The sequence below is a fragment of the Desulforamulus putei DSM 12395 genome (assembly GCF_900129195.1).
In the GTDB taxonomy this organism is placed as follows: domain Bacteria; phylum Bacillota; class Desulfotomaculia; order Desulfotomaculales; family Desulfotomaculaceae; genus Desulfotomaculum; species Desulfotomaculum putei.
The window spans coordinates 1-56,217 of the sequence record NZ_FQUY01000008.1 but is presented as its reverse complement, the minus strand read 5'-3'; the positions used below and the strand labels follow the sequence as shown (position 1 = coordinate 56,217).

Below are 56,217 nucleotides of genomic sequence, written 5' to 3'. Positions count from 1 at the left end.
ATAAAAGTATTGACAAAACCAAGCAAAAGGGCAGCCAGTATGGCCGAAGCAAAACCATCAATTTTAATGCTGTCAATCAAATAATCCGCTGCCAGCAAGGCGGCGCTGTTTAGAAACAAGCTAAGGATCCAGCTCATTTTATCACCCCGCTTCCATCATAATTTGTCCGGGGATTTCATGTCAATGCCACCGTCGGCAGGATAATCACAACATAAGGAGAAAAAATAAACTTGGAAAGTTTACATTGTTTTGGAAGGGGGCTGGCCATTTTTGGCTTCTTTGCAGGAATGTCTTAAAAAGTGGGAGAAGAGTACCATTATTTATCTTCATTATATCCAGGGAATGTCGGCCAGCGAATATAATAACGGCTTTGCGGACGGTCTGGAAATGGCATTAAAATCTTTTCAGGAGCACTTAAAGGAGTGTCCGGATTATCAAATTACTGAGGAGGTGGAAGTTGAATGAACCTGAATATTTATTTGGTGGTAAAAATCCTAAACGGCCAGTGCGACGAAATTTCTTGCTTTGATACCGAGGAAGCTGCTCTGGCATATGCCCAGCAGACAGTCACCCATGAGCCCTATGACATTGTATCAATCTTCCGGGTAATTTTAAACAACCCCAATGTCCAGTTAACCATCAAGGAGTTTAGAAAGGGGACTTGCGGTTAGTTGTGAAGAGGCTCGTTGTGCCAAAGAGAGGGGGAGGCAGATGGCTCAAATTGTTGATTTAATTACGGATGATATGGAAAAACAGGGCGGTATAGAGTTTTCCATTGAGGAACCGGATTTTTTAAACAAAGACCTGAAAGAATACACAGTCTTCTATAAAATTGTGGGGGAATCCAGAATTAAACTGTTTAAAAATAATCGCATGGAGCTGGTGTTTGTCCGGTTAAATGACGACTGGATGCGCCAGGCAAAACTGGACATAACCGGCGCCGCCTTGCCCCTAGAGGTTAAGCTTACGTGGGATAACGGGTCGGTGGATGAACTGTCCGTAAGAAAGCCCGGTCAATCAGACTTTCAAAGGGTTACTGCCATACAAATTGACAACTAATTTTTTGCCAAATTTAAGGATAAATTAAAGGGATTTGAAACTCTTTGGCGAAAAAAGTAGAGTAGAAATAGGGTTTTTTGGGGGTTGTGCAGGCAAATGAAAAAAGTTCTGTTTCCTCTACTTGGCGCCATATATTTGGGGCTAACAACCATCGGCAGCAAAGTCTACCGTTTTCTCTATGAGGAAGAGACAAAACTGGGAGTCAGTATTGAAATGTGCCGCCCCTGGGAGCGCCGGCGGGCAAACTATCCTTACCAGAACCCATTGGGCTAAAAGGCAGCCATACCGGGCTGCTTTTTCTATGCTTTTTCCAATTCAGATAATTTATCTGAAGGGCCAAAGACAATCAGTTCATCGCCGGGTAGTATAACTTCATCGGGGCCGGGACTGCCAATGGTCTCGTGACCCCGGTTGATCACCAATAGCTGGCAGCCGAATTTTTCCCGCAGGCCGGATTCTTTAAGAGCTTTGTTGGCCAGCCATGAATTGCTGCTTACCGTAAATTCCTCCAGCTGATAATAAACGTTATGACGTTCAAAAAGGGTTTGGACAAAGGCCACGCTGGCCGGTTTGATGGCTGACATGGCCATCCTCCTGCCTCCCAGGGCAGAGGGGGCGATCACGCTGTCGGCGCCGGCCCGTTTTAATCTGGGAATACCTTCAGACCGGGTGGCCCGGGTGATGACCTTAATATTGGGATTCAAGTCTTTGGAAGTCATTACGATAAACAGATTGCCTGCATCGTCGGGCAAAGTGGTAATAAGGGTACGGGCGCGGTGAATACCTGCTTGTTCTAAAACTTTATCCTCGCTGGCATCTCCCACCACCACAGGCACCCCGGAGTGCCGGTATAAAGCGGCCCTTTCAGGGTTTTTTTCAATGACCACAAAGGGCTGTTTTTCATGTTTTAAGGTGTTGAACACTTCGCTGCCGACCCGGCCCAAGCCGCAAACAATGATATGATTATTTAACTTACTGATCATTTTTCGCCTCCGCTTTTCGCCCAACAGGTCAAACAATTGCCCCTCGGCGATACTCACCATTACAGTACTTAAAATATAGGTGTAAAGGCCTACCCCGCTGACAATCAGCCCCATGGTTACCAACCGGCCCGGCACGGTCTTTGGTACGATATCACCGTAACCTACGGTTGTGATGCTGATGGTGGCAAGCCAAGCGGCATCCACAACGGACAGACCTTCAATCTTGATCAGGGAAAACACACCAACGGCCATTACAACATTAAGGGTTATGAAGGCATAGAGAAAATTTCTGGTTGTCATCTGCTGCACCTCGCGAATAGTATAACATTCATTTCCCCGGCCTTGTAAAGATAAATTTATGTCATAACAGGAGTACCTGTAAATTGCTTATTATAAGATTGCAACAGTTCCCTACGCAATTTAACAAAGGTGTTATATAATAAATCTTTGGTTAAAATTTATTACGTACGGTCCTGAAGGAGGAACTTATGACAGCAATCAATAATATAAGGAATATTGCCATTATAGCCCACGTAGACCATGGCAAAACCACCCTGGTGGACGGTATGTTAAAGCAGAGTGGCATCTTTCGGGAAAACCAGGTTGTCCAGGAAAGGGTCATGGATTCCAATGATTTGGAAAAGGAACGGGGCATTACCATTCTGGCGAAAAATACTTCGGTTCGTTATCAGGGGTATAAAATAAACATTGTGGATACCCCCGGCCACTCGGATTTCGGCGGCGAGGTGGAACGGGTGTTAAAAATGGTGGACGGCGTCCTGCTGCTGGTGGATGCTTCGGAAGGACCGATGCCGCAAACCCGTTTTGTCTTGCGGAAGGCTCTGGAACTAAATTTGGTGCCGGTCGTGGTGGTGAATAAGATTGACCGCCCGGATGCCCGGATCCATGAGGTGGTGGACGAAGTCTACGAGTTATTCTTTGAACTGGGGGCCAGTGACGAGCAATTGGAGTTCCCGGTGGTTTACGCCGTTGCCCGCCAGGGCATAGCCACCATGGACCAGGATGTGCCGGGCAGTGACTTAAAGCCTCTGTTTGAGACCATTATCAATCATTGTCCGGCCCCCCAGGGGGATCCGGAGGCGCCCCTGCAAATGCTGGTAAACAATACGGAATACGATTCCTATATTGGCCGCATTGCCATCGGCAGAATTTCCCAGGGCAGTATTGCCGGCGGCCAAACGGTAGCCGTTATCGACCATGAAGGGAATGTCAAAAACTACCGTGTCGGACGGGTCTACGTCTTCGAAGGACTGGAACGGCTGGAAGTACCCCGGGCGTTCTGCGGGGAAATCGTCGTGGTATCCGGCCTGGAAGACATTAAAATTGGGGAGACCATCGCCGATAAGGACAACCCGGTGGCCCTGCCGGCCATCACGGTGGATGAGCCAACCCTGGAAATGACCTTCATGGTCAACGACAGTCCCTTTGCGGGCCAGGAGGGAGAGCATATTACCTCCCGCAAACTGCGGGCCAGGCTGTACAAGGAGATGGAAAGGAATGTAAGCCTGCGGGTGCAGGACACCGATTCCCCGGATGTTTGGAAGGTAGCCGGCCGGGGGGAACTACACTTGTCCATTTTAATTGAAACCATGCGGCGGGAAGGTTATGAATTGCAGGTATCCAAACCGGAGGTTATCTACAAACGGGGAGACGACGGTGAACTGCTGGAACCCATGGAAACGCTGCTGGTGGATATTCCGGAGGATAAAATGGGACCGGTCATGGAGATCCTGGGCAACCGGAGGGGTGAAATGATCAATATGGGGCCCAACGGGCCGGGACAATTACGACTGGAGTTCAAGGTTCCCGCCCGGGGACTGATCGGTTTCCGCTCTCAACTGCTGTCGGAAACCCGAGGACATGCGGTGATGAATCACACCTTCCTGGGTTATGAGCCCTATAAAGGCGAGATTAAACGGCGCTACCAGGGTGTGTTGATTGCCTTTGAATCCGGAGAAGCCACCTTCTACGGACTGCACTCGGTACAGGACAGAGGGACACTGTTTATCGCCCCAGGTACCAGGGTTTACGAGGGGATGGTGGTGGGGGAACATGTCCGGGAACAGGATATTGAAGTGAATGTTTGCAAGAAAAAACAATTGACCAACTTCCGTTCCAGTACCGCCGAGGCCACCGTGAAACTGGAGGAGCCCCGCATCATGAGTTTGGAAGAGGCTCTGGAATACTTGAGTGATGATGAATTGTTGGAGGTGACTCCCAAGAGCCTCAGGATCAGGAAAAAACTCCTGGATAAAAATGAAAGGGCCCGGGCCAGGAAACTGGCCTCCATTGAGAAGTGAGGTCCAGGTGTTGTCGAAGACAGAGAAAATTGTCAATAAACCAGGCGCCCGGAAGGGGATTACAAAGGGACCGTGGAAATAAAGAAGCAATCAATAATAAACCGACATCATCCGGGGGGCTTGGCATTGCGATTAAACCGTAAACTGGAACATATTGAACTGTCCTTAAGACAAAAGAGCATTGAAGGCGCCACGGGATTTAATGATATAACACTGGTGCACAACCCGCTGCCACAGCTTGATTGGGAGGATGTGGATACTTCCTGCGTATTCCTGGGTAAACAACTGAAGGTGCCCCTGTTAATTAACGCCATGACCGGAGGGCATCCTCAATTGGAGAGTATTAACCACAACCTGGCCAGAGCGGCAGCTGCCGCCGGGGTGGCCCTGGCGGTTGGGTCCCAGCGGGCAGCCTTGGAGGATCACTCCACCAGGTCCAGCTTTGCTGTGGTTCGGGAGGCAAATCCGGACGGCGTCATCCTGGCCAACCTCGGTGCCGATTGTTCCCTGTCCGAGGCCAGAGAGGCCATCGCCATGATCCGGGCAGACGGCATCCAACTGCATCTCAATGCTCCCCAGGAACTGGCAATGGAAGAGGGGGACAGAAAATTCAGGGGTGTATTAGAAAACATCGGGCTCCTGGCCAGGCAGTTGGATGTCCCTGTAATTGTCAAGGAAGTGGGTTTTGGCATGCCCCGGGAAAGCATCCGCCGCATTGCCGGGGCCGGGGTTCATTATATTGATGTGGGGGGCGCCGGGGGAACGGATTTTATGGCCATTGAACAGGCCCGCTCCGGCAAAGAGGCGGGTTTTAGCTGGGGAATCCCCACGGCTGTCAGCCTGCTGGAGGGCCTAGCGGAGGAAAATGAAGAGATTCATTTGATTGCATCCGGTGGCATTCAACATGCCCTGGACTGCGTGAAGGCCCTGTCCCTGGGGTGCTTTCTGGTCGGTATGGCCCGCCCGCTGCTAAGAATAGTAATCCAGGATTCCGTCGAAGGACTGACCCGCTATCTGGACAGGTTTATTGAAGAAACCCGCCGGATTATGCTCATGCTGGGAGCAAAGACTGTCCCGGACTTAAAAAAGGTGCCTGTGATTATAAACGGGCAAACCTATCACTGGATGTGCCGCAGGGGCATCGACGTTGACCACTACGCCAGGCGTCAGGGCCTGCTGTAAGTAAATGGCACTATAACAGAGGGTTATAAATTTCCCTGCATAATAAATCCGGCTCGCCATATTATTTCTTAGATGGAAGCTTTGGAGGACGGGCCGGTGAAAAATTCGGTATTTGTAATTATAAAACCCGGGCAGTTAATAAGACTGCTGGTTGTACTGGCATGTTTCATTACCATAATCAATGTGGTGCGGGAGAATATAAAACCGCCTGGTATCGATCTGCAGCCCCACAATGAACCGCCGGAAATTGAACGGGGGGAGTTTTTAACCTGGGACGAGGTGGATAAGATTTTTCGCCGCTACACCAATGCCACGGTGGTGGATGTGGATACCGGTTTGAGTTTCCGTGTGCAGCGCCGGGGCGGCACTTACCATGCGGACGTGCAACCGCTGACCGCCAGGGATACCGCTGTTATGAAGGTGATATATAATGGCAGTTGGAGCTGGAAACGGAAGGCGGTGGTGGTGGAAGTAGGCGGTCGCCGCATTGCCGCTTCCATGAACGGGATGCCCCACGGGTCCGGCGCCATCCGGGGCAACAACTTTAAAGGCCATTTTTGTATCCACTTCCGGGACAGCAAGGTACACCAGTCCGGCCAAGAGAACCTGGCCCATCAAATGATGGTCTGGAAGGCTGCCGGAAGGTTCAAACAAATGATTACCGCCATGGGTCCGGAAGAAGTGATCGAGGTATTGATCACCGCCCTGGATCAGCAAGATGTTACGCTGGCCCTGAAGACCCTTCATAAACCGACGGACCACCGGCGGGTCCGTTTGGAATCCATCGTATCCCAAATTTCCGGTATTAAGGTGCAGCGAATACGTTCCGAAGGGGGAACCCCCGAAACCTTCTGGGTGTACCTTACCATCCGGTACCGGGAAAGCTCCGGGGATATAGAGAAAAAGATCGAGCTGCAGGTGGTGGATGAGGGAGAAACGGGATACAGAGTCCTTATTGACGGCCTGGAGGAAATATTAAACCGTAAAGCCTCTGTTGAGATAACAGATACCGGCATATTTGATGAAACCGATGATTGCAATTAGAAAAACCCCGGGGAAAAATAACCCGGGGGTTCCTTTATGGGTTTATAATGACATTCCTGCCACCATTTTCTTAAAGGGCAAAATTCCTCTGTGTTGAATACACATAGGGTAAGCATGATACGAAAGGAGCTTTTGACAAAGTGCGATCTTACCTGTATCCCGCTTTTACTATGGAACCTGAGGATTTTGAGCGGGCTTTGCCTGCGGCCGTTAAGTTTTCCCAAACCCATGATATTCCCTGCCGGGTCTTAAGGCAAGGCGAACTTTATACCATTTGCTTTAAAGATAAGGCCGTTGCCAGGGGTATTGTCTACGGTCACCGTTACGAAAAGGAATTGGACCGTACGTTTCGTAAATACGCCATTTACGATGTTGTTTACCTGAAAAAAGAAGAGTTTGAAAAGGGACTCCGCTGTGACCAAGGCGAATAAACCGGTAAAACTAGGCGCTACACCTGGTTTTACCGGTTTTAGGACTGGTTTTACCGGTTTTAGGACGGGATTTATTTTTGACTGGTACGGTGTTGCTCTGCCAACACGATATAATGGCGGGCCGATTCCCGTAAATTCCTTCGTTCTTCATCCGAAAGAGGACGTACAATGCGGGCCGGTGAACCAACGACCAAAACGCCGGGAGGAATTTCCTGGCCCTCTTTCACCAGTGTACCGGCCCCAATCAGTGATTCCGCACCAATTTTTGCTCCGGTGAGAATAATGGCGCCCATACCGATTAAACACCCGTCACCTATGGTACAACCATGGAGAATTGCCCCGTGGCCCACGGTAACATCGTTGCCGATGATGAGAGGGATACCTTCGTTCTGGTGCAGCAAACAACCATCCTGAATATTGGAGCCGCGGCCAATGATAATTCCATCCACATCCCCGCGGACAACGGTATTATACCAAATACTCACATGCTCCTGCAGTTCAACCCGACCCACCACCACCGCACCGGGAGCGATATAGGCAGAGGCATGAATCTTTGGTGTATGTTCCAAGTAGGGAAGTATCAATGAAATGAACCTCCTTTTACTGCCGGACTTGCTTTACGTGAAAAATCAGGTCACTTTCTTTACTATAAAGTTATCCCAACCATAAGGGTTGGGATAACTTTATAGTTGAATATAGATACTCTTTTCTGCTTCAGAAAAAGTAGCCGGGAATTTCCCTTTACTTTCAATGCCAAAATACTGCAAAAATCCCTTCGCGCCAATGCGGGTTTTATTTAAAACCAGGCCGCTGTCCGGGGAGGCTGCAGTAATTCTAATTACTTTCTTTTCTCTATCATAAGCAAGTTCCACGTGATCAGCATTTAGCTTTGATACGAGGTTTCGGTTTAAGGTGATGTGGTTTTTAGAGACAGAAACAAAATTTTCTGAACGAGGGTAATATACTTCAAAGGGCATTCATGATACCTCCTGTTTTTTGATGATTATACTGCTATTAACAGAAAATGTCAATTAGAAGAATGTCAACTTTTGCAGTTTTGGTCAGTTTATTTAATGGTTTAATGTTAAATTAAAGGTATCTTCGTGTTAATGCTTAACATTTAACTTTATATTAAAATGAATTAAAACAAACCTGAGGAATCATAGACAAATAACCCCTCCTGCATGAAACTGCATTGTCAATATCAAAGCCGTGCATTAGAATGAAAGTGGGGAAGGATGGGTTAATATGAAGCTTCGCAGGTGGATTATTTTTCTTTTTATTCCGGTTCTGTTATGGCAGTCCTTTTATCTACCCCTGGCCTCGGCTGACACCGGTGAGGTTTTAAAGCAGCACCGGTTTTTAAAACAAAGGGAACAACAGATTGTGGCCGAGCTGGTAAAGGCAGAATTGGCCCTTGACCGAATGAGCGGGGAATCCGCTCGAATTCAGGCCGATCTTTCTCAAACCAGATCAAACATACCAGTGGCCAGGGAACAGCTTGCCGGTGCAAAAGAGAACTTGCAGCATTGCCGTCAGAGATTGAGCCTGTGGCTAAGGCATTTTTATATGGAAGGCCGTACCCATTATGTAATGATACTTTTAGGAGCCGTTAACCTGGGAGATTTTTTAAACAGGCTGGCCCTGGTGGGGGTGCTGGTGTCCCGGGGGGTGGCGGATTTAAATAAAACCCTGGCGGCAGTGGAGGAGGTTAAACAACGGGCGGCGGAACTTGATAGATTGGAAAAGCAACTGGTGGCCCGGCAAAGGGAGCTGGCCAGGGCGTTAGAGCAAACAAAATTACTCCAGTCAACCAAGCAGCGACTTTTGGCAACCATCAGACAGGAGCTGGGGGAGAACCAGGGCAAAGTGTTAACGGTGGTAGACGGTTTGCACGAGATCCTCAGGCCCCTGGAAACCCTGCTGAGCAGGTTTAAAGACGCCCCCTGGGACAAATACCGCCCGGACCGCCTGCACTGGCTGGGCGCCGGGGTTAAGGCCGAATACAGTGAGCATACCTTATCAAAACTGCTTTTTAGCGGAATCAGTTTAAAGCACCCGGTTGAGGCCTGCTTATCCAATCATTTATTGATTATTAAAGGAACCAACCAGGAGCAAATGCCGTTTGCCATTGCCGGGGAACTTGCCGTGGCCGGTGAAAATGTTTGTTATAAAATTAAATCGATCCAAGTGGGAGACATTGCTTTCGATAAGGAACTGATTGACCTGATCGCCGGTAAAGAAGGGTTGACCTACCCGGTTGGCCTGTTAATGGGCTGGCGTTTGCAGGATATTCAAATCGAGGAAGGCAAAGCTGTCTTTGAACTTGTTCCGGCATAAAATAACCCTGCCTGGTGGTAAGGCAGGGGTTGTTTCATTATGAAATTTTTTGGATCGGGTCCACAACCTTGCGGCGGGAAGACTGCTCATCGGCATAATCGCTGGAAATCAGGTACAGGCTTACCCAGAGGTCGTGCTCGTTGGCTTTGCCCTCTAATTCTCTGGCCACCTCTTTGAATTTTTTTTCTACCCTGTCTTTAAAGGCCGAGAACTCTACCAGCATATCAATCACGTCCCGCTGATTGTAAGCGGCGCCTTCCTTTAGCACTTTTGCCAAAATTTACACCCCCTGTAAATACTTTCCGTAATATGTATGATTATTATACTTCTGTTACGTAATTTCTGTTAAGGGGTATAAATTGTCTAATCATTCCTGACTTTGTAAAAGGGACCGGGCTTCACCTATAGAAAAAAGAAGAAAGGGCCTGTAACAAGGCCCTCTGCCAAGGGATTGATTAAGACTGGTAGGACGAAAACTGGTTTGGCTGGTACTGTTGTTGATTATACTGGCTGAAGGGATGAGCAGATTGCCCTCCAAAGGACCCCGATTGCCCGCTCAGGTAACTGGCCTGTGCAGAGCTGAGGCCATAGGTGCCAAGATTTTGGAAGTTTTGTTCGGACTGTTGTTGGCCAAATCCAAATTGACTTTGGCCGCCGGCATATTGACTTGTGCTGCCAACACTGCCAAGTGCCTGTGGATTGGAGGAAGCGCTCATGATAGTACCCTGGTTGCTGCCGGCCTGCCCGAAACCCTGCTGGTTATATGCCATAAAAGCCCCTGAGTAACTGCCGGATTGGCCAAATTGCTGGCTTTGATTACCAAAGCCGCTAAACTGCTGGCCCTGGCTGAACTGTCCCTGGCCGGGATACTGGGCGGTATATTGGCTGAACTGATAGGGCTGATAGCTCTGCGCGCCGGCTACCTGGCTTACTTCCTGACTCATGTGCCGGGCAGTCTGAGTGACCTGCTGCAGTTGCTGGACGGCATTGGCCTCGCGCTGGGCTATTTGCTGCAGCTGCTGGCTGTTTTGTTGTTCCTGCTGCTGCAGCCGGCTACAAATTTGTTCGATTTGATTGATGTCATTGCGCAGGTGATTAATCTTTTGTTGGAGCTGCATAATACTTTGGTTCATAGCATGACCTCCTGTAAGAAATATTCCAGGCTAAAGCCTAGGAATATTCTTTTCCAAAGATTAAAACATATACATTAGTTTTTAATATAAGCATCAATAAACAACGGAATGCCGAAAGGATTTAATTCAACTCCCTTAAGATTTTTGACCACACCCAGACAATCCTGGCCGTAGTTCAGAAAAACCAGCGGAGTCTCCTGCAGCACGATCTGCTGGGCGTGATAATATAATCTTTGTCTGATTTTTTCATCGTGCTCCTGTTGGGCAGCGCTGATCAGGCGGTCCACTTCGCTGTTTTTATAATAGGACAGATTGGTTTGAGGAATGGCATCCGAGGCCAACAGGGTATATAAAAAGTTGTCCGGGTCCAGGTTGTCCCCCACCCAGCCGAATAAAAAGGCGTCCCCTTCCTGTCTCCGCAGGGCGGATTTAAATTCATGCCAGGGATAGGATTTCACCGTTACCCGGATGTTGGCCTCAGCCAGCTGTTTTTTAATGACGGCAGCCAGTTCCGTTCCTCCCACAGGGTTGTAGGGTCTTGCGGAATGATAAGTGATCAGTGTGATATTGAGGCCGTCCGGGTAGCCACAGGTTTTTAAAAGACTCCTGGCCATTTGAGCGCTGCCGGAGTAAGGCGCAAGTTCCTTATTATAGCCCAGTAATGTCGGTGGCAGAATACTGTTGGCTGCCAGGGAGGGATCGCCGAACAGCTCCTCGGCAATGGCTTTTCTGTCAACGGCCATACAAACAGCCCGCCGCACTCTGGGATTATTAAAAGGCGGCCGGTTGTTAAACATTCCCAGGTAGCCAAGGGATGCCGCGGGACGGCAAAGGATGGATGCTTTTTCTTTGTTGAGGCTCTCCCTTTGCCGGGCTGCCAGGTCCGCTATGCCTGATGCGCCGGAATTCAATGAGGTTAGCCGCTGCTCTTCGCTGCCCGGGGCAAAGGCAATGGATTGAATCCTGGGCTTGCGGCCCCAGTAGCGCCCGTTGACCACCAGCACCGGCGTATCATCACGCCAATCAGCCAGGGCATAGGGACCGGTGCCAACGGGATTTTTAGCGAAGTCTCCACCAAACTTTTTCACCGCCGCAGGACTTACAACAGGGGCCGCCCAGGGCATGGCCAGGTTTCTTAGAAAAGGAGCATAGGGTGTGCGTAAGTTAAATTTAATGGTATAATCATCAATTATTTCCACTGATTCAACCATGCCGAAGACAAAGCTACCATAGGTCATATTATCCTTTTTTTGGGGGGGAAGCTGCCTTTCCACCGAGAACTTGACAGCCTCGGCATTCAAGGTGGTAGAATCATGGAAATACACTCCCTGCCTTAAATGAAAGGTCCAGTGACGGCCGTCCGGCGAGACCTCCCAGCCGGTGGCCAGGCAGGGTTCGATCTCGGTTGAATCCGGTTTAAAGCGGACCAGGCCTTCAAAAATGTTGGCCAGGACCTTTGCTTCGGACAAATTGTTGGCCTCTGCGGGATCCAGGCTTTTTACGGGCTCTGCCACGGCATAAGTAAGGTCAATCTGCTTGGGAACTCCTTTTTCACTGGCAGCCGGCAGATACCCTTTATTATGGTTTATTACCACCGAAAAAAAGCTTAAAAATAACAACAGAAACGCTATTTGATAAAGCTTGTTGCGCATGATTTCTACCCCCATCAGTGATAAATATCCTAAGGGAATAATTCTTCCATTTAATGTAAAATCCTTCAATAAATGTAAAAACGTTTAAGTCATGGTAAATATGAGCAGTATGGAAAATGAAAAATCAAAAAAGGGGAGTTTTTATGTCTGTTAAGTTTGGCTCCGCCGGGGCGCCGGATTCTTTTTATGCCCAGGGGTATAAAAGTTCACTGGATATGCCCGGGTGGTTGGCGGCAATGGGATTGAATGCCTATGAATATCAATGCAGCCGTGGTGTGAAAATCAAAGAGGAAATGGCCAGGGAACTGGGGGAGAGGGCACGGCGGTACGGGGTCGCGTTGTCCATCCATGCGCCATACTATATTAACCTCAGCACAGAAGAACCTGATAAGAAAGTTAAAACCAAAGGATATATCCTGGACTCCCTCCGGGCCGCCCGCTGGATGGGAGCCACCACCGTGGTGTTTCACCCCGGCGGCGGACCCGGGGTCGATCGGAGAGGGGCCTTTGACCGGGCAAAAGTTCTGTTTAAGGAAATTCTCCAGGAAGCAGCCATGGAAGGGCTGGATGATATTTTGCTGGCCCCGGAAACAATGGGCAAAATCAATCAAATAGGGTCCCTGGATGAAATACTGGAATTATGCGCATTGGGAGAGCAAGTTGTGCCCTGTGTTGATTTTGGCCACTTGAATGCGGTGACCCAGGGGGGGCTTAAAAGCAAAGAGGATTATGCCCGGGTTTTGGACAAGATTGCCGGAGCCCTGGGAAAGGAAGCGGTTACCCGTTTGCATATTCATTTTAGCCCCGTCGAATTTACCAAAGCCGGCGAGAAAAAACACTGGACCCTGAAGGAAAGCCACCTGTACGGACCGGATTTCACCCCGCTGGCAGAGCTTATCTGGGAACGGTCTATGGAGCCGGTGATCATTTGTGAGTCGGCCGGTACCCAGGCGGAAGATGCTCAGGTTTTTAAACAAGTTTACGAACAATTAAAGCCCGAAAAATAAAGACGCCGCTTGGCGTCTTTATTTTTCGGGGGTCAGTGAATTTCCACGTTTTCCCCGCCGGCCTGCCGTAAGGCCCGGGCGGCTTGTTCAGCCCTGCCGTCATCCGCCTTTACCGACACTAACATTTTGCCGCGGCGAATGCGTTCTTCAAATTCCCGACCTTTTTCGGCAGGAATACCATAATCGGCCAATCCCCCGACAATACCGCCCGTTGCGGCGCCGGATAACATGGCAGCGATAGGACCTGCGGCGATCAGGGGACCAAAACCGGGAATGGTCAGAGCCCCGGCGCCCAGAACCAGACCGGCCAGACCACCAATGGCAGCGCCCCCGGCGGCGCCGTCAGTTATGCCATCCCCACCGGTGAAATTGGTGATCATGGGGTCTTCGGGCCTTTTTTCTTCGCCCCTGGCCACCGCAGAAATTTCCCGATCAAATCCCTGGCGGCGCAATTCGCTTATGGCTTTTTCTGCCTGTTCACGGGAGGAGAAAAAACCGGTAATTGTTTTCAATGTACCTGCCTCCTTTTAATTAGATTGGCCGTGCAAATTTAGATTGCCCATCCACAAAAGACTCATGCCTGTCAAAAAAACTTGGCTTTGCAATAATTTTTTTGATATGGAAAAAAACAGTTTATTTTTAAACAGAGTTTGCGTATAATATGTTTTGTGTTTAGAGAAAATGATCGAAAGAACAACAAAAATGGAAGGAGAACTGCGAATGCTACCGACCCCCAAGAAATATTTCGTTACTGCCGCGTCTTCTGAGGGCAGAAGCAAGTTAACGGCATTTGACAACGCTTTACTGAAGGCTCGTATAGGAAACGTCAACCTTTTAAGGGTGTCCAGCATTCTGCCTCCAGGCTGCCAACATGACCCCGACCTGGTACTGCCTCCCGGTTCCCTGGTTCCTACCGCATACGGTTATATCGTTAGTGACGTACCCGGGGAAGTGATTTCTGCCTGTGTAGGTGTGGGCATCAACTCCAGCGACACCTTTGGCGTTATTATGGAGTTTTCCGGCAAGTGCAGCAAAGAAGAAGCTGAACAAGCCATTACCAACATGGTCAAGGAAGCTTTTGAAACCCGTGGGATGGAACTAAAGGAAATAAAAATTGCTTCCACAGAACATAAGGTGGAAAAGATTGGCTGCGCCCTGGCCGCAGTTCCCCTTTGGTATTAGAATAAGGAGGTTTTGGTTCATGGAATTATGGTACACAGAAAGAGGGATTGTTCCCGGTCTTGCTTTAAGTGTGGAGGTTAGCAAGGTTCTGCACGAAGAGCAAACTGAATTCCAACACCTGGCCATCGTAGACACCCCGCTGTATGGCCGTATGTTGTGGTTGGACAACATTATTATGACCAACATCAAAGATGAGTTTGTTTATCATGAAATGATCAGCCACGTGGCTTTAAATACCCACCCCAACCCGAAAAAAGTACTGGTCATCGGTGGTGGCGACGGTGGCGCCATTCGAGAGATCATTAAGCACCCCGGTGTGGAAAAGGCCGTGCTGGTGGAGATCGACCGCCGGGTGGTGGAAACCAGTAAAGAGTACCTGCCGGAAATTGCCGGCGCCCTGGACGATCCCAAGGTGGAAGTGCATTATGAAGACGGCATTAAATTTGTCAAAGAACACAAGAACGAATTTGACATTATCATTGTAGATTCCACCGACCCCATCGGCCCCGCCGTAGGCTTGTTTGAGGGGGACTTCTACAGGAACTGCTATGAGGCCCTCAAGGAAGACGGTATCTTTGTGGCCCAAACCGAATCTCCTTATTACAATGAAGAATTAATTCCCAAGGTACAAAAGGATATTCGTTCTCTCTATCCCATTACCAAGCTCTACCTGGCCTTTATCCCCACCTATCCGGGCGGCTGCTGGAGCTTTACCATGGGGTCCAAAAAGTACGATCCGGAGGCTGTGGATTTGAGCACCCGGCCAAGCTATCCCACCCGCTACTATAACCACGGCATCCACAAGGCTGCCTTTGTGCTGCCCAATTTTGTGTGTGAATTAATCAATAAGTAATCGGAGGTTAACCATGTTTGACCTTCTGGATAATTGCAGCGGTTTCATGGGCGCTTCCCGGGATTACCACAATGCCCGGGTGGTCTTGGTGGGAGCGCCGATGGATTTTACTGTCAGCTTTCGCCCGGGGACCCGCCAGGGTCCCCAGGCCATCCGGCAGGTTTCCATCGGTCTGGAGGAATACAGCGTCATGCTGGACCGGGACCTGGCCGGTTATACTTACTTTGATGCCGGCGATGTTTCCCTCCCCTTCGGTCATGTAACGGAGAGTTTGCGCCGTATCGGCCAAGTGGTGGGTCGCATCCTAAGGGATGACAAATTTCCCCTGGTACTGGGCGGGGAGCATTTAGTCAGCTTACCGGTCATGGAACAGGTGGCGGCCAAATACCCCGGGCTGAAAATCCTCCATTTTGATGCCCATGCGGACTTGCGGGAAGACTATATGGGCCAGCCCCTTTCCCATGCCTCGGTTATGCGGCGGGCGGTGGATCTGGTGGGAGGTAAAAATATTTATCAATTTGGCATCCGCTCCGGTACCAGCGACGAGTTTGCCTACGCCAGACAAAACACCCATATGTTTGTGGGAAAGGTGCTGGAACCTTTAAAAAAGGTACTGCCTGAACTGGCAGGACACCCGGTGCATATTACCCTAGATATTGATGTGGTGGACCCGGCTTTTGCCCCGGGCACCGGCACTCCCGAGCCGGGCGGCTGTTCCGCGGCTGAAATACTGGAAGCCATTTATACTTTGAAAGATCTCAATGTTGTCGGGTTTGACCTGGTGGAGATCAGCCCCGCTTACGACCATTCGGAACGAACTGCCATTTTGGGCGCCAAACTGGTTAGGGAAGCCATTCTGGCCTTTGGTAAACCGTCCAAGTAAAGATAGGGTTAAAATTTCCTAAATAACCGTAAAAAATCTATTTGACTTCTGAAGTTAGTTTTTGTATACTTATCAATGTCAGCGGCAAACGCTGCTGTTTGGAGCTGTGGTGTAGAGGCCTAACATGCCTGCCTGTCACGCAGGAGATCGCGGGTTCGACTCCCGTCAGCTCCGCCACATATTTGCCTCGATAGCTCAGTTGGTAGAGCAGCGGACTGAAAATCCGCGTGTCGCTGGTTCGATTCCGGCTCGAGGCACCATATCCTTTAATATTAAGTGCGGAAGTGGCTCAGTGGTAGAGCATCGCCTTGCCAAGGCGAGGGTCGCGGGTTCGAATCCCGTCTTCCTCTTTTTCTCGGAGGACTGCAAATCCTTTATTCCCCAGTTCGAATCTGGGTGCCGCCTCCAGTAACAAAAACCTCCCGGACTAAGTGTCCGGGAGGTTTTTGCTTTGAAAGACCCCTGGCTCATTTCAGTTCGCCAGGGGTCCTACATTAAGCTGCTTTTTGGGCCGTTACCGTCTTTGCAAAGCTTAAGGCCGTGCGTGGGCAAGCTGAAGTGCAACTGCCGCATTTTATGCAATCCGGATCAGTGAATTCTCCCGTTTCCTTGTCCCGGTGAGGTGTGAGTCCCATGGGACAGGCCTTGGAACAAAGACCGCACCCTGTGCACTTTTCGTGAATATAAAGAGGAAGTTTTCCTTTACCAAACCAGCTGGCCAGTGTACCCATGGGGCAAATATGACACCAGCCTCTGGGATGAACTTTAACTGCCAACACAATTCCTATCAGGGTGGTAATAGTGAGCAGGCGTACAAAAGCCATACCCATCCCGTAAAGATCACCCCAGGACAAGTACAACTGTGTTCCCAGGACTATAAAAATAAGACCCAGCATAAAGGCTCTCAGCTTCTTAGAGCGCAGCCACGACGGAACGGGTTTGTTTTGCCGGGAATTCTGGAAAAGAAGATCGAAAAAGGCGCCCCGAGGGCACATCCAGTCGCACCAGGATCGCCCGCTAAAGAATGACAACCCTACGGCTCCGATCATGCACAACAGCAGAAGAAAACCGGCCGGAGGGTAAATCCAACCGGCGATAATTACGGCCGGCAAGATAAACCAGGTTAATGCCTGTTTACGGTAACGGTTTAACAGTAACGAGTTTTTCATTTTAATAACCTCCTTCTGAATGATCGCGCTGACATATACTAATATAATTAATATTTATTACGCAGTCAATATATAAATGCGAAAAAATCATTGTATGTCAAAAAAATGACAAAAAATTTCAGCCTGCAGCAGGGAAAAAGTACATAGTGTGTCGAAGTGATATTAATCACAAATTCATTGCTTTTAGGGGTGTTAACAGGATGCTGGAGACCTGTAAGCGCTGTCGGTACGGCGTTGAAATCATTCGCGGCGATTATAAGTGTGAAAGGCAAGAAATAAAGATTCCCAGGGATGAAGCGCTGTATCCTTTTAGACGTTGTAGTTTGTTCGTGTTTAAAAACAGTTTAATCAAAGTTAAAAGGATTCACGAAAATGCAGAACTACCCAGGCGGGCCACCCCTGAAAGTGCCGGCTTTGATCTGCATACCATTGAAGACTTCTCCATCAATCCCGGGGAGCATAAATCTGTGCGAACAGGTTTGGCCTTTGAGATTCCGCCGGGATATGCCATGCTTATTTATCCTCGCAGCGGTATTGCCAAAAACCATGGTATAACCCTGAGCAATGCAGTGGGTGTGGTGGATTCTGATTACCGTGGGGAGGTTATGGTTCTGCTGCACAATGCAGGCGAGCATAAGGTATCCTTCCGGGCCGGGGATCGGATCGCCCAGGCCATCATTCACACTCTGCCGGACATTGAATTGGTTGAGTGCGAGGAATTAAGTGAAACCGAGAGAGGCAAGGGCGGATTTGGCAGTACCGGTTTATAATGTTATTAAAATTGAGAAAATACCTCTTGCCAGATACGAAAACATATGATAAAATTCATAATTGTCGGCAGTGCCTCGATAGCTCAGTTGGTAGAGCAGCGGACTGAAAATCCGCGTGTCGCTGGTTCGATTCCGGCTCGAGGCACCATTTAAGCGGAAGTGGCTCAGTGGTAGAGCATCGCCTTGCCAAGGCGAGGGTCGCGGGTTCGAATCCCGTCTTCCGCTCCATTTTATATCTGGCGGCATAGCCAAGTGGTAAGGCAGAGGACTGCAAATCCTCCATTCCCCAGTTCAAATCTGGGTGCCGCCTCCACCAAGATTAAGAACATATGAGTCACCTGCCATCCGGTAGGTGACTTTTTGTTTTGCCTGCTTAGTCTTTTTAAAAATAAATCCCGGTGCGGATGGCACCGAGATTTAACGTTTTTTTCTTTTGGCAGGTCGGGTTTTTTGGGTGGTAATTCTGGGTTGGTTGAAAATATCAGACAGGTATGTGGGCGCTGCTGCCACAACGGACTCACTGATTTCTTCTATGACCCTGGCAACAACCTTTTCCTGTTCGGAGTTTTCAACCATGTCGATGGTGGAATGTATAATAGGAAGGGATAATTTCTCCCTGGTTTTGTCGGCTTCCGAAACCATACCCGGCTCCGGGGTGGATTCCGCATTTACGGGTTCGGTGTCCGTATCGGTCTTGTTGATTGTAGAATAGCTGGCCAGGGTTAAAGCGGAGATCTGAGAATTTAGCGAATTTGCCTGTGCCAGGGTTTCTTCCAGGGCCAGAACCTCTTCGGGGGTACCATCTATTCCCAGTGCCTTAATGGCATCTTCTTGCATTAAGCGAACCCACTCGGCCACCACATCCAAACCTTCCTGCAGTTCTTTAAAGCTTTTGCGGACCTCATCCCCGATTTGTTTCTCCAGTTCTTCCTGGCGAATAGTGAGATTTAGGACCTCATTCCTTTGGGATTTGGTTAATGCTGATAAGGGTTTGTCCAGGCTGCTTATCCTATCTACAATCTGGCGATATTCCTTAAACACTGCAATACCTCCTACGCTGTTTTTCTTTTAATTCGCTAACAGGCCCGGAAACTCCTTCCAGAAACTAAATAATCAGTTAAAATTTTCCAAAATAATATATTGTTTTAAGTTAGGCTTTTATCATCGGTACGGCGGTGGTATACTCTATAGTAATAATTGCGGGGATGTGATAAAGTGGAATCCTTGTTATCCTTTTATAGCAGTCTGCCCAGAACGCATTTGCTTTTTATGTTTATTGCCGTTACAGTGGCATTGGCCGTCGTTATTATCGGATTTAACCGTAAATACGGTGATTAACAATCCATAACTTGGATATTGACTTGTCCTCTTCACCTGTGCTATATTTATATTCGTCGGCGCAAGACTCTGCGGAAGTGGCTCAGTGGTAGAGCATCGCCTTGCCAAGGCGAGGGTCGCGGGTTCGAATCCCGTCTTCCGCTCCACAATTTTACGGAGCTGTGGTGTAGAGGCCTAACATGCCTGCCTGTCACGCAGGAGATCGCGGGTTCGACTCCCGTCAGCTCCGCCATATTTTTATAGAATAATCTCAATCTCAGTGTATTGACAAAAGTATTTGAGATTGTTATACTAATTAAGCTAAAGCTAAATATCTTGCCCGGGTGGCGGAATAGGCAGACGCACAGGACTTAAAATCCTGCGGGTAGCGATACCCGTGCCGGTTCGACCCCGGCTCCGGGCACCAGTAAATCAAGCGTTTAAGCTGAAACACCCTCTGAAAAACAGAGGGTGTTTCGACTTCAATGTCGCCATTTTGTCGCCAAAATGTACAAAACATAGCCTAACTACGCCAACATAATCAGATAAAAAGCGGGCTTTTATTGTTACTGACACTGCATAGAGTCCGTAGACACTTTATATGATGTCCACAAGTTGACGGATATTCCTACCGAAATCCACGGAAGGGGATCATGGGTGAGATCAGCCACTGATCCCCTTTTTCTGAATTTAAATCGTCACCCTGTACGTATCTTGGGTTCGTAAATTGAATCGGGTATCTTGCATAACAACATACCATAACTCTAATCGACAGGCGATCCGAACTGCCCATTCTTTTTGCCGTTCAGCTTTTGCCATAAAAAAAATCCTCCTCACTTCGTGTTCTGAGGAAGATTATCCAACAAACCCAAACATAAAACCAGGTGGGTACAGTTTGACGCTTACGGCAATGCTGGCGTAAGCCAGGTGCCGTTTCATATATTACCCGACCTGTGCCCGATCATAATGCGGTAACTTGCAAGTGATGTGCCGTCTGTGAAAAACCCTCATTATCCGAGTATCCCGTGTGCCTGAGCGAATGCATGCCGCGCTTGGAACCGCTGGGCAGTTCGATGCCGGCAAGTCTTGTGTACTTGGTAATGATGTTATGCAAATTGGCGTGGGTGCCGAATGCCTCAAAAGGTGCATTATGCCGGACAAAAAGATGGGGTGAAGTGGTCTGGGGACGGCCATTTTTAAGGTAATCAATTATGGCCCACCCAATATCGTCCAGTAACGGATAGCTCGCCGCCTGTTTTGTTTTGTGCTGAACAATCTCAATTTTTCTTGCATCCCATTTTAAATTGGATAACTTGATATCTTTAAGATCCTGCACCCGCATGCCCAGTCGGGCCACGGTCAACAAGATCGCATAATCCCGTTTGCCCGTTGGATTTCCCCGGTCAACACAAGCAAGCACGCGTTTCACATCATCGCTCTTCCATGCAGAAGGGCAGGGGTTGACCTGTCAGCTGCGTTACCCTATTTATCGACCTACCTTGGACATACCGGACTGAAAAACACCCGGCATTATCTGCGCCTTACAGCAGATCTCTATCCCGAGATCGTAGCAACGGTTGAGGAAAAATTTGGGGTGCTGTTGCCTGAGGATGATCGCCTATGAAAAGTCGAATATCTCTAACCACCAGATTAATTAACTCCTGAACCCATGCACCGGTATCGTAGAGAGTGGTTTGACTTTAGTTTAATACCTACCGTTAGTAAAACCCGGATATTGGCTTTAACCCAGGGCCAATACATAGACGAGAAGCGCCATTTTGCTGTTACAGGAGTTGGTCTGTCGATCTTGTCTGCTAGCCGTTCTACATCTGCCGGTGAAAGGCTGCTTTGTTCCAGAGCTAAGATTAAGGTGTCACTCAATATGTGGAAACGGTTGACTTTTGCCTCTTTTCGGGTACAACAGTCATACGAACTTATACGTCATCACTCGGATATTTTTCTAAGCGAAAAATCCTCTATGGTCGATTTTTTCGTTAACCATTTTTTTACCCAACTTAACTAATCGGAAATGATATAATAAACTAAATACTGTCCGGGGAAGTGATAATGTGAAAGAGACCCGTTTAACATTAAAGGTGCCTGATACTCTGTTGAAGGCCGGATTCCGTCTCAAAGAACTGGAGGTCGATTCTATTCGACGATTGGCCCTGTCCTATTTTGTAGATGGTATTCTTTCCTTCGGTCAGGCAGCTAAAATGTGTGATATGACAGCATGGGAATTCTCTGATTTGTTGGCCCGTAAGAAGGTGTTTATCAATTACGAAATGGAAGACCTCGAAAAGGAGTTAGAACTGGGTAAGGAGTTGGGGTATCTTTGATTATCTGTAACTCCGGCCCGCTGATTACACTTAGTAAAATAGGTTACCTTCACCTGCTGCCTGCTATTTTTGGCCGGATATTCATACCCGAAGCAGTGTATAATGAAGTTGTTGAAAACGGTGCTGGTCTGCCCGGTGCTGAAGAAGTACGTAACGCTGATTTTATCCGGGTGTTAAAAGTCGAAAACCAGTTGGCGGTAAATATACTCCTTGGGCACCTGGACTTAGGAGAAACAGAAGTCATTGTTTTGGCCAAAGAAAAAAATGCTAAAGCAGTGCTACTAGACGACCGAAAGGCCAGAACTTACGCCAGAGGAGCCGATATCGAGGTTTTTGGGACAATGTTTGTACTTTACTCTGGTTTAAGAAGGGGATTAATTAAGGATTCTTACGAAGAATTGCTGACAAAATTACACCGGGCTGGTATGCGTATTGCGGATCATATTGTAGCACGGCTATATGAACAGTAACCTGCTGTTGCTCCTAACAAAACCCGCCGTTTTGTCCCTGTGGGGATGATCCGGCGGGTTTTACAATTGGCTTTGTATTGGCTAGGAAAAATTTCTTCTAGAATATCTTTGCCAGACGGTAGCCGGCCAGAGCAAGTGCAACGCCTAAAACAGTGCTTACAAGCAGGTAGGTGAGAGATACCCATACTTTCTCTTTGCGGATAAGCTCCACAGCTTCCAGTTCAAAGGTGGAGAAAGTAGTAAAGGAACCCATGAAACCGGTGCCCAATAGAAAGAACAATTCTGGTGCCAGGCGATGCCGGCCAAAGAGGATACCAAGCAAAAAGGACCCAAGGAGGTTAACTGTAAAGGTACCGAAGGGAAAGGGCGTTTTATGCTTGGATTGTACAAAATTGGCTATAACAAAGCGGCTGATCGCTCCCAGAAAACCACCGACAGCCACCAATATAATTAACTTCATAATCAATTACTCCTTTAACATTTACCCGCTTCTTCTTTCCGGTACAGCTGAGTTGCCAAATAAATACCAGCCCAGGATAATAGCAGGCCAAAAACCAGACTTATAAAGACATATCCTAATGCCAACAGCGGGTGTCCCTGCAGCATCAGTTTTAGGGTTTCCACCGAGAAGGTGGAAAAGGTGGTAAATGAACCGATTATCCCGGTATTGACCGCCAACAGATGTTCCCGGCGCAGCTGCCAGCGGAGCAAACTGCTGTAAGCAATAAAGCTGAGTAGAAAACTTCCTATTAAGTTAACGCTTAAAGTACCATAGGGGAAGGGGGTTACGGCAAGTCCGCCAATAAAAGTCCCCAGGGAATAGCGGCAGACTGCCCCAATGATCCCTCCAAAACCCACAAATAAATAATTCACGTTTATTCACCTACTTCACGATGACTACCGGGCATTTTGCTATTTGAACCACTTTGTGGCTTACACTTCCCAGGAACAATTCTTTTACCCGACTAAGCCCCCTGCTGCCAATGACAATCTCATCATACTCTCCTGATTCCGCCAGCTTCACAATCTCTTCGGCCGGATCACCCTGCAGAGTTATGTATTCCATTTGAATATTGTCCAGTCCGTGTAATGCTTCATTATATCTTTGGAAGATTGGGCCGGTGCGAAGCCGGCTAAGTCTGAGGTATTCTTCTTTACCGATGCCTAAGAAAGCTGCCATGTCCTCAGTAAAGGGAATTACCGTTAAAACCGTTAAATTAAGAGATAGACCTTTCTGCGCGAGTTTAACGATGTAGTGAACCGCTCGCAGAGCGTTAGCTGATCCGTCGGTGGGTAATAAAATTTTCATCTTCCATCCTCCCAATAATGTGTTTTTGTAAAGTGGAATGCCTGAATACATATATTATAATTCCAAATATATTCCAGTACCATAAATAACTGTTGCAGACGGGATAATGCAGAAATGCAAGCAAATCATGACCCCCGGGTAATCCCGGGGGTCATGATTTACCCGGCCAATGGTTGGCCGGGTGGTCAAAAACTATGACATTTTCGAATTTCTGCGAGTTAAACTCCGGGGAGAGTTTTGGGTGATTCGCAAGTGCAGTTGGTTTTATTAAGAATAATTTTTTCTTAACAATGTAACGCTCATCACATACGCAGGGAATCTATGCGAGTTAAAATGTGTTTTGAGGTGAGTCTTATGACAGTGATACTGCCGAAAGAACACGGTGTCTGGGCCATGCTCGTCGTGTCCTTTGTGTTGGGCGCTGCCAGCCAGGGGCTTAACTGGCTGCAAGTTCCGTTATTGCTGGGCTGGCTCTTATTATATTTAACCTCGTACCCTCTTATGATGATTTGCCGTAACTATCGGAATGCTGCTAAATACAGAAAATGGCTGATTATTTACGGGTTAATGGCTGCCGCCTTTCTTATTGTACCGATCACCCGTTACCCGGCGCTATTATGGCTGGGCGCAGCGCTTTTTATTATACTACTTGTAAATCTTTATTATGCTCGCATGAATCGGGAGAGAGAATTGTTGAATAACTTTACGGCCGTTGCCGGTTTGTCCCTGGGGGCGGTGGCCGGCGGTTACGTCGGAGCTGGTAGTTGGAGTAACGACTTGCTCTGGGTCTGGTTGTTCTGTGTGGTGTTTTTCATGGGAAGTGTATTTTTTGTAAAATCCATGATTCGGGAAAGGACCAACCCACATTTTCGCCGTTTGTCCTGGGGTTATCACGGAGCGGTTGTTTTCTTTACATTTATCATTACCGGAAGCTGGATGCTGACCCTCGCTTATTTACCTAGCCTCGTTAGAGCAATATATTGTACCGGCCGTGAAATGACTCCATTGCAAATTGGTAAACTGGAAATTGCCAACTCATTGTTTTTTGTTATTCTGGCGATTGGTTATTTTAACTAAAAGTGGCGGCCCATTAAAATGCTTTGGATCAGGCGGTAGACCGCCATATCTTTTCAGGGACGCCCAGGCTGTAAGCCCTTGGCGCCGCAAATGGGACAATAAATTCTGGGGGCGAAATAATGATAATAGATAGGGTAGATGGGGAGAAGTATTAAAAACCAAACCCAGGACCATTTTTTTACCGGCGTCACATTTCTTTTGCAGTTGGGACAGTATTTTTCCTCCATAACCTTCACCTTCCCGGTCAATCAACGCATTAGTATTATTTTCGGCTTATAGAATAATCATGCAGGTCTTATTCACCAGAAATCTCATCAAATAAAAAAGAAAAGCCCGCATATAGCGGGAAGGGAAAAGCGGTAACTTTATAGTATACTTTGGCGAGTATTATTTAAATGCGTCAAAGATCCTATCTAAATAGGACTATAGCATTAAAAAAATCCGGCCGGTCCGGAAGGATTTTGTAAACTTATTGTCAAAGTTACTGGTATCGACTTAAAACGGAGGGTGGTCATGAGCAACGGAACCATACTGATTGCGGATGATGACCGCAGAATTGTAAAAATTGTTTCTCACACTTTGGAACAAGAAGGTTATAAAATAATGGCTGCCCAGGATGGCGAAGAAGCCGTTCGATTAGCCACCACTATGAACCCTGACCTGGTGATTATGGACATTATGATGCCCAAGCTGGACGGCCTGGAAGCTTCACAGAAAATAAAAGCAAAGGTTGATGTACCGATTATCATCTTGTCCGCCAAAGACGATGTGGTGGATAAAATTGTAGGCTTTAAAATGGGGGTAGACGACTACCAGACTAAACCTTTCAGCCCGGCAGAACTGGCATTAAGGGTGAAAGCTGTTCTCAGACGCAGTAAAAGCGCTCCGGAAAAGAAAAATAAGGAAGTCCTGGAATATCCGCATGTCCGAATCGAGTATTCTACACGACTGGTTCGTATTTGGGGTAAGGAAGTTACGCTGACAGCCAAGGAGTTTGACATGCTCTGGCTGATGGCATCCCATCCCAATCAAATCTTTTCCCGGCTGCAGTTGCTAGAACAAATATGGGAAAGTCACTTTGAGGGGGACGAGGATACAGTAACCGTTCATATTCGCAGACTTAGGAGAAAGATAGAGAAGGATGCCGCCAACCCGGATCTGATTAAAACGGTTTGGGGCGTAGGGTACAAATTTGAGCCGCCCAAAGAATAAGAAAAGAATAAGAATAGTTAAGAAATGAAAGAGACTTCATAATCTAAAGTATGAAGTCTCTTCTGTTTGCCGTGGTTATTCTTCGGATTCTTCTTCATCATCCAAGGGGACCTGCTCTGCGCCGCGGATCCCTTCCCGAATTTTTGTGCTTACCAGAGTCATAATGGCCTGGAACTTTTCATGGGCTTCAAAGGAAGCTTTTACCACCGGGTTTTCAAGGGCCCTGGCCTCAGCTTCCTTCATGTTATTCTTATCTACATCGGATAATGGTATGCCTGCCAATTTTTTCTTTTGAATATCCATCTGTAGTTTTTGCAGGCCCTCTACCAACTGGCGTGCCTCTTCGTCGTGGAGAAGGTTGGCTTCTGCTTGTTTCATATTCTGATATTCTTCGGTTTCAGAAAGTATTTTGCCGAGTTGAACACACAAGTCCAGCGCTGCATCAATTTTCGCCAAAAGTTTTCACCTCCCATCCATATCTTCTCCGTAATACAACAAAATCCTTCCCTTTTTGGCGAATCTATTTATATTGGGGGAAAACACATAAGAGGTAAAGTTAACCGGAAGGACATGAGATTAAAACTGGAAGGAAGATGCTTTTTCCACAAAATGATTTAACAGTTCTTTGCTACCTTCATCAACAAATTGTTTCATCACCTTGATTTTACGAGACCGGGCGCCGGTTCCCAAAACAGCATTCATTAAATGAACAGGATAAGGTAAAAGAGTTCCCTCCTGGTCCACTAACTCCTGAGGGAAGAAGGTGTAATCTAAGGAACCGATTTGAGCGGCCAGCCCCGCCAGGGTGGATTTTTCCAGATAGGATCCCCTGTCGGAAACCACCTTGCCACACCAGGGAAGTTCATAGTTGATAATTTCCTCGGGAATGGTAAGATCATATTCATCTTTAAATTTCTGTGCTAATTTTTTAAGACCCCGGTCGCCGGTTTCAAAGTCCTTTTTGGATAACAGTCCATAGGAACGGCAGGAAAAGGGACGTACGTTATAAATGGAACAGTTGTTATCGTCATTAAGGAAAGGACATTTCTGGTTGACATCAACCAGTTCGAGATAGAAATATTCAGTCGACTTTTTGAGAATATCTAGCCAATCTTTTTTCATGTTGTCCCGGACATATCGATACATGTTTAAATACTCAATAAAGAAAGCCGGGGGGCTGCCCCATTTACAACATGTTGCACAGCCGTCACAGGAAGTACGAGGAAGATTTGCATATATTTGTTCAAGCTTGGCAAATAAGTTGTTTTGTTCAGCTTTACCAAGGGCAGAATAGAGTTCCACCTGCTGCAACATAGAGTTCTCATCTCCTTATACGTTATTTGCTCCGTTATCATGTACTAATTATAACAAATATCCAGTCAACTGGCGATGGATGAAGTCAAGAAAATCAAGAAAATATAGAGAATACTAAAGGAAGTTCGTGTATAAATTAGAACTATACAGCAGGACAAATAAAAAATTAATAATTTAAAACCATGATGCAGGATTCTGAATGAATACCTCGAATAAAGTTACAATAAGCACAAACCATTGTCATCCAGGCAATTCTTATGGCATAGTATTCTTTTACACAAGTCCTCCCGTAAATACGGTAATTTCCGCCCCAAAATACCTTAAACGTAATTATACTTGTCAACGAAAAGTAGTGATGATATAGTTAACTCATGAATGGATCTCAGCTGACTGGTTGATTGAACCGATTTTTCTTATGAATTAGACAAGTTTCCCAAGCGTTTATATATGATTTATGATGCCATGCACAAGGAGGTGTCGGCAGAGCATTGCGTTAGTTCGTGTGCGGATATTCACAAAGCCGAACGGGGCCACGTGAGTGCCGACTTTTAGTTTGGTTGACAGGACCAAACTGCCGGAAGAATGCCCGAAGGGAAGTGAGGAAAGTAAATGTCTGACGCTACGGCAAAGGAGAAGGCAACCATAAAGTACGATTCGGAATTTACAAAAAAGGTTTATGAGATGGAAAACGGCAAATGGGTAAAAATGTGCATGCAGTGCGGCATTTGCCCCACCACCTGCGCATTGAAAGAAAAGATGGATCTTTCACCCAGACGCATCATCCAGCTCATCCGGGCCGGTCGTAAGGATGAAGTGCTCAAGGCCAATACCATGTGGTTATGTACTTCATGCTACACCTGTGCCTGTCGTTGTCCCCGCGGGGTTCCAATGATGGATGTAATGCACGACCTCCGTCACTTGGCCGTGGAGAACGGAATCAATCACAACTCCCAAGCTATGGCAGAAGTTTATGCAAAGGACGTATCCAAACGTGGGCGCATTTGGGAAGGCGGACTGATGTTAAATTACGGCCTGAAAATCGGTCTGGGCAATTTCATGAAAATGGCTTTGGATATGCAGGATGTCGGTAAGGGATTGATGTTGCACCGTCGCCTGCCGCTGTTACCGCCCAAAGGAGTTAAAAACCCCGGCAAATTACGTGAGGTGCTGAACCGGGCCCAGGAAATCGCCAAGAAGGAGGGTGGTCACTAGTATGAAATACACACTATACCCTGGATGCGCCAGCGAAGGAACAGCCATTAGTTACCATCACTCCGCCCTTGAGGTGGCCAAGGTTTTGGGCCTTGAACTGAAGGAAATCGAAGACTGGAATTGCTGCGGCGCCACTGTAACGTCCAGCGTAATCGGTCAGTTTGCTGCGGATGTGCTGGCGGCCAGAAACCTTGCCCTAGCTGAAAAAATGGGTCAGGAAGACGTGGTTGCCACCTGCAGTTCATGCTATGCCATTTTAGGCAATGTCAATAAAAAGTTCTCCGATGAAAAATTTAAAGTCAATGCCAACGATGCATTAAGCAAAGACGGGCTCAGCTATGACGGCAAATTAAAAGTTCGTATGCTGTTGGATGTTATGGTTTCCGAGGTGGGCCTGGACACCATTGCTTCCAAGGTAGTCAAGCCTTTGAAGGGACTGAAAGTGGCCGGTTATGTTGGCTGCCAGACCGTTAGGGCACTGAGAGAATTCGACAACTGGGAAAATCCCACCTTTTTGGATGAAATTATTGCTGCCTTGGGTGCAGAACCTGTACCGTTCTCCCATAAGCTAAAATGCTGTACCGGCGCAATGGCCATAAGTTCCGCTGACATTACGGTTTCTGCCCTGTATCCCATTCTTAAAAGCGCCCATGAAGCCGGGGCGGACTTAATCGTGACCCCCTGTCCCCTGTGCCAGATGAACCTGGACGCTTTCCAAGTGAAGGTAAATAAAGGTTACGGAACCAATTATAATTTACCGGTATTATTCTTTACCCAGTTAATGGCCGTTGCCTACGGGTTGGACAGCAAGAAAGCCGGTCTGGATTACTGCATCGTTTCACCCAACAACGCCCTTAAGCAATTTGGCGTTTAGAGAATAAAAAGGCATTTCCTGTGGCAAATACTTTTTTGCACAAATTCATAATAAAATTATAAAAGGCAGCAGGAAAACAGAAATTCAGGGAGAATAAATAAAAATTAAGTATACAAAATCACAAATAGTAGTACCAACTGGCACCCACGCTCAGATAGAAAAGGTGGGGATGCCAAGCAGGCACCGGATGCTCCTCGTGAATATCATCACGTTATGATAACGGTATTCACGGCTACCGGGGGTAGCAGGGATTTTTATATCAATCGCAACCGGAACCTGGCAGAGAGGGATCAATTGGCCGGTTGACTGGTTGATGATCTGGTGTCGCGGGGTGTCGGCTCAGTGGTACATCCTCATAATCATAAGTGTTTGTATTCACAAAATTAGGACGCAGTCCAAATTTTAAAAACAACAAGGAGGCGTGTTGTCAATGGCATTAGTACCACCCCATGGCGGGAAACTGACCCCTGTACTGGCTCCCAAAGAACAGTGGGCCGAACTGAAAGCCAAAGCTGAATCCCTACCGGTTATCCGCATGAGCTCTCGTGAAACTTCCGACTGCTTGATGCTCGGTATGGGCGCATTCTCTCCTCTGACTGGCTTTATGACCAAAGCTGACTACGAAAGTGTTCTCGACAATATGCACCTGGCCAACGGTTTGGCCTGGCCCCTGCCTGTAACCCTGGCTGTTACCAAGGAACAAGCTGAAACTATCGCAATCGGTCAAGAACTGGCTCTGGTTGACGATGAATCCGGCGAATATGTTGGTATCATCACTGTTGCCGACAAGTATGAATACGACAAAGTTAAAGAGTGCAAAGCAGCATTCTTCACCGACGATGCTGAGCACCCCGGCGTTCAAAAAGTTATGGCTCAGGGTGATGTTTACATCGGCGGCGATATTGTAACCTTCTCCGAACTGGGCTATGATGAAAAGTATGCCGGCTACTATGCTCACCCGGCGGAAACCCGTGCTCTGTTTGAGTCCAAAGGTTGGAACACCGTTTGCGCATTCCAAACCCGTAACCCCTTGCACCGCTCTCACGAGTTCCTGTGCAAGATCGGCATGGAGATTTGTGATGGTCTGTTCCTGCACCCCATCGTTGGTAAGTTGAAAAAGGGTGACATTCCTGCTGAAGTGCGCTTCGAGTGCTACAAAGCTCACATGGAGCACTACTTCAACCCCAATCATGTTGAAATGCGCGTATATCCCATGGAAATGCGCTATGCCGGTCCTAAAGAAGCCATCCTGCACGCCATCTTCCGTCAAAACTTCGGTTGCAGCCACATTCTTGTTGGACGTGACCATGCCGGCGTAGGTAGCTACTATACTCCTTACCAGGCGCAAGAAATCTTTGACCAGTTCAAACCCGGCGAAATTCTCTGCCAGCCCATCAAAGTTACCGCTGCTTACTACTGCAAAAAGTGCATGGGTATGGCTACTGAGAAAACTTGCCCGCACGGCAAAGAAGACCGTATCTCCATCAGCGGCACCAAAGTTCGCGAAATGTTCAGCAGAGGCGAACTGCCCCCGCTCGAATTCGGTCGCAAAGAAGTTCTGGAAATCCTCACCAGGTACTATCAAAGTCTCGAAAAGTAATTGGTACTTGATGCCCCTGCCGGCCTGTGGAATGTTTTAAAATTGAATATTGTTTAATAACTAATTAACATTCTACAGCGTTCGACAAAATGATTCTGTCAAGCAGTTGACAAGATAAGACTTGGCATTACCGGTGGAATAAAAAATGTTGGTATAGTGCAGCCCCTGGCTGGCACTATACCAACGGCATATACACCTTGCTGCTGGTGATATGGTACCAGAAAAGAGGAGGTGGTAGGCCCCGGAGGCATTTGCCTGAAGTGCGTGAGTTTTCTGTCAATATACCCATTCGGTGTTTTCCGAACGAGATCATTTGAGAATCCGCTCACCGGCGGTAGGGAGACAAGTTCTGTTGCAAGAGACACTTAATAACTATGCTCAATGAATATGGATTAAAGACGAAAGTCTTTAAAAATTAGCAATAGGGAGGTAAAAAAATGCCTAGCTTTGTAATTGCTGAAAAGTGCGATGGTTGCAAAGGTCAGGACAAAACCGCTTGCATGTACATCTGCCCCAACGACTTGATGGTTCTGGACAAAGAAAAAATGAAAGCCTACAACCGTGATACTTCCCAGTGCTGGGAGTGCTACTGCTGCGTTAAGATTTGCCCTCAGCAGGCTATCGACGTTCGTGGTTATGCTGACTTCGTTCCCATGGGCGCCAGCTGCGTACCTCTCAGAAGCTCCGACAGCATTATGTGGACCGTTAAATTCCGTAACGGCCAACTGAAGCGCTTCAAGTTCCCCATCCGTACTACCGCTGAAGGTACTGCTCAACCCGATGGCGGCTACACTGTAGACCAAGAAGACCTGAACAGCCCGCTTCTGTTCACCGAGCCCTACTCCATCGGTACTGCTGAACTTCCTGGTCTGAAGAAGTAATTTATATAACTAACTATCGGAGGAGGTTAATATAATGCCGAACTTTGAAACTGTAGTTGTGAATACCGACATTCTGATCCTCGGTGGCGGTATGGCAGCTTGCGGCGCAGCCGTAGAAGCTTCCTACTGGGCCAAGAAAAACGGTTTAAAAGTTACTCTGGTTGACAAGGCTGCTATGGACCGTTCCGGCGCTGTTGCCATGGGTCTGTCCGCTATCAACCAGTATCTGGGTATTGCTAAAGGCGAAAACACCGTTGAAGATTATGTAAGATATGTTAAGAACGACTTAATGGGCATCGCTCGTGATGACCAGGTCGCTGACATTGCCCGTCACGTTGACTCTTCCGTTCACCTGTTCGAAAAATGGGGTCTGCCCATTTGGAAGAACGAAGACGGCAACTACGTTCGTGGTGGCCGCTGGCAGATCATGCTGAACGGTGAATCCTACAAGGTAATCGTTGCCGAAGCTGCTAAGAATGCTCTTGGCACCGACAACATCTACGAGCGCGTTTACATCTGTGAACCCATCATGGATGGCGACAGAATCGCCGGCGCTATTGGTTTCAGCACCCGTGAAGAAAAAGTATACGTATTCAAGGCTAAAGCCGTTATCGTTGCTATGGGCGGCGCCGTAGGCGTATTCAAGCCCCGTTCCACCGGTGAAGGTCTGGGCCGTTCCTGGTATCCTCCGTTCAGCTCCGGTTCCTCCGCTTACTTCACCATGAAGGCCGGCGCTGAAATGACCTGCCAGGAAGTTCGCTTCATCCCCGTACGCTTCAAGGATGCTTACGGTCCTGTAGGCGCTTGGTTCCTGCTCTTCAAATCCCGCGCTACCAACGCCCTAGGCGAAGAGTACATGGTAACCCGTAAAGACGAACTGGCTAACTGGGGTCCCTATGGCCAAGTTAAGCCCATCCCCGCTAACCTGCGTAACTACCTCGGTATGCTGGATGTAGCTGAAGGCAAAGGCCCCATCTACATGCAGACTGCTGAAGCTATCGCTAACTTAGCTAAGAAATACGAAGACGATCCCAAGGCCTTCAAGAAGAAAATGAAGGAACTGGAAAGCGAGGCTTGGGAAGACTTCCTCGATATGACCGTTTCTCAGGCTATCCTGTGGGCTGCTTGCAACATTGCGCCTGAAGAAAAAGCTTCCGAAATCGCTGCTGCTGAACCTTACTTCATCGGTTCTCACTCCGGCGCTTCCGGTGCTTGGGTATCCGGTCCTGCTGATATCGCTCCTCCGGAATACCAGTGGGGTTACACCAACATGACCACCGTTAAAGGTCTGTTTGCTGCCGGCGACGCTTCCGGTGCTTCTAGCCACAAGTTCTCCTCCGGTTCCCACGCCGAAGGTCGTATTGCCGGTAAATCCGCCGTTCGCTTTGTAGTAGAAAATAACCAGGAGCCCAACATCGACGATGCCACTATCGAAGCTCTGAAGGCTGAAATTCTGAAGCCTCTGGCAGTTTGGGAAGAATTCAGTGGTTTCACCACCGATCCTGAAACCAACCCCAACTACATTCTGCCCAGACAGTATATGTTCCGTCTGCAGAAGCTAATGGACGAGTATGCCGGCGGTGTTGTAGCTAACTTCACCACCAGCAAGGCTCTGCTGGAAAAAGGCCTTGAGTACCTGCTCATGCTGAAAGAAGACAGCGAAAAACTCGCTGCCCGCAACCTGCATGAATTAATGAGATGCTGGGAAAACAAACACAGAACTCTGCAAGCTGAATCCCACATCCGCACCGTACTGTTCCGTGAAGAAACCCGTTGGCCCGGCTACTACTTCCGTGCTGACGAGCCCAAACTGAAGGAAGATTGGGAAGTATTCTGCAACTGCAAGTACGATGCTAAGACCGGTGAGTGGGAAATGATCAAGCGTCCCATCATCCGTCTGGTTGACTAATCAGTCCTTCAGGTGAAACAAGAATAGCTGAATAGTTTAAAGGCCCGTGGCCAACTACGGCCACGGGCTCATCATTAATGAGTGAAACGGCCTGGGTGCAACGCGCTTTAAGGGCCCGGAAATCCAGGTGTCCTCATGGCGCCTGGTTTTATGTTTTATTCCTGGCAGGGTATGCAAGTTTTTATATTTCTTGTAATTGTAATCACCTATCCAATGGCTTTTTAACCCACAACTGGACTAGGGAGTGAGAAAATGGCAAATAAAAGCATATTAGTGGTTGGTGGCGGTATCAGTGGTATTACCGCTGCTGTGGAAGCCGCCGAAGTGGGTTACGAGGTGTTCTTGGTAGAAAAGAACCCTTACCTGGGCGGTAAAGTTTCCCAAATTAACGAGTATTTCCCCAAACTGTGCCCACCGAACTGCGGTCTGGAAATTAACTTCCAGAGAATAAAGAAAAATCCTAAAATCAGAGTTATCACCATGGCCAAAGTTGAAAATATCTCCGGCCAGGAAGGTAACTTTGATGTTACCGTAAAGATCAATCCTCGTTATATTACTGACGGCTGCACCGGCTGCGGAAAATGCGCAGAGGTATGTCCGGTAGAAAGGGCAGATGATTTCAACTTTGGTCTGTCCAAAACGAAAGCTGTCTATTTGCCCCAGCCCTTTGCCTTCCCCATGAAATATGTTATTGACAGCACCGCCTGTAACGGCGCCTCCTGCGGCAAGTGCGCAGAAGTATGCGAATTTAAGGCTGTTGATCTGGCCATGGGCGCCAAAACAATGAAACTGAACGTTGGCGCAGTCATTTGGGCCACCGGTTGGGATTCCTATCCCGTAGAAAAGCTTGCTAACTACGGTAGCGGCACCGTGGCCAATGCCATCTCCAATCTTATGATGGAAAGACTGGCTGCTCTTACCGGACCCACTGCAGGTAAGATTGTACGTCCTTCTGACGGAAAAGAGCCTAAGAATATTGCCTTTGTTCAGTGTGCCGGCTCCCGCGATGAAAACCATCAAAAGGCCTGTTCTTCTGTTTGCTGTATGGCCACGCTGAAGCAAATCAGCTACGTTAAGAAACAGTACCCTGATGCTAAGGTAACCATTTATTATATGGATATCCGTGCTATGGGTAAGCACGAAGATTTCTATAACAAGATAAAAGAATATGACATCACCATGATTAAGGGTAAGCCTTCTGAAATTAAGGAAGATCCCGAAACCAAAGATGTTATTGTTCTGGCCGAAAACCAGATCACTCAGGAAATCACTGAGCTGAAGTACGATTTGGTAGTTCTGGCCACCGGTATGGCGCCTGCCACTGCCGTTGCCAAAGTTCCTGCTGCAGTTGCCTATGATGTAGATGGTTTTGTATTAAGCGGTTCTGTGCCTGGTATCTATGCTGCCGGTTGTGTGGCCAAGCCGGGCGATGTTGCATCCTCCGTACAAGGTGCCACAGCCGCTGTCATTAAAGCCATTCAATCTTCAGTGAGGGGGTAAGACAATGGCAAAAAAACTAGGATTTTTCCTTTGCACCGGTTGCGGCATTGGCGAAGCCCTCGATGCAGCGGCTTTAACCAAAGTAGCAGCCAAGGAATATAAAGTGCCGGTTTGCAAAGAACACAATTACCTTTGCTCTGCAGAAGGTGTTGACTTAATTAAAGCTGAAATTGAAGGACAAGGTCTGGACGGCGTAATTATTGCTGCCTGCTCCAGCCGTGTTAATGCTGATGTATTTAGATTCCCCGGTGTTTTCCTGGACCGTGTGAACCTTCGTGAACAGTGCATCTGGAGCCACGAACCTAATGACGAAGACACCCAAATGCTGGCCGAAGACCAAATTCGCATGGGCATTGAAAAAGTGAAGGCCGGCGAAGTTCCTACACCTTACCTGGGCGAAAATCTTTCCAAGGCCGTTCTGGTTGTAGGCGGTGGTCTGGCCGGGATGACTGCTGCTCTGGAGTCTGCTAAAGCCGGTTATCCTGTTGTGCTGGTAGAAAAAGAAGCTACCCTTGGCGGCTGGTTAAACAAGGTTTACAAAACCACGCCGATGGCTGCTCCCTTTACAACTCCTGAAGATCCTAATGTTGCCGGACGTATTGCTGAAATCGAAGCCAATGCTAACATTAAGGTCTATACCGGAGCTGTTATCGAGAAAATTGCCGGCGGCCCGGGTATGTTTGATGCCGAAATTAACCAGGGGGGCAATATAGTAGCTGAAAGAGTTGGCGCTATTATTCTGGCCACCGGATCTAAGGATAATGTTGCTCAACTGGACCATCTGGGCTATGGCAAGTACCCCAATGTTATTACCCATGCTCAATTTGAAGCAATGGCGAAGGCCGGTAATATTGGCGCTAAAAAGGTTGCCTTTATTCAGTGCGCCGGTTCCAGAGACCCCGAGCGTCTGCCCTATTGTTCCGCAGCTTGCTGCGTTGAAACCTTAAAGCAAACAATCATATTAAAAGAACTGGCCCCTGAGGCTATGGCCTATGTGTTCTACAAAGACATCCGTAGTTCCGGACAGTATGAACATTTCTACAAGGCTGCCCAGGAAACCGGCGCTGTATTTATAAAGGGTGATATCAAAGGTATTACCGAAGCCGGCGGCAAGCTGGTTGTTGAATCTGAAGACATCTTGCTGGGCGGCACTGCACGTGTGGAAGATATCGATCTGGTAGTTCTTGCCAACGGTATGATTCCTACCACCAAGGCTACGGAAGCTATTGTAGCTGCTGCCGGTGAGGGAGACGCTGCCGCTGAAGCTGCTGCTACCCAGGAAGCGGCAGAAAAGATTTTGAACCTGCAATACAGACAGGGTCCCGAACTGCCCAACTTGAAATATGGTTTCCCGGATTCTCACTTTATCTGCTTCCCCTATGAAACTCGCCGTACCGGCATTTATGCCTGCGGTAGTGTAAGGGCTCCCATGGATATGGCCAAGGCCGTTAGCGATGCCACCGGCGCTGCCTTAAAGGCCATCCAGTGCGTGGAAGCCACTGCCGGCGGGGCAGCCGTTCATCCCAGAAGCGGTGACCTGTCCTATCCTGAGTTTGCTTTACAGCGCTGCACCCAGTGCAAGAGATGTACTGAAGAGTGTCCCTTCGGCGCCATTAACGAAGATGCCAAGGGCAACCCGCTGCCCAACCCGACCCGCTGCAGAAGATGCGGTACCTGTATGGGCGCTTGCCCCGAGCGGATTATCTCCTTCAAGAACTACTCAGTGGGTATGATCGGTAACATGGTGAAGGCCGTAGAGGTTCCTGAAGAGGACGAAGAAAAACCGAGAATTCTCATCCTGGCCTGTGAAAACGACGCCATACCCGCCCTGGATATGGCCGGTATCAACCGTCTGAAGTACAACTCCTGGGTACGTATCGTTCCCGTAAGATGCCTTGGTTCCTTGAACCTGGTATGGGTTGCCGACTCCATGTCCAAGGGTTTTGACGGCGTACTGCTGCTGGGCTGCAAACACGGTGAGGACTATCAGTGCCACTTCATGAAGGGCTCTGAGCTGGCTGAAATCCGTCTTTCCAAGGTTTCCGAAACTCTGGACCGCCTTGGCTTGGAATCTGAACGAGTTCGTATGATCCAAATCAGTATTATGGATTATGCAGAACTGCCCAAGATCATTGACAAGTTCGCTGAAGATCTTGAGGAATTCGGTCCTAACCCGATGAAGGGTTTCTAATCCAAAATAAGTAAAGTAAAACCCCGCATCAGCGGGGTTTACTTTCTGTATCAGATAGTATAAGTTTTGGTTCGGCCTTTAGCCATTGGCCATTAACCTTTGGCTTTTATTTTGGGTAAGTCTTTCGGGTCGGTTTTTGGTTGTTGGTCTCTTAGGTATTTCTTTAGGATACCACAAAGTTTAAAGGCCAATAACCAATAACCAAAAGCCAATGGCTAAAGGTTAAAAGCTAATGGCCAAATATATTCACAAAGATACCTATGGTGTAGTTAATCAGGCAGCACAAGCACTTTGGTTATATGTTAATTAACTTCAGAGTTTTCTTGTTCTTCCCGGCCGATGGCAAAGAATTTTTTCATGATCTCCACGATGAGTTTACTGGTTTCAATCTCATCATGAACGTTGCATTTATCCATTTTTGCCTGGGCCCATGCGGCAAAATCATTCATTGTCATAACAAATCCCCCCACGATTATTATAGTCTCAGAAAACCGGAACCGGGACGCAAAAGGGAAACTCTTCCTGTACGTTGGTTGTCATCAGGTTGCCCTCAAAGCGGAACACCTCAAACCTGCAAGTGACAAATTGTTTAAGGATTTGATAACCGAGTAGGAGCAACACCCCCCCTGAAATTCTACTAAAAAAATTCCCCAAAACCCCTTGTCAATGCGCCACCTGAGTGCTACAATAATCGTGAAGGTAGTGACAACTAATGAATGTTGTCAAAGTGATTCATGTAACACTATATATTATGTTTTTACCAGGGCGCGCATAGCCTTGGCTATCTCTGTTTAGCTGGGAATTTTGCCTTGATACTAGCACAAACTCTTAATTATTACAACCCTTTTTGTGTTTTTTGTATACACAATTTTATACTGTTTATTATGACAAAACCAACCCCGTTTATTTGTGATAAACGGGGTTTTTCATGCTTTACGATGAAATGAGGCCTGACCATATTTTGGCCTTGTCGACAGAGAATTAGAATAATCAAAGCACGCTACCTGTATCAGGGGGATATCCTGTGCCCGAAGGGTATAAGGGAACCGGACTTACTGTGCGATCTTATTAATCCATCGGGTCATAGGACACCATATCTTCTTTGTGATCCCATTTTAACAATTGTGCTAATGGGACCACTGTATATCCTTTCTCCTTCAGACCATTGAGTAACAAAGGGAGGGCCTCGACGGTTTTCATTCTGTCAAGTCGGCCGTCATGCAGCAAGATAATATAGCCGGGTTTTACCTTTTTTAATACTCGATCGGCCATTTCTTCCGGCGTTGTGGCAGAACGGTTTTCTATGGTCACCGTCCAGAGAATTTCCTTCATGCCCAGGGAGGCAGCCGTTTTTTCAACATAATCTGTCGTCAGGCCCTTCGGGGAGCGAAAATACACAGGCACGGCGCCTGTTACATCAATAATGGTTTGATAGGCGCTTTCTATTTCGACAAAGGCTTCCTCCGGAGTCACATCGGTAAGCCTGGGGTGCGTCATGGTATGGTTGCCCACTTCATGGCCTTCTGCAACGATTTTTCTGGCAATTTCGGGATAGGCTTTTACATTATTGCCTACCATAAAAAAGGTGGCCGGCGCTTGATATTTCTTTAACGTATCAAGAATGGGAACGGTGTACCGGGGGTCCGGGCCGTCATCAAAGGTTAGAGCCACAATTTTATCGTCTGTTTCTTTTCGATAAATCGCTTTGCTTCCCAGAGCAACTTTAAGACCGGTGGGACCAATAACCGTTAAGCAAAATAAAACTGTGATAAAGGAGCCAAGGAGAATCTTTTTTGTTACCGAGAAGAACATAGACGCCCCCCCCTTTTATTTACTATATAATAACTGATTAATTCGAAAACCACCTTATCTTCACCTTTAAGAAAAAATTAATATTTTATCAAACATCAAACATATTTGCCAGGAAATAGCAAGATGGTGTGAAAAAATTTTAAATATGCAAAAAACAGAGGAATTTAAAGGAAAAAGTAGAATATTTTAACCAGCAACAACTGGCGGAGGTATATTATGCGGCGGGTGTCTCTACAACATGTAAAACCCGGCATGAAGGTCGGGCGCCCGGTTTTCAACAGTAACGGTCAAGTACTTTTGAATGCCGGGGTCATACTGAATGAAAGATACATTGCGCGCTTAAGGTTGCTGGGGATCCCGTCGTTATACATTGATGACGGCCTTCTGCCGGACATTCAAGTGGACGACGTAATATCTGATGAGACCCGGATAAAAGCCGTAAAACAAGTGAAAGACTTGCTAAAGACCCATTCCCTGTCACTGGGGAGTAACGTAAAGGAAATGGAAAGGGTTTACTCCACCATTAATGAAATTATTGACCAACTGTTGAACAACAACAAATTAATGGTAGAACTGATAGACATAAGATCCCTGGATGATTATGTGTTCGCTCATTCAGTCAATGTATGCGTTCTGGCGCTTATGACAGGAATTTTCCTGGGCTATGAACGCCCAAAACTGTTTCACTTGGGAATGGGCGCCTTACTACATGATATCGGTAAAATCCTTGTTCCCAAGGAGATTTTAAACAAACCGGGGCCGTTAACGGAAGAAGAATACAATATTGTAAAAAAACACCCTGAATACGGGCTGCAAATTCTCAGTAAAAATCCCCATGTGAGCAGTTTGTCCCGGCTGGTGGTTTACCAGCACCACGAACGTTACTGTGGTACAGGTTACCCTCAGGGATTAAAGGATTTAGAGATTCACGAGTTCGCCCAAATAACCGGCATGGTGGACATGTATGATGCCCTGACGGCGGACCGCGTTTACCGCAAAGCATTTCCACCCCATGAAGCCTATGAAATGATTGCCGGGGCAGGGGATTACCTGTTTTCTTATCATATTATTGAACCCTTTCTTGCCAATATTGCTGCTTATCCCGCAGGAACCGTTGTGGAACTGAGTTCAAGGGAAATTGCCGTGGTGGTGTGCACAACAAAAGGATTTTCTTTATATCCCCGGGTAAGATTATTGTATGACAAAGCGAGAAAACCGGTAACCGATTTGATTGAAATAGAACTGTCAGACTACCGTAACGTGGTGATCAGTCGTGTAGTGGATGAAATTGAATACCTGACAGGGGACCAGGAAATCGGAAATAAAACGCAATGAATAAAATCCTGGCCTGGCCGAGATTTTATTCTATACCGGAACTTTCCATATTCGCAGGAGATCGATGAATAGCAAATAAATCAGGCCTATCGTCAAAACTATAATAATAGTGGGAGGTCGAAAGAATGACGAGATGGAGAAACATTGCAGTTTTTACATTAGTCCTGGCTTTTTTATCCGGCATCATGTTTGCATCCGGGTGTACATTGATTAAAGACATCACACCAAAACAAAACACCGCACGTCAACAGGAGGGGGTGGCGGATGCCGGTGTTCCCGGCGTAGGGCCGGATACCATTGCCGATATCGTGGAAAAGGCGGGACCGGCCGTGGTCAAGATAAACACGGTGGTTGAGGTGGGAGGATATCCTAATCCTTTCTTTAATGACCCGTTTTTCCGCCAGTTTTTCGGTATCAGTCCGGAGCCTCAATACCAGAGTGGCCTTGGCTCGGGATTCATTATCTCAAAGGACGGCTATATTCTTACCAATGAACATGTCATTGAGGGCGCCCAAAGGATCAGCGTTCTGGTGAAAGGGTACAAAAAACCCTACCAGGCCAAACTGGTGGGCGCAGACCCTTCCCTTGATCTGGCAGTTCTCAAGATTGACGGCAACGACTTTCCCACGCTTCCTCTGGGTGATTCCAACCGGATCCGGGTAGGGAACTGGGTCATCGCCATTGGCAGTCCCTTTGGGCTGGAGGATACCGTAACCATCGGAGTTATCAGTGCCAAAGAGAGGCCCCTGGAAATTGATAACCGCACCTTTGAACATTTGCTGCAAACCGACGCGTCCATCAACCCGGGCAACAGCGGCGGGCCGTTACTCAATCTTAACGGTGAGGTTATCGGTATTAATACCGCCATCAATGCCCAAGCCCAGGGAATTGGTTTTGCCATCCCCACCAGTACCGTCAAAGCAGTTTTGGATGAATTAATTGAGCAGGGAAAAGTGAAAAGATCCTGGCTGGGTGTACAAATCCAGCCGGTGACCCCGGACATAGCCAATTATCTTAATTTCGAAGGATCTGGGGGCGCCGTCGTGTACGGGGTTGTGCCCGGCGGGCCGGCCCAAAGGGCGGGCATTAAACAAGGGGACATTATTTTAAGTATCGACGGCAGTAAGGTCGAAAGTCCCGATGATTTAATCAAACTCATACAGAAAAAGAAAGTGGGATCAAAGGTGGAAGTGGAAGTATTCCGCCAGGGTAAAACAATTAAGATTTCAGTGCAAACCGCTGAAAGGCCGGTTGAAGGAAGGTAACAACGGCAGGACACGACAAGTGTCCTGCCGTTGTTTTTGGACAAACTAAAGGTGGAGGTGTTCCCGTGGAAATACCGTTTCATTATGGTCACCAAACCGTACCTGTTCAAATAAAGGACCACAACATTGCCGGCATAGTTGGTTCTGGCTTACCGGCTGCCGCTAACCCCCGGGAAGAAATTGAAAAATCCCTTGGTAATCCCATAGCAAGTCCCCGCCTGCAGGAAATTGTCAAGAGAAAAGGACCCGGTTCCATTGTAATCCTGGTTACGGATGTGTCCAGACCCATTCCTTATCAGGAAATCTTAGAAGCAGTCCTGCGGGAAATCCTGGCAGGCGGCGTTAAAAAGGAACAAGTTCAGTTTATCATCGCCACCGGGGCCCACCGGCCGAATACCGAAACGGAAATCAAAGAGGTATTCGGAAGTCTGGCCGGTCAGTACCCTTTCCTTAATCACGATTGCGACAAAGACCTGGTCAACCTGGGTACGCTGACAGGCGGAGCTGAATTATATGTTAACAAACGGGTGGCCGAAGCCGATATGGTCATCACAACCGGATGCATCATGCCCCACAATCTGGCCGGTTTTTCCGGGGGACCAAAACTTATCCTACCTGGTGTTGCAGGAAGGAAAACCATAGAACAAAATCACCGGATGATGACCAATCAGGGGGTGGGGCCCGGTAAGATTATGAACAACCCCATTCATCACCAGATGCTGGAGGCGGCCGAGCGGTTGAGAGTGTACTTCGGTGTTAACGTGATTCTCAACGAACAAAATGATATAGTTAAATGTTTTGCCGGGGAGCTTACATCTTCTTGGTTGGAAGGGTGCAGGTACTGTCAGAGGATTTACCGTCAAACATTACCAACGCCGGAAGAAGTGGTGGTGGCCGGCGCCGGGGGATACCCCAGGGATTTAAACCTGTATCAGTCGGTGAAGGCTCTGATAAACGGCGCCAGGCTGGCAAAACCCGGTGGAACTGTTGTGTTGCTGGCCCGCTGCCAGGAAGGCATGGGCGAACCGGTGTTTCAACAGTGGGTGGAACAGGGGAAAAGGCCCGAAGATGTAGTGAAACGGTTTCAGGAGCAGGGATTTGTACTGGGGGGGCATAAAGCCTACGTTCTTTGCAACGTCTTAAAAAATAAAGAAGTGATCCTGATTTCCGATTTAGCCAAATCAAAAAATCCGGTACCACTTCTTAAAAATGCCGAGGACTGGGCAACGGCAGAAAAAATGATTATTGAGAAACACGGGCCTGATTACCGGGCATTGATGGTTCCCTTTGCCGGCCTGGTGTTTCCGCTTTCGGACCAGGAGACGCCGTCCGATAAATAGCGTTTCAACAGTTCCTGTCTGGATATCACCACCTTTTTGGGGACCAGTTTATTCCACTGGCGCCGCAGGTGGGAAAGACCGCCGGGGTGTAGCAGGAACAGCAGCCAGCGCTGGTACCAGGCCACAATGGAACGAATACCGGGGGTCAGATCGTATACAGAGAACCCCAGTTGGGAAGTTCCCCTGTGAATCATGGTAATACCGATCAAGGCTTTAATTCCCTGGTAAGTGGGGTCCTGCGAAACCGCCTTGGCCAGGAGGGGGAGCGAACGTCTGGTTTCCCGCAGCAGCATAATGCCTATCAGTTCCAGTGAACGGGCCGTTGCAGTGATCCTTTGCAGAAACTCATTGTTGAAATGAAGTTCCCCCACCTTATCTCCGGGGAGCAGTAAAGTACCGTCGGGTAATTCCATCTGTTGGCCCCGGTAATTCCGCACCGCTAGGCGAAACAGGTTGCTTTCCTGCCCGCCAACGGGTTTTAGACCCGCCAGGCGGTCAAAACAAAACTCCCATACCTGCCAAAGACCGCGCAGGCATTTTTTCAATATTGCCGCATCCTGACAGAGCATGAATTCATCCAGGCTGACGGGCCGGAGACCTTTCAGCTGCAGGGACTCCAGGATTTTCGGCAGGGCTTCCACCATTTTGGCAGGGCCGTCGTCCGCAGCGCCCGGCTTGGTGCAGCGATCATGAAAAACAATGACGGCACCGGCTTTTATTTTGCGGTTCACAATATCATGGATGCGGTCCGGGGATGAACGGGGATGCCAATCCCAGCTCATTAAAGACCAAAGTACTGTCCGCTGCCGGGCCAACAACAGATATAAATAGGTGAAAAGATTAAATACCCCCCAGGAAGGACGGAAAAAAAGGGGGACTTTACCGGTAATGCCTTCTATGGTTTTTATCCCTTTTCTTATTTCCTGAATGGCAGACAAAGGGTTCTGCAGCCAAACAAAACGATGGTTGTAACCGTGCGTGCCCAGACTGTGACCTTCCGCCATGATTCGCTTGACCAGATGGGGGTGTTGTTCAGCATGCCGACCCACCAGAAAAAAACTGGCCCTCACCTGGTATTTTTTTAGAATATCCAGCACCTGAGGAGTATAGCGGGGATCAGGGCCATCGTCAAAGGTTAGGGCAACCATGCCCGATTTTTTACTGCCCCGGTAGAGCGCCCCCAGGTGCAGTGTACGGCCCAAAATCGTTGGCAGCAGCATGTAGAGGAAAATGACGAGGCCAGCGAGTTTAAAAATGTTGAAGGACATTTTTTATCACTCCTGGTTGCTTAAAGTCCGGTCAAAGGGATGGCAAAGATAAAAGAAACCCATGCCGGCCAGGATAAAAGCGCTCAGGTAAATGGCTCCCGTTGGGTGGAGCCAGACGGAGATAACACCGCCCAGCACGGGGCCTGTGGCAATGCCCAGACCCTCCAGGGTGGTGAAGATCCCCCAGCCGGTGGCCTGTTGTTCCGGCGGTATGGCCCTGGCCAGCAGCGAATTCCAGGCGGGTAAGACAATGGCGTAGGAAAGCCCGACCAGGATCGCCAGGAGCATGATCACAGGCAATTTTTTGGTTAATGGAAAAAGGGACAAAAATAAAGCGCTTAACAAAAAGCCAGTGGTCAAAACTTTTTTTAACGGCAATCGGTCCACCAGTTTACCCATCGGCACCAAAAAAAGAACGGTGGCAGCTCCCCCCGCCGTTAATAACCAACCGTACTGCCGGGAGGACAATCCTAAAACCCCGGTGGCATATAAAGGGAGGATGGGCAGCAGCAAACTTGCCGCCGTGGTCTGCAAAAACATCCCGGGCAGTAAAACCTTGATCACCATGGGATCTGCGGCCAGTTTTTTCAACTGGTCCGAAAGAGAAATCTTTATACAACCGGTCTTGGCTTGCAAGGGAATCAGCAGTCCTATGGCCAGGCAGAGGGCCCAAACAATAATCAGGAGTTGGAATGCCGTGCGAAAGCCGGCGGGTAAAACAAAATTAATAGCCACTGGTCCGGCCCCGGCCCCCAGCAGCCAGGCCGAGAAAACAGCGCCCATTCTGGCTGCCCGGTCAGGATGGTCAATGGGGGCCACCCTGCTGATAACAGCTAACCACACCGGTGCGAAACCCAGACCGAACAGGCCCGCCAGAACCACCATCACCCACGCTTCCCGCCGGTAATAGAACCCCAGCAGGGACAACAAACTCAACAGCAACCCCCCCAGCAGCACCGGTTTTCCCCGGCGGTCCAATTGGCAGCCCACAGCCGTTTTAAAAATTGTTTCGGTAAGGTAATGGGCAGACACAACCATGCCGGCGCTTGCCACGGAAGTATTTAAAAAATTCACGGCATAAAGGGGCCAGAAGGTAAGGAAAAAGGCGCTTCTGGTCAATTCTGTCAGAAACAGTAATAGAATTAAGACAAAATCCTGCCGGGATAAAAGGTTCGATTTTAACAATGCATTCTTCCCCTTAAAAAACCACCGCGGCCATCATAACGCCAATCAAAGCGCCCACCGCCACTTCAGAGGGCGTATGACCGATCAATTCCTTTAATGCCTTGACGTTTTGCTGCCCGTCCTGGCGACCCATCTCTTCCAGAATCTGGTTTAATATTTTGGCATGAATCCCCGCGGCCCGGCGAACTCCCATGGCATCATACATCACGATCACAGAAAAAATCGCTGTAATGGTAAAAAGAGAGGAAGACCAACCGTAGCTCAGCCCGGCGGCTGTGGCCAGGGCTGTCACCATGGCCGAGTGTGAGCTGGGCATGCCGCCGGCTTCAAAAAATCTTTCCCAGTGCAACTTTTTATTTTTCAGACTTTCCAGCAGCCCTTTTAGAAGTTGGGCTGTCAAAAAAGCCGTGAGGGGTGCAAAAAGGATTTTATTTAAATATAACCAGTAATATAGTTCAGACAAACATATTCACCTCTTAACGAGACTTGGATCCCTGTTAAATTACTATTCTCTGTGCTTGTTGTAAATCCTTGCTGGCAGTGAATAATCAGAACTTGTTGTCAATAAGCGACATTGGCGTATCAAATTATTGACACCGCTGGAAAAATTATTGGTCTTCATGAGAATTTGTCTTCCTGTTACAATTTTTAGAGGGACCAGGGCTAAAAATTAAAAGCAGGAGGTACTATGATTAAAAGAAGATGGACAACCCTTGGATTCCTGTTTCTTTACCTTGTCACCTTTAACTTTATGTTTTTTCCCGCACCGGCCGGCGCCGGACAGCCCAGACCCATCGTCATGGGCTATTATGCAAAGGACTGGTACACCGATAACGAATCCTATAACTCCCTGGTCAACTATCACAGCTACCTGGACTATGTAGCGACCTTCACCGCCCGCATCAACAGCAACGGACGGTTGATTGTTGACTTTCCGCCCTCGGAAGGAATCAGCCTGGCCAAAAAGAAGGGTGTTAAGCCCCTGTTAGTGGTACATAACATGTACAACGGGATGGATGTTGCCTCAGCCTCGGCAGTACTGGGGGACCCCCAAAAAAGGTGGCAGCTGGCTGTCAATATTGCCTCGTTAGTTAAAGAATATGGCTATGCCGGGGTCAATATTGATTTGGAGGCGGTGCCCACCTGGAATAGAAACGATTATAACAAGTTTTTATGGGAATTAAAGGGTCTGCTCAAACCCGGGGGATATCTTCTGACAGCAGCCATTCCGGCAAAAAACAGCCACCAGTGGAACAACAATTGGTCCGGCGCCTATGATTACAAGGAAATCGGACGGGTATGCGACTACGTAATGCTGATGACCTATGATGAGCACTGGTTTGGCGGGCAGCCCGGTCCCATTGCGTCTTTACCCTGGGTGCAAAGCGTACTGGACTATGCCGTCAGTCAAATGCCCTCGAATAAAATTATTTTAGGCCTGGCCGCCTATGGCTACGATTGGTCCTACAGTAAAAACCGTTCTGTTAAGTGGAAGGATGTTAACGCACTGGTCCGGCAAACCGGAGCGGCGGTCCGCTGGGACAACGCCAGCAGTTCCCCTTATTTTTACTACTGGAAGGGCTCTGAAAAGCACGAAGTTTGGTTTGAAAATAAGTACAGTCTGGGCATTAAATTAGGTCTGCTAAAATCCTACAAGCTGGGCGGCGTAGGGATATGGCGAATGGGATTTGAAGATCATACTTTTTGGAACACCCTACATAATAAACATAAACTGAGATAATAGCTTGTGGGAGGCTGAGGGCCTCCCTAGCTTTTTGCAGTACCTTCTTGATTTCTGGTAACCGCCAGCAGGTAGATTTCCTGATCAATTTTGGCATTTCATTTAATTGGGTCTGGGCTTTGTTTAAGGCTTTGATCTGCTCCTCTGCTCCTCTGATAAAGGCGCAATCTCCAGCCCCTCTGTGTTGATATCCACCATCAATGTCTCCCTCCTTTGCTGACTATTGTTCCCCTGGCATCATAAAATAAACAAAAAACCTTGCCTTGGCCAATGGCTGCAATTATAATAAAATTGACACTGATAACCATTATCTTTTAATAGTTTGGCCGGGTTTGGAGGGAATTGCGGCATGACACTGGATAAATGCAAAAGAGGACAAAAAATTAAAATCCTGAACATTCCCAATGAAGTAATCAGGTCACAGGCTATCCGGTTTGGTATTTTCGAGGGAACCGTCGTTACCTGTGAAGAGGTGGTTCCGGCGGGGCCGGTGGTGGTTGGCATGTGCAAACAGCAAATTGCTATCGGCCGTGAACTGGCAAAAAGCATTGCGGTTCAACCGGTTAATTAGAAAAAGGTTTCACGAGGTTATTCATAGATGGTAAACAAACATTACCAGCAAGAGGGTGTCACCGGAAAAAACATTGTTCTGGTGGGCAACCCCAATGTAGGAAAATCAGTGTTTTTTAATTATCTGACCGGGCGCTACACAGATGTGGCAAATTTCCCGGGCACCACCACAAATGTAATATGCGGACGCTGCGGCCAGGATGCCGTCACTGACACCCCGGGGATTTATGGTGTATCCTCATTTAATGAGGAAGAAAAAATTGCCCGGGATATTGTTTTGCATGGGGATATTCTGGTAAATATTGTTGATGCAGTTCATTTGGAAAGGGACTTGTTTTTGACCCAGCAGCTTATCGACACGGGGCTGCCGGTGCTGGTGGTTTTAAATATGATGGACGAAGCTCAGCAGCAGGGAATTAAAATCGACATCCGGGTACTGAGCGAACTTCTGGGCGTACCGGTGATTGCTACGGTGGCGGTTGAGGGAAAAGGGATGGACCAACTGAAAGAAGCCATCTGCCGGGCCCGGGCAGGCCGCAGGCTGCCGCCGGTGCAGGAAAAAATGGCAGGTCTACCCGCGGATATACCGGATCCCGAAAAACTGCTGATTTTAGAAGGGGACCCGGTTGTTTCTGCCAGGCACGGCATGGCCCCGGGAGGAGACCGGGAGCTGATCTACGGCGCTAGGCGCCGGTGGGTCAACGAACTGGTGGCGATGTCGGTTAAGGAAACCAGCCGCAAGGAGGTCTGGAGCACGGTTCTCAGCCGCTGGATGATCCAGCCCCTTACCGGCATTCCTTTATTAATCCTGACTCTGTGGGCTCTTTACCAACTGGTGGGGGTGTTTGTGGCACAAACCGTGGTCGGTTTTACCGAGGAAATTTTAATGGGCCAGTATTTCCAGCCCGCGGTGAAAGCCTTGGTGGGCCGTATGGTGGCGCCGGAATCGGCCTTCAATCAGATACTTGTGGGAAATTTCGGTGTCATTACCATGACGGTAACCTACCTGCTGGGCCTTTTATTTCCCCTGGTGCTGGGTTTTAATCTGGTGCTGGCCTTGTTGGAAGACAGCGGTTATTTGCCGCGGATCGCCACCCTGCTGGATCGTGTTTTGACGTCCTTTGGATTAAACGGTCAGGCGGTGATACCCCTGGTCCTGGGATTTGGCTGTGTAACCATGGCCCTGATGTCAACCCGCCTGCTGGGGTCCGAACGGGAGCGCCGTATTGCCACCATCATTCTGGCGCTAACCGTGCCCTGCTCCGCCCAGCTGGCCATTATCGCCACCATGCTGGCGGGGCTGGGGCCAGGCTATGCAATAGTTTACGGGCTGATTATTGTCAGTGTGTTTATGGCCGGCGGGTTGTTGTTAAACCGATTTGTGTCCGGGCAGTCCACCTCCCTCTGGATTGATTTGCCACCCCTCAGGTTGCCCAAACCGGGCAATGTTTTAAAGAAAAGCTGGATGAAAAGCTATGAATTTATCACGGAGGCAGCGCCCCTGTTTGCCCTAGGCGCCCTCTGCCTGGGTCTCCTTGAGGTTTCAGGCGCCTTGAACGCCATTGAAAATGCCCTGGTTCCTCTTACCGTAAACTGGCTTGGTTTACCCAAGGAAGCGGCCGGCGGTTTCATTATGGGAGTTATTCGCCGGGAATTCGGTACGGCAAGTTTATTTTCATTCCCCATGTCGGATGTGCAGAAAATGGTGGCCTTGACCACCATTACCCTGTTCGTACCCTGCATTGCTTCGGCCATGGTGATCTATAAAGAAAGGGGCTGGAAGGAAGGTACGGCTATTTGGCTGGGTATCATGATGGTGGCCTTTTTCATCGGAGGACTGATTAACCAGCTGCTCAACCTTTTTACCACCACCCTGCCGGCAGCCTCCCCGCTAACCATGTTAGCCGGCGTCATCATACTGGGTTTGGCTTTTCTACTGGGCATTCATTGGCTTAAACCCGCAAAATAGCGCAGGAAACCCTTTAAGCATAGTCTACACAGGTGATGTTGTGTTAAGAAAATTAATCAACGTTGTTGTGATATTTTTTTCTTTCTGTAGTTTTATCCCCGGCGCCTGGGCCGGGGAACCGGAGATTGTCGGGGAAACCGCAGCCCTCATGGATGCCCGGACCGGGCAGCTGTTGTACGGCAAGGAAGAACACAAAAGAATGTTCCCGGCAAGCACCACCAAGGTTTTGACGGCACTGGTGGCCCTGGAGCGGGCCAGGCTTGATGATGTGGTGACCATCGGGGCCAATCCCATTACCGCCGGGGGTACATCCATGTGGTTCGTGGAGGGGGAGCGGCTGACCATGGAAGAGCTCCTTTATGCCCTGATGTTAAACTCGGCCAACGATGCCGGGGTGGCCATTGCGGAACATATCGCCGGGTCGGTGGAAAATTTTGCGGAGCTCTGCAACAAAAGGGCAAAAGAAATAGGAGCCAGGGACACCCATTTTACCAATCCCCACGGGATGCCCGACGAAAATCACTATTCCACCGCCTACGACCTGGCTTTGATCGGTCGCGAGGCTATGAAAAACAAAGATTTTAGGAAAATTGTTTCGACGGTTCACCATGAGGTTCCCAGGACGGATCCGGAAGCTCAAAAGTATTTGTTTAACCACAACAAACTGCTATGGAGCAAAATTTACGGCTACAAAGGCGCCACCGGCATTAAAACCGGTTACACCGTGCAGGCCGGCCAGTGCATTATCGCTTCGGCCGAAAGAGAGGGACGGGAATTAATTGCCGTGGTTTTGCGCAGTGAAGGAAGCAATCTGTGGAGCGACGCGGCCCGGTTACTGGACTACGGCTTTGCCAACTTCACCAACCGCCAACTGGTTTACCATGGCAAAGTAATGGACAACCTGCCTGTGAAGTACGGCAAAAGCAACGTAGACCTGGTGGCCGACCAGGACTTTTTCTACACCTTCCCCAGGCAGGGAGCCAACGAGGTACAGATTTCCACGGAAACCGTCAAAGAAATTACAGCCCCGGTGACCAAAGGACAGGTCCTGGGGGCAGTGGTCATTGGGAGCGGTAATAAAGAACTGGGCAGAGTCAATTTGGTGGCAGCCGCGGATGTTCAACGGGATTGGCTGGCCCTGTGCAAAGCCTTTTTCACCTGGACTGTTCCGCCGCTGCTGGTCCTCCTTTGGATCAGGCGGCGAGTGGTTCTTAACAGGAAAAGGAGGAAAAGAGCAGCCCGGCGCCGGCAATACTACGGTTACGGCAGTGAATAAGTACATTGACACCCAAAATAAAAAACAATATACTGGAAAAAAGTAGCTTGGGTGGTGTTTTTGTTTGAAAAAGATTATAAACCAGGTTGGAGAAAAACTGAGGGCCAAAGAATATAAATTAACCCCCCAACGGCAGCAGATTTTAGAAGTGATGCTGGAGAATAAGGATAAACATCTTAGCGCTGAGGACGTTTATAATCTTGTTAAAAGGAAGGCGCCGGATGTAGGGCTGGCCACTGTTTACCGGACCCTGGAGTTGTTCCTGGAGCATGAGATTATCCACAGCGTAGATTTTGGCGACGGACGTAAACGCTATGAATACGGAGATAACAGTGACAGGCATCACCACCATCATGCCATCTGCCTTAAATGCGGTAAGATTTTGGAAATAAACGAGGATTTGCTGGAAGAGCTGGAAAAACAGGTGGCCAGGGATTATAACTTTGTTGTCACAGATCATGAATTGAAGATTTTCGGGCACTGTGGAGAGTGTAAACAGTAGGAAAGGGGCTGCTAGAGGCAGTCCCTTTGTCTTATCTATTGTTCGCTTTCCCGTTGTTGCATTTTGTGCAGCTGCCGGAACAGCCGCCGGGGATGGGTTCCCGGCACCTGGGACAAACCAAGGTCAGCATTTCAACAGGGCAGTTGCAGCGGGGGCAGATTTTTAGCCCACAACATGGATTTTTGTCTGTTTGCTTCATCAGGCTGCCCCCTTTGAACTGGGATTACGGTGTACACCTTGTTTTTTGAAGAGTCTTACAGCGATTACCACCAGGACGGCCAAACCCAATACAGATACGGCAACCGTAAACACTTGTGCCGGGCTGGACACTCCCAGCAGGTTTGACAGTTGAGCTATGACACCGCCGATGAGGAAGGCAATCACCCAGGTGCTGAGCCACATCAGGGCCGCTTCCTTCTTGGTGCGTTCCTTAAATATCACCAGGATGGAGGCGATGCAAGGAACAAACAGGGTGATGGTAATTAAGGCAACCACTGTCTGAATAGGGGTAAGTGTCATATCCGCCAGGCCCGCTGCGCCGAAATCTCTTCGCACAACTCCCATAATGAAAGCGGTGGCAGCTTCCTTGGGCAAACCAAGCCAGCCAACGGTCAGGGGAGCTAGGGCATTTTGCAGCAGGGTAAGAATACCGGTAACATGGAAAATACTGATCAACAGGGCGCCTAGGGCAAACAACGGGAAAGCTTCCTTTAAGAACTGGTACGATTTAATGAAGGTCTTGGTTAGAACATTGTCGACCCTGGGGAACCGCAAGGGCGGTAAATCAATTAACAGGTCGGAGGACCGGCCGGATAACAAAGAATTCATTAAAGTACCCACCACCACCAGAATCGCCAGGATCACCAGAGTATAAAGGGCGACAAATTCAGGGCCCACCGCAGCCAGCATGCCGGCAATGACACCCAGCTGGGCGGAACAAGGGATGGCCAAACCCAGGAGAAAGATGGCAATACGCCTTTCCCGCTCAGATCCCAGCAGGCGGGTGGTAATGGTGGCCATGGTTACGCAACCCAGGCCGAGAATTAAAGGAATCACCGCCCGGCCGTTCAATCCGATGCCGGTTAACACTCTGTCCACCAGGGTGGCCAGACGGGGCAGGTAACCGGAATCCTCAAACAGGGACAGGAAGAAGTAAAACCCTACCACCAGGGGCATCAATAATCCCAGAACATAGGTGAAGGTCATGGTCAACAGGCCGAATTCCCCGATTAAAATAGTTCCCAGGGTGGAACCTTCACTGATAAACCTCCCGACGAAGGAGCGCACAGCAGGTTCATATTTACCGATCATAATGGTTTCTTCGGTCAGCCCTACCACCGTACCGGCAACAAACACGCCAATAATTTGATACATGGCATAAAGGGCCAGCAGCAGAATGGGTATTCCGGTCAGGGGTTTCATCATCATGCGGCTGAGGGCGTTACCAAAGGCAGCTGATTTGCTGATCTCCTTCACCACATGATGCACCAGCTGGTTTACCCGCTGCCGCCGCTGCAGATAGATTTCTTCCCGCCGGTTCATAGGTGCCAGCCCGTGCCTGGCAGCTACAGCATCATCCCCTTCCAGAATCAGCAGGGCTTCGCCGCGGCTGCCCACCCGGTTTACCAACTCATCCAAATCCTTTTGCAGGGCAGGATCGGAATGACCCTGCCGGGCCTGCCAGATATTTTGCTTTACTTCTTCTAAACCCTGTTTTTTAACAGCCACCGTGGGAATGACCGGCACCCCCAGCAACTGGCTCAGCAGGGCAGCATCAATTTTAATTCCCTGTCTTGCAGCCTCATCCACCATGTTCAGGGCCACGATCACCGGAACTCCCGTGTCGATTACTTGTTGGGTCAGGAACAAATCCCTCTCCAAATAGACGGCGTTCACAACATTGATGACAACGTCTGCTGACAAAATAACATCCCGGGCGACCCTTTCTTCGTCGTTAAAGGAAGAAATGCCATAAACCCCGGGAGTGTCGATAATAACATCACCTTGATAACGGCCGTGGGAAATCTCCAGCGTGGTGCCGGGGTAATTGGAAACATCCACATACACGCCGGTTAGATAATTGAAGAATACCGATTTTCCGGCGTTGGGGTTTCCCACCAAGACAATGCGCCGGGCCCCCTCGGGAATATCTATCTTGATACTGCATCCGTGGCAGTGGGACATAAACTTCACTCCTTCTTTAGTTGATGCATGGTACATCCATTGACATTCAGAAATTGATGAACCGGGTCCTTTGCCCCGGAATGCCTGCTATTCTAGCTCAGACTGATGTCAATTTCCTTTGCCAGTTGCCTGCCAAGGGCAATCTGCTGGCGGTTCTTACGGATAACGATGGGTCCCGCAGGAACAACTTCTTCGCAGGTGAGCCACTCACCCTCGGTAATACCGAAACGAATGGCTTGAGCCCGCACGGCTTCATTGGGAATATGGTTGATTTTAAAGTATTGCCCTCTTTTCACGCGGTCCAGAGTCATACAAAACACCCCTTTACTTGAATATGAAAATCATTATCAGTAGCAAAGCAAAGTAATAGCATCATTTTAGATGATAATGCCATTGAAAACTTATTCTACTGAATATGATATGCCAATGAATCGATGAAAATGATTATCAATATCTGTTTTTAGTATATTCTTTAGCCGATGGGATGTCAATCTCTTCATGGAAAAATTAATAATTTCGCAAGACCGCCGATAAGTAACCCTGGAAAAATGATCTTGCTGTTTCCTGAAGGATGAGGGAGAGGAGTGTAGAATTGTTAAAGGATCATGCCATCGGAGGTGCTGCTGTTGGAGACCTTGCGCCTGCGCATCGAATTTAAAGACCGGGTAGGAATTGTCTATGATGTTTCCCAGGTGGTATCACCTAAAAATATCAATATTATATCCCTGCAGGTATTACCCAACAACATGTACCTGGAAATTGAGGCTTTGGAAGAGCGGGAAGCAGCAGCCCTGCAGCGGGAACTCAAAGCGATTCCCGGCGTTAAACAGGTGGAACCCATTGAAGTGATGCCCCACGAGGAAAGGGAAAGACAGCTCAAGGCTGTACTGGATTCGGTCAGCGACGGCATTATCGCGGTGGACCGCAAGGGGCATATTACCGTCTTTAACCCCGCCTGTGAGAAAATTCTCCTAATCTCAGCCGAAAAAGCTCTGGGCAGGGATGTGGCGGAAGTGGTTTCTATGGATATTCCCATGATTAACAGTTTAAAAAACGGCGAAGGCTATGACCATAAAGAAATTATGATTACCACGCCCCGGGGCAGGCATCACTATTTGAGCACCGGCAGGCCCATTAAGGATCAAGCGGGCAGAGTCATTGGTATGGTGGCAGCCCTCAAAGATATGTCCCAGGTGCGTGACCTGGTTTATTCTGTAACCAAACCGTCCATGATAACCTTTGAAGACATTATTTACGGCAGCGAAGCCATGGAACGGGTGGTGGCCATGGCCAAACGGGTGGCCCGCAGTGATTCCACCGTTATGATCAGGGGAGAAAGCGGGACGGGCAAAGAATTGTTTGCCAGGGCCATCCACATGGAAAGTTTGCGCAGAAACAAGCCCTTTGTGCCCTTGAACTGTGCGGCTCTGCCGGATTCTTTGTTGGAAAGTGAACTTTTTGGCTATGCCGACGGGGCTTTTACCGGGGCAAAAAAAGGGGGCAAGCAGGGGCTCTTTGAATTTGCCCATGAAGGGACCCTGTTTTTGGATGAAATCGGCGAACTGTCTCCGCATCTCCAGGCAAAACTTCTCCGGGTATTACAGGACGGCAAGGTAAGACGACTGGGGGACCGCCATGAAACTCCCGTCAATGTCAGGGTGATTGCCGCCACCAATAGAAATCTAGAGGAAATGATGGCCCGGGGTGATTTCAGAGAGGACCTTTATTATCGTTTAAATGTGTTTCCCATCCGGTTGCCCCCCCTGCGCGAGCGGCCGGAGGACATTCCTTTCCTGGTCCATCACTTTTTAAAGAAATATGCCTCCCAGCCCAATAAAGAAGTTTCCGGCATCTCTGCCGGGGCCTTGCGGATATTGACCAAAAACCGCTGGACAGGCAATGTCCGTGAATTGGCGAATGTCATTGAACGAGCCGTCAACCTGGTGGAAAGCGGGGAAATCCGACCGGAACACATTATTTTGGATGATGAACGCTTTAGCTTGGCCGGGCATTTTCCGGCCAATGAAGAATTCAGCAGTTCCAGCTTGAAAGAAGCAGCGGCCCGGGCCGAACTGGATACCCTGCAGCTGGCCCTCAAAACCCACGGCAGCGCCCGCAAAGCAGCCAGGGCCCTGGGTGTTTCCCACACAACCATCTTAAATAAGATGCGGCGCTTTGGTCTGCAGGTTTCTCATAAAAAACAAAATAAAAAGTAGAAGCAACGCCGTCAGGCGTTGCTTCAGACTGTCGACAAAGTAAATGTCGGCAGTCTTTTTTTGTGTCAAGACCCAAAGATGGACAATTTTCCAGTAAAATAGAAATAGAAAAAATATTGTGGGGCGATTGACATGTTAAAGAAGAAAAATCGGGCAATAACTAACCAGGTGGAATTTGTAAGCATCAGTGATTTAGTACCTAAAGATCATCTTTTAAGGGCTGTAGAAGAAAGCATTGATTTTGATTTTATATATGATGAAGTAAAAGACCTATATAGTGAAAATATCGGAAGACCAAGTATTGACCCAGTGGTACTAATTAAATTGCTTATGCTCCAAG

At 48.4% G+C, this 56,217-nt stretch carries 60 protein-coding genes and 9 tRNA genes (1 of these 69 only partly in view); 44 read left to right on the top strand and 25 right to left on the bottom strand.

Annotation, left to right across the window (positions count from 1 at the left end; all coding sequences use genetic code 11):
• A protein-coding gene (locus BUB67_RS07095; RefSeq protein WP_073237919.1) for a phage holin family protein crosses the window boundary here: on the bottom strand, window positions 1–137 show its start. The gene continues 205 nt to the left of window position 1, outside the view; the window shows 137 of its 342 coding nt (coding positions 1–137); it begins with the start codon at window positions 135–137; its stop codon lies beyond the left edge, outside the window.
• Window positions 138–270: 133 nt separating this feature from the next.
• On the opposite strand from BUB67_RS07095, the gene BUB67_RS07090 reads away from it, so the two are divergent.
• The 4 genes from BUB67_RS07090 to BUB67_RS16620 all read left to right on the top strand — a co-directional run bounded on the left by BUB67_RS07090 (window position 271) and on the right by BUB67_RS16620 (window position 1,332).
• Window positions 271–465 carry a cap-binding protein gene (locus tag BUB67_RS07090; protein WP_073237916.1) on the top strand — a complete coding sequence of 65 codons (195 nt, stop codon included), beginning with the start codon at window positions 271–273 and terminating at the stop codon, window positions 463–465.
• Complete coding sequence (locus BUB67_RS07085) at window positions 462–671, top strand: hypothetical protein (RefSeq protein WP_073237913.1); 210 nt, start codon at window positions 462–464, stop codon at window positions 669–671. Before BUB67_RS07090 ends, BUB67_RS07085 begins: the two co-directional genes overlap by 4 nt.
• A gap of 40 nt (window positions 672–711) precedes the next feature.
• A complete protein-coding gene (locus BUB67_RS07080) occupies window positions 712–1,059 on the top strand; it encodes a hypothetical protein (protein ID WP_073237910.1) in 348 nt (115 codons plus the stop codon).
• A 96-nt stretch (window positions 1,060–1,155) separates the two neighbouring features.
• Window positions 1,156–1,332, top strand: a complete 177-nt coding sequence (locus BUB67_RS16620; protein ID WP_200798141.1) for a hypothetical protein — start codon at window positions 1,156–1,158, stop codon at window positions 1,330–1,332.
• Window positions 1,333–1,358: 26 nt separating this feature from the next.
• Here the strand turns inward: BUB67_RS16620 and BUB67_RS07075 are convergent, their stop codons facing one another.
• On the bottom strand, window positions 1,359–2,342 hold the full coding sequence (locus BUB67_RS07075) for a potassium channel family protein (RefSeq protein ID WP_073237906.1): 984 nt from the start codon (window positions 2,340–2,342) through the stop codon (window positions 1,359–1,361).
• Window positions 2,343–2,530: 188 nt separating this feature from the next.
• On the opposite strand from BUB67_RS07075, the gene typA reads away from it, so the two are divergent.
• From typA to BUB67_RS07055, 4 genes are all read left to right on the top strand, one after another.
• Window positions 2,531–4,363, top strand: coding sequence for a translational GTPase TypA (gene typA, locus BUB67_RS07070; RefSeq protein WP_073237903.1), 1,833 nt, complete (start codon window positions 2,531–2,533; stop codon window positions 4,361–4,363).
• 126 nt (window positions 4,364–4,489) lie between these two features.
• Complete coding sequence (fni, locus tag BUB67_RS07065; protein ID WP_073237899.1) at window positions 4,490–5,545, top strand: type 2 isopentenyl-diphosphate Delta-isomerase; 1,056 nt, start codon at window positions 4,490–4,492, stop codon at window positions 5,543–5,545.
• Window positions 5,546–5,641: 96 nt separating this feature from the next.
• Window positions 5,642–6,589 (top strand): hypothetical protein, encoded by a 948-nt coding sequence (locus BUB67_RS07060; RefSeq protein ID WP_073237896.1) that lies wholly within the window; start codon window positions 5,642–5,644, stop codon window positions 6,587–6,589.
• Between the two features lie 140 nt (window positions 6,590–6,729).
• Window positions 6,730–7,020 (top strand): hypothetical protein, encoded by a 291-nt coding sequence (locus BUB67_RS07055; protein ID WP_073237893.1) that lies wholly within the window; start codon window positions 6,730–6,732, stop codon window positions 7,018–7,020.
• Between the two features lie 71 nt (window positions 7,021–7,091).
• On the opposite strand, the gene BUB67_RS07050 is transcribed toward BUB67_RS07055, so the two are convergent.
• Complete coding sequence (locus BUB67_RS07050; RefSeq protein ID WP_084127665.1) at window positions 7,092–7,604, bottom strand: gamma carbonic anhydrase family protein; 513 nt, start codon at window positions 7,602–7,604, stop codon at window positions 7,092–7,094.
• A 99-nt stretch (window positions 7,605–7,703) separates the two neighbouring features.
• Window positions 7,704–7,997, bottom strand: coding sequence for a hypothetical protein (locus BUB67_RS07045; RefSeq protein WP_073237887.1), 294 nt, complete (start codon window positions 7,995–7,997; stop codon window positions 7,704–7,706).
• A 271-nt stretch (window positions 7,998–8,268) separates the two neighbouring features.
• Between BUB67_RS07045 and BUB67_RS07040 the strand changes: the two genes are divergently transcribed.
• Window positions 8,269–9,360: a coiled-coil domain-containing protein gene (locus BUB67_RS07040; protein ID WP_073237884.1), complete on the top strand. Its 1,092-nt coding sequence runs from the start codon at window positions 8,269–8,271 to the stop codon at window positions 9,358–9,360.
• A gap of 37 nt (window positions 9,361–9,397) precedes the next feature.
• Here BUB67_RS07040 and BUB67_RS07035 read toward each other — a convergent pair whose 3' ends face one another.
• From BUB67_RS07035 to BUB67_RS07025, 3 genes are all read right to left on the bottom strand, one after another.
• On the bottom strand, window positions 9,398–9,637 hold the full coding sequence (locus BUB67_RS07035) for a hypothetical protein (protein ID WP_073237881.1): 240 nt from the start codon (window positions 9,635–9,637) through the stop codon (window positions 9,398–9,400).
• Window positions 9,638–9,815: 178 nt separating this feature from the next.
• Window positions 9,816–10,493: a hypothetical protein gene (locus tag BUB67_RS16615; RefSeq protein WP_073237878.1), complete on the bottom strand. Its 678-nt coding sequence runs from the start codon at window positions 10,491–10,493 to the stop codon at window positions 9,816–9,818.
• A gap of 74 nt (window positions 10,494–10,567) precedes the next feature.
• Window positions 10,568–12,145 carry an ABC transporter substrate-binding protein gene (locus tag BUB67_RS07025; RefSeq protein ID WP_073237875.1) on the bottom strand — a complete coding sequence of 526 codons (1,578 nt, stop codon included), beginning with the start codon at window positions 12,143–12,145 and terminating at the stop codon, window positions 10,568–10,570.
• Window positions 12,146–12,288: 143 nt separating this feature from the next.
• Here BUB67_RS07025 and BUB67_RS07020 point away from each other — a divergent pair, with 143 nt between their 5' ends.
• Window positions 12,289–13,152 carry a TIM barrel protein gene (locus BUB67_RS07020; RefSeq protein ID WP_073238074.1) on the top strand — a complete coding sequence of 288 codons (864 nt, stop codon included), beginning with the start codon at window positions 12,289–12,291 and terminating at the stop codon, window positions 13,150–13,152.
• A 32-nt stretch (window positions 13,153–13,184) separates the two neighbouring features.
• Here BUB67_RS07020 and BUB67_RS07015 read toward each other — a convergent pair whose 3' ends face one another.
• Window positions 13,185–13,664 (bottom strand): hypothetical protein, encoded by a 480-nt coding sequence (locus BUB67_RS07015; RefSeq protein ID WP_073237872.1) that lies wholly within the window; start codon window positions 13,662–13,664, stop codon window positions 13,185–13,187.
• A 208-nt stretch (window positions 13,665–13,872) separates the two neighbouring features.
• On the opposite strand from BUB67_RS07015, the gene BUB67_RS07010 reads away from it, so the two are divergent.
• From BUB67_RS07010 to BUB67_RS06985, 6 genes are all read left to right on the top strand, one after another.
• Window positions 13,873–14,334, top strand: coding sequence for a pyruvoyl-dependent arginine decarboxylase (locus BUB67_RS07010; protein ID WP_073237869.1), 462 nt, complete (start codon window positions 13,873–13,875; stop codon window positions 14,332–14,334).
• Between the two features lie 19 nt (window positions 14,335–14,353).
• Complete coding sequence (gene speE / locus BUB67_RS07005) at window positions 14,354–15,187, top strand: polyamine aminopropyltransferase (RefSeq protein ID WP_073237866.1); 834 nt, start codon at window positions 14,354–14,356, stop codon at window positions 15,185–15,187.
• A 13-nt stretch (window positions 15,188–15,200) separates the two neighbouring features.
• Window positions 15,201–16,070, top strand: a complete 870-nt coding sequence (speB, locus tag BUB67_RS07000) for an agmatinase (protein ID WP_073237863.1) — start codon at window positions 15,201–15,203, stop codon at window positions 16,068–16,070.
• Between the two features lie 100 nt (window positions 16,071–16,170).
• Window positions 16,171–16,247: transfer RNA gene (locus tag BUB67_RS06995), tRNA-Asp, on the top strand.
• Between the two features lie 7 nt (window positions 16,248–16,254).
• Window positions 16,255–16,330: transfer RNA gene (locus tag BUB67_RS06990), tRNA-Phe, on the top strand.
• Window positions 16,331–16,348: 18 nt separating this feature from the next.
• A tRNA-Gly gene (locus BUB67_RS06985) sits at window positions 16,349–16,420 on the top strand.
• 144 nt (window positions 16,421–16,564) lie between these two features.
• Here BUB67_RS06985 and BUB67_RS06980 read toward each other — a convergent pair.
• The gene (locus tag BUB67_RS06980; RefSeq protein ID WP_073237859.1) at window positions 16,565–17,239 is read right to left on the bottom strand and encodes a 4Fe-4S binding protein; all 675 of its coding nucleotides are present in this window, start codon (window positions 17,237–17,239) and stop codon (window positions 16,565–16,567) included.
• 200 nt (window positions 17,240–17,439) lie between these two features.
• Here BUB67_RS06980 and dut point away from each other — a divergent pair, with 200 nt between their 5' ends.
• The 4 genes from dut to BUB67_RS06960 all read left to right on the top strand — a co-directional run bounded on the left by dut (window position 17,440) and on the right by BUB67_RS06960 (window position 18,322).
• Entirely contained in the window at window positions 17,440–18,009 is a 570-nt protein-coding gene (dut, locus tag BUB67_RS06975; protein ID WP_073237856.1) for a dUTP diphosphatase, read from the top strand.
• A gap of 72 nt (window positions 18,010–18,081) precedes the next feature.
• Window positions 18,082–18,157 (top strand) — tRNA-Phe (locus BUB67_RS06970).
• A gap of 5 nt (window positions 18,158–18,162) precedes the next feature.
• A tRNA-Gly gene (locus BUB67_RS06965) sits at window positions 18,163–18,237 on the top strand.
• A gap of 10 nt (window positions 18,238–18,247) precedes the next feature.
• Window positions 18,248–18,322, top strand: a tRNA-Cys gene (locus BUB67_RS06960).
• A 104-nt stretch (window positions 18,323–18,426) separates the two neighbouring features.
• Here BUB67_RS06960 and BUB67_RS06955 read toward each other — a convergent pair.
• Window positions 18,427–19,050, bottom strand: a complete 624-nt coding sequence (locus BUB67_RS06955; RefSeq protein WP_073237853.1) for a hypothetical protein — start codon at window positions 19,048–19,050, stop codon at window positions 18,427–18,429.
• Window positions 19,051–19,418: 368 nt separating this feature from the next.
• Here BUB67_RS06955 and BUB67_RS06950 point away from each other — a divergent pair.
• The 3 genes from BUB67_RS06950 to BUB67_RS06940 all read left to right on the top strand — a co-directional run bounded on the left by BUB67_RS06950 (window position 19,419) and on the right by BUB67_RS06940 (window position 19,753).
• Window positions 19,419–19,493 (top strand) — tRNA-Gly (locus tag BUB67_RS06950).
• 9 nt (window positions 19,494–19,502) lie between these two features.
• Window positions 19,503–19,579, top strand: a tRNA-Asp gene (locus BUB67_RS06945).
• Between the two features lie 85 nt (window positions 19,580–19,664).
• Window positions 19,665–19,753, top strand: a tRNA-Leu gene (locus BUB67_RS06940).
• Window positions 19,754–20,016: 263 nt separating this feature from the next.
• Here the strand turns inward: BUB67_RS06940 and BUB67_RS17180 are convergent.
• On the bottom strand, window positions 20,017–20,145 hold the full coding sequence (locus BUB67_RS17180; protein WP_274377230.1) for a hypothetical protein: 129 nt from the start codon (window positions 20,143–20,145) through the stop codon (window positions 20,017–20,019).
• Window positions 20,146–20,287: 142 nt separating this feature from the next.
• Complete coding sequence (locus BUB67_RS06935; RefSeq protein WP_073237850.1) at window positions 20,288–20,755, bottom strand: tyrosine-type recombinase/integrase; 468 nt, start codon at window positions 20,753–20,755, stop codon at window positions 20,288–20,290.
• A gap of 640 nt (window positions 20,756–21,395) precedes the next feature.
• On the opposite strand from BUB67_RS06935, the gene BUB67_RS06930 reads away from it, so the two are divergent.
• Together BUB67_RS06930 and BUB67_RS06925 are read left to right on the top strand one after the other, a co-directional pair.
• Window positions 21,396–21,665, top strand: a complete 270-nt coding sequence (locus tag BUB67_RS06930; RefSeq protein WP_073237847.1) for a UPF0175 family protein — start codon at window positions 21,396–21,398, stop codon at window positions 21,663–21,665.
• Window positions 21,662–22,135: a PIN domain-containing protein gene (locus BUB67_RS06925; protein WP_073237844.1), complete on the top strand. Its 474-nt coding sequence runs from the start codon at window positions 21,662–21,664 to the stop codon at window positions 22,133–22,135. The genes BUB67_RS06930 and BUB67_RS06925 overlap by 4 nt, the downstream gene beginning before the upstream one ends.
• Window positions 22,136–22,232: 97 nt before the next feature.
• Here the strand turns inward: BUB67_RS06925 and crcB (BUB67_RS06920) are convergent, their stop codons facing one another.
• Genes crcB (BUB67_RS06920) through BUB67_RS06910 form a run of 3 tightly spaced genes read right to left on the bottom strand, consistent with a single transcriptional unit; the run spans window position 22,233 to window position 23,444 of the window.
• Window positions 22,233–22,595, bottom strand: a complete 363-nt coding sequence (gene crcB / locus BUB67_RS06920) for a fluoride efflux transporter CrcB (protein ID WP_073237841.1) — start codon at window positions 22,593–22,595, stop codon at window positions 22,233–22,235.
• A 14-nt stretch (window positions 22,596–22,609) separates the two neighbouring features.
• Window positions 22,610–23,008 (bottom strand): fluoride efflux transporter CrcB, encoded by a 399-nt coding sequence (gene crcB, locus BUB67_RS06915; RefSeq protein WP_073237839.1) that lies wholly within the window; start codon window positions 23,006–23,008, stop codon window positions 22,610–22,612.
• Between the two features lie 10 nt (window positions 23,009–23,018).
• Entirely contained in the window at window positions 23,019–23,444 is a 426-nt protein-coding gene (locus BUB67_RS06910; RefSeq protein WP_073237834.1) for a universal stress protein, read from the bottom strand.
• 354 nt (window positions 23,445–23,798) lie between these two features.
• On the opposite strand from BUB67_RS06910, the gene BUB67_RS06905 reads away from it, so the two are divergent.
• Window positions 23,799–24,521 (top strand): YwiC-like family protein, encoded by a 723-nt coding sequence (locus BUB67_RS06905; protein ID WP_073237831.1) that lies wholly within the window; start codon window positions 23,799–23,801, stop codon window positions 24,519–24,521.
• Window positions 24,522–25,034: 513 nt separating this feature from the next.
• Entirely contained in the window at window positions 25,035–25,733 is a 699-nt protein-coding gene (locus BUB67_RS06900; protein WP_073237828.1) for a response regulator transcription factor, read from the top strand.
• Window positions 25,734–25,808: 75 nt separating this feature from the next.
• Here BUB67_RS06900 and BUB67_RS06895 read toward each other — a convergent pair whose 3' ends face one another.
• Together BUB67_RS06895 and BUB67_RS06890 are read right to left on the bottom strand one after the other, a co-directional pair.
• Window positions 25,809–26,189: a YlbF/YmcA family competence regulator gene (locus tag BUB67_RS06895; protein WP_073237825.1), complete on the bottom strand. Its 381-nt coding sequence runs from the start codon at window positions 26,187–26,189 to the stop codon at window positions 25,809–25,811.
• A gap of 120 nt (window positions 26,190–26,309) precedes the next feature.
• Window positions 26,310–27,047, bottom strand: coding sequence for a YkgJ family cysteine cluster protein (locus tag BUB67_RS06890; RefSeq protein ID WP_073237822.1), 738 nt, complete (start codon window positions 27,045–27,047; stop codon window positions 26,310–26,312).
• A 609-nt stretch (window positions 27,048–27,656) separates the two neighbouring features.
• Between BUB67_RS06890 and BUB67_RS06885 the strand changes: the two genes are divergently transcribed.
• The 7 genes from BUB67_RS06885 (at window position 27,657) to BUB67_RS06855 (ending at window position 37,214) form a co-directional block, all read left to right on the top strand.
• A complete protein-coding gene (locus BUB67_RS06885; RefSeq protein ID WP_073237819.1) occupies window positions 27,657–28,259 on the top strand; it encodes a 4Fe-4S dicluster domain-containing protein in 603 nt (200 codons plus the stop codon).
• A 1-nt stretch (window position 28,260) separates the two neighbouring features.
• On the top strand, window positions 28,261–29,133 hold the full coding sequence (locus BUB67_RS06880) for a CoB--CoM heterodisulfide reductase iron-sulfur subunit B family protein (protein WP_073237816.1): 873 nt from the start codon (window positions 28,261–28,263) through the stop codon (window positions 29,131–29,133).
• A gap of 430 nt (window positions 29,134–29,563) precedes the next feature.
• Window positions 29,564–30,733 (top strand): sulfate adenylyltransferase, encoded by a 1,170-nt coding sequence (gene sat, locus BUB67_RS06875; RefSeq protein WP_073237813.1) that lies wholly within the window; start codon window positions 29,564–29,566, stop codon window positions 30,731–30,733.
• 437 nt (window positions 30,734–31,170) lie between these two features.
• Window positions 31,171–31,614, top strand: coding sequence for an adenylyl-sulfate reductase subunit beta (gene aprB, locus BUB67_RS06870; protein WP_073237810.1), 444 nt, complete (start codon window positions 31,171–31,173; stop codon window positions 31,612–31,614).
• Window positions 31,615–31,648: 34 nt separating this feature from the next.
• Entirely contained in the window at window positions 31,649–33,523 is a 1,875-nt protein-coding gene (aprA, locus tag BUB67_RS06865) for an adenylyl-sulfate reductase subunit alpha (protein ID WP_073237806.1), read from the top strand.
• 252 nt (window positions 33,524–33,775) lie between these two features.
• Entirely contained in the window at window positions 33,776–35,023 is a 1,248-nt protein-coding gene (locus BUB67_RS06860) for a CoB--CoM heterodisulfide reductase iron-sulfur subunit A family protein (protein WP_073237802.1), read from the top strand.
• Window positions 35,024–35,027: 4 nt separating this feature from the next.
• Window positions 35,028–37,214 (top strand): hydrogenase iron-sulfur subunit, encoded by a 2,187-nt coding sequence (locus BUB67_RS06855; RefSeq protein WP_073237799.1) that lies wholly within the window; start codon window positions 35,028–35,030, stop codon window positions 37,212–37,214.
• A gap of 302 nt (window positions 37,215–37,516) precedes the next feature.
• On the opposite strand, the gene BUB67_RS16610 is transcribed toward BUB67_RS06855, so the two are convergent.
• A complete protein-coding gene (locus tag BUB67_RS16610; RefSeq protein ID WP_200798140.1) occupies window positions 37,517–37,669 on the bottom strand; it encodes a hypothetical protein in 153 nt (50 codons plus the stop codon).
• 613 nt (window positions 37,670–38,282) lie between these two features.
• Window positions 38,283–39,026 (bottom strand): polysaccharide deacetylase family protein, encoded by a 744-nt coding sequence (locus BUB67_RS06850; protein WP_073237796.1) that lies wholly within the window; start codon window positions 39,024–39,026, stop codon window positions 38,283–38,285.
• Between the two features lie 216 nt (window positions 39,027–39,242).
• Between BUB67_RS06850 and BUB67_RS06845 the strand changes: the two genes are divergently transcribed.
• The 3 genes from BUB67_RS06845 (at window position 39,243) to larAH6 (ending at window position 42,966) form a co-directional block, all read left to right on the top strand.
• Complete coding sequence (locus BUB67_RS06845) at window positions 39,243–40,361, top strand: HD-GYP domain-containing protein (RefSeq protein WP_073237793.1); 1,119 nt, start codon at window positions 39,243–39,245, stop codon at window positions 40,359–40,361.
• A 125-nt stretch (window positions 40,362–40,486) separates the two neighbouring features.
• Entirely contained in the window at window positions 40,487–41,626 is a 1,140-nt protein-coding gene (locus BUB67_RS06840; protein ID WP_073237790.1) for a S1C family serine protease, read from the top strand.
• A 65-nt stretch (window positions 41,627–41,691) separates the two neighbouring features.
• A complete protein-coding gene (gene larAH6, locus BUB67_RS06835) occupies window positions 41,692–42,966 on the top strand; it encodes a nickel-dependent malate racemase, LarAH6 family (protein ID WP_073237787.1) in 1,275 nt (424 codons plus the stop codon).
• Here larAH6 and BUB67_RS06830 read toward each other — a convergent pair.
• The 3 genes from BUB67_RS06830 to BUB67_RS06820 are packed head-to-tail and all read right to left on the bottom strand — an operon-like array spanning window position 42,891 to window position 45,882.
• Window positions 42,891–44,234, bottom strand: a complete 1,344-nt coding sequence (locus BUB67_RS06830; protein WP_073237783.1) for a polysaccharide deacetylase family protein — start codon at window positions 44,232–44,234, stop codon at window positions 42,891–42,893. The two genes, larAH6 and BUB67_RS06830, sit on opposite strands and share 76 nt — an antisense overlap.
• A gap of 6 nt (window positions 44,235–44,240) precedes the next feature.
• Window positions 44,241–45,419, bottom strand: coding sequence for an MFS transporter (locus BUB67_RS06825; RefSeq protein ID WP_073237780.1), 1,179 nt, complete (start codon window positions 45,417–45,419; stop codon window positions 44,241–44,243).
• 13 nt (window positions 45,420–45,432) lie between these two features.
• Complete coding sequence (locus BUB67_RS06820) at window positions 45,433–45,882, bottom strand: divergent PAP2 family protein (RefSeq protein WP_073237777.1); 450 nt, start codon at window positions 45,880–45,882, stop codon at window positions 45,433–45,435.
• A gap of 225 nt (window positions 45,883–46,107) precedes the next feature.
• On the opposite strand from BUB67_RS06820, the gene BUB67_RS06815 reads away from it, so the two are divergent.
• The 5 genes from BUB67_RS06815 to BUB67_RS06795 all read left to right on the top strand — a co-directional run bounded on the left by BUB67_RS06815 (window position 46,108) and on the right by BUB67_RS06795 (window position 51,477).
• Window positions 46,108–47,160: a glycosyl hydrolase family 18 protein gene (locus BUB67_RS06815; protein ID WP_073237774.1), complete on the top strand. Its 1,053-nt coding sequence runs from the start codon at window positions 46,108–46,110 to the stop codon at window positions 47,158–47,160.
• A 349-nt stretch (window positions 47,161–47,509) separates the two neighbouring features.
• Window positions 47,510–47,731 carry a ferrous iron transport protein A gene (locus BUB67_RS06810; protein WP_073237770.1) on the top strand — a complete coding sequence of 74 codons (222 nt, stop codon included), beginning with the start codon at window positions 47,510–47,512 and terminating at the stop codon, window positions 47,729–47,731.
• A 27-nt stretch (window positions 47,732–47,758) separates the two neighbouring features.
• Window positions 47,759–49,699 carry a ferrous iron transport protein B gene (feoB, locus tag BUB67_RS06805; protein WP_073237766.1) on the top strand — a complete coding sequence of 647 codons (1,941 nt, stop codon included), beginning with the start codon at window positions 47,759–47,761 and terminating at the stop codon, window positions 49,697–49,699.
• A gap of 40 nt (window positions 49,700–49,739) precedes the next feature.
• Window positions 49,740–50,975 (top strand): D-alanyl-D-alanine carboxypeptidase family protein, encoded by a 1,236-nt coding sequence (locus BUB67_RS06800; RefSeq protein ID WP_084127664.1) that lies wholly within the window; start codon window positions 49,740–49,742, stop codon window positions 50,973–50,975.
• Window positions 50,976–51,039: 64 nt separating this feature from the next.
• A complete protein-coding gene (locus tag BUB67_RS06795; RefSeq protein ID WP_073237759.1) occupies window positions 51,040–51,477 on the top strand; it encodes a Fur family transcriptional regulator in 438 nt (145 codons plus the stop codon).
• A 31-nt stretch (window positions 51,478–51,508) separates the two neighbouring features.
• Here BUB67_RS06795 and BUB67_RS16375 read toward each other — a convergent pair whose 3' ends face one another.
• The 3 genes from BUB67_RS16375 to BUB67_RS06785 all read right to left on the bottom strand — a co-directional run bounded on the left by BUB67_RS16375 (window position 51,509) and on the right by BUB67_RS06785 (window position 53,972).
• On the bottom strand, window positions 51,509–51,676 hold the full coding sequence (locus tag BUB67_RS16375) for a hypothetical protein (RefSeq protein WP_159431815.1): 168 nt from the start codon (window positions 51,674–51,676) through the stop codon (window positions 51,509–51,511).
• Window positions 51,676–53,661, bottom strand: a complete 1,986-nt coding sequence (gene feoB, locus BUB67_RS06790; protein ID WP_073237754.1) for a ferrous iron transport protein B — start codon at window positions 53,659–53,661, stop codon at window positions 51,676–51,678. Before feoB (BUB67_RS06790) ends, BUB67_RS16375 begins: the two co-directional genes overlap by 1 nt.
• 92 nt (window positions 53,662–53,753) lie before the next feature.
• A complete protein-coding gene (locus tag BUB67_RS06785; RefSeq protein WP_073237751.1) occupies window positions 53,754–53,972 on the bottom strand; it encodes a FeoA family protein in 219 nt (72 codons plus the stop codon).
• Between the two features lie 315 nt (window positions 53,973–54,287).
• Between BUB67_RS06785 and BUB67_RS06780 the strand changes: the two genes are divergently transcribed.
• Window positions 54,288–55,877 (top strand): sigma 54-interacting transcriptional regulator, encoded by a 1,590-nt coding sequence (locus BUB67_RS06780; protein WP_073237748.1) that lies wholly within the window; start codon window positions 54,288–54,290, stop codon window positions 55,875–55,877.
• Window positions 55,878–56,009: 132 nt separating this feature from the next.
• Window positions 56,010–56,217: transposase (locus BUB67_RS06775; protein ID WP_476588303.1), on the top strand; the 208-nt coding region annotated here is incomplete at its 3' end.

Bases quoted from the DNA above. Each gene is read 5' to 3' on its own strand.
- BUB67_RS17180 (WP_274377230.1), bottom strand. From the start codon at position 20,145: ATGGCAAAAGCTGAACGGCAAAAAGAATGGGCAGTTCGGATCGCCTGT.
- dut (WP_073237856.1), top strand. From the start codon at position 17,440: ATGCTGGAGACCTGTAAGCGCTGTCGGTACGGCGTTGAAATCATTCGC.
- BUB67_RS06910 (WP_073237834.1), bottom strand. From the start codon at position 23,444: ATGAAAATTTTATTACCCACCGACGGATCAGCTAACGCTCTGCGAGCG.
- BUB67_RS06810 (WP_073237770.1), top strand. From the start codon at position 47,510: ATGACACTGGATAAATGCAAAAGAGGACAAAAAATTAAAATCCTGAAC.
- BUB67_RS07080 (WP_073237910.1), top strand. From the start codon at position 712: ATGGCTCAAATTGTTGATTTAATTACGGATGATATGGAAAAACAGGGC.
- feoB (WP_073237766.1), top strand. From the start codon at position 47,759: ATGGTAAACAAACATTACCAGCAAGAGGGTGTCACCGGAAAAAACATT.
- BUB67_RS16610 (WP_200798140.1), bottom strand. From the start codon at position 37,669: ATGACAATGAATGATTTTGCCGCATGGGCCCAGGCAAAAATGGATAAA.
- BUB67_RS06885 (WP_073237819.1), top strand. From the start codon at position 27,657: ATGTCTGACGCTACGGCAAAGGAGAAGGCAACCATAAAGTACGATTCG.
- BUB67_RS06855 (WP_073237799.1), top strand. From the start codon at position 35,028: ATGGCAAAAAAACTAGGATTTTTCCTTTGCACCGGTTGCGGCATTGGC.
- BUB67_RS06850 (WP_073237796.1), bottom strand. From the start codon at position 39,026: ATGTTCTTCTCGGTAACAAAAAAGATTCTCCTTGGCTCCTTTATCACA.
- speB (WP_073237863.1), top strand. From the start codon at position 15,201: ATGTTTGACCTTCTGGATAATTGCAGCGGTTTCATGGGCGCTTCCCGG.
- typA (WP_073237903.1), top strand. From the start codon at position 2,531: ATGACAGCAATCAATAATATAAGGAATATTGCCATTATAGCCCACGTA.
- sat (WP_073237813.1), top strand. From the start codon at position 29,564: ATGGCATTAGTACCACCCCATGGCGGGAAACTGACCCCTGTACTGGCT.
- BUB67_RS06890 (WP_073237822.1), bottom strand. From the start codon at position 27,047: ATGTTGCAGCAGGTGGAACTCTATTCTGCCCTTGGTAAAGCTGAACAA.
- BUB67_RS07020 (WP_073238074.1), top strand. From the start codon at position 12,289: ATGTCTGTTAAGTTTGGCTCCGCCGGGGCGCCGGATTCTTTTTATGCC.
- BUB67_RS07010 (WP_073237869.1), top strand. From the start codon at position 13,873: ATGCTACCGACCCCCAAGAAATATTTCGTTACTGCCGCGTCTTCTGAG.
- BUB67_RS07040 (WP_073237884.1), top strand. From the start codon at position 8,269: ATGAAGCTTCGCAGGTGGATTATTTTTCTTTTTATTCCGGTTCTGTTA.
- crcB (WP_073237841.1), bottom strand. From the start codon at position 22,595: ATGAAGTTAATTATATTGGTGGCTGTCGGTGGTTTTCTGGGAGCGATC.
- BUB67_RS06785 (WP_073237751.1), bottom strand. From the start codon at position 53,972: ATGACTCTGGACCGCGTGAAAAGAGGGCAATACTTTAAAATCAACCAT.
- BUB67_RS06830 (WP_073237783.1), bottom strand. From the start codon at position 44,234: ATGTCCTTCAACATTTTTAAACTCGCTGGCCTCGTCATTTTCCTCTAC.
- BUB67_RS06845 (WP_073237793.1), top strand. From the start codon at position 39,243: ATGCGGCGGGTGTCTCTACAACATGTAAAACCCGGCATGAAGGTCGGG.
- BUB67_RS06905 (WP_073237831.1), top strand. From the start codon at position 23,799: ATGACAGTGATACTGCCGAAAGAACACGGTGTCTGGGCCATGCTCGTC.
- BUB67_RS07085 (WP_073237913.1), top strand. From the start codon at position 462: ATGAACCTGAATATTTATTTGGTGGTAAAAATCCTAAACGGCCAGTGC.
- speE (WP_073237866.1), top strand. From the start codon at position 14,354: ATGGAATTATGGTACACAGAAAGAGGGATTGTTCCCGGTCTTGCTTTA.
- BUB67_RS06840 (WP_073237790.1), top strand. From the start codon at position 40,487: ATGACGAGATGGAGAAACATTGCAGTTTTTACATTAGTCCTGGCTTTT.
- BUB67_RS06815 (WP_073237774.1), top strand. From the start codon at position 46,108: ATGATTAAAAGAAGATGGACAACCCTTGGATTCCTGTTTCTTTACCTT.
- BUB67_RS07045 (WP_073237887.1), bottom strand. From the start codon at position 7,997: ATGCCCTTTGAAGTATATTACCCTCGTTCAGAAAATTTTGTTTCTGTC.
- BUB67_RS06880 (WP_073237816.1), top strand. From the start codon at position 28,261: ATGAAATACACACTATACCCTGGATGCGCCAGCGAAGGAACAGCCATT.
- BUB67_RS06900 (WP_073237828.1), top strand. From the start codon at position 25,035: ATGAGCAACGGAACCATACTGATTGCGGATGATGACCGCAGAATTGTA.
- feoB (WP_073237754.1), bottom strand. From the start codon at position 53,661: ATGTCCCACTGCCACGGATGCAGTATCAAGATAGATATTCCCGAGGGG.
- BUB67_RS07075 (WP_073237906.1), bottom strand. From the start codon at position 2,342: ATGACAACCAGAAATTTTCTCTATGCCTTCATAACCCTTAATGTTGTA.
- BUB67_RS07025 (WP_073237875.1), bottom strand. From the start codon at position 12,145: ATGCGCAACAAGCTTTATCAAATAGCGTTTCTGTTGTTATTTTTAAGC.
- BUB67_RS16620 (WP_200798141.1), top strand. From the start codon at position 1,156: ATGAAAAAAGTTCTGTTTCCTCTACTTGGCGCCATATATTTGGGGCTA.
- BUB67_RS16615 (WP_073237878.1), bottom strand. From the start codon at position 10,493: ATGAACCAAAGTATTATGCAGCTCCAACAAAAGATTAATCACCTGCGC.
- aprB (WP_073237810.1), top strand. From the start codon at position 31,171: ATGCCTAGCTTTGTAATTGCTGAAAAGTGCGATGGTTGCAAAGGTCAG.
- BUB67_RS06980 (WP_073237859.1), bottom strand. From the start codon at position 17,239: ATGAAAAACTCGTTACTGTTAAACCGTTACCGTAAACAGGCATTAACC.
- BUB67_RS16375 (WP_159431815.1), bottom strand. From the start codon at position 51,676: ATGAAGCAAACAGACAAAAATCCATGTTGTGGGCTAAAAATCTGCCCC.
- BUB67_RS06860 (WP_073237802.1), top strand. From the start codon at position 33,776: ATGGCAAATAAAAGCATATTAGTGGTTGGTGGCGGTATCAGTGGTATT.
- aprA (WP_073237806.1), top strand. From the start codon at position 31,649: ATGCCGAACTTTGAAACTGTAGTTGTGAATACCGACATTCTGATCCTC.